General features: G+C 70.5%; 50 protein-coding genes, 1 pseudogene and 1 riboswitch (1 of these 52 cut by a window edge). Of the genes and pseudogenes, 20 read left to right on the forward strand and 31 right to left on the reverse strand.

Annotation, left to right across the window (positions count from 1 at the left end):
• Both ACGF2V_RS05560 and ACGF2V_RS05565 read left to right on the forward strand, forming a co-directional pair.
• Positions 1-100, forward strand: a pseudogene (locus tag ACGF2V_RS05560) (IS481 family transposase); the annotation flags it as partial.
• 472 nt (positions 101-572) lie between these two features.
• Positions 573-1,304 (forward strand): transglycosylase SLT domain-containing protein, encoded by a 732-nt coding sequence (locus ACGF2V_RS05565; protein WP_362621263.1) that lies wholly within the window; start codon positions 573-575, stop codon positions 1,302-1,304.
• 150 nt (positions 1,305-1,454) lie between these two features.
• On the opposite strand, the gene ACGF2V_RS05570 is transcribed toward ACGF2V_RS05565, so the two are convergent.
• The gene (locus ACGF2V_RS05570) at positions 1,455-4,103 is read right to left on the reverse strand and encodes an FHA domain-containing protein (protein ID WP_362621265.1); all 2,649 of its coding nucleotides are present in this window, start codon (positions 4,101-4,103) and stop codon (positions 1,455-1,457) included.
• Between the two features lie 427 nt (positions 4,104-4,530).
• On the opposite strand from ACGF2V_RS05570, the gene serB reads away from it, so the two are divergent.
• Positions 4,531-5,787 (forward strand): phosphoserine phosphatase SerB, encoded by a 1,257-nt coding sequence (gene serB / locus ACGF2V_RS05575; RefSeq protein ID WP_362703595.1) that lies wholly within the window; start codon positions 4,531-4,533, stop codon positions 5,785-5,787.
• 214 nt (positions 5,788-6,001) lie between these two features.
• On the opposite strand, the gene ACGF2V_RS05580 is transcribed toward serB, so the two are convergent.
• The 4 genes from ACGF2V_RS05580 to ACGF2V_RS05595 all read right to left on the reverse strand — a co-directional run bounded on the left by ACGF2V_RS05580 (position 6,002) and on the right by ACGF2V_RS05595 (position 8,427).
• The gene (locus ACGF2V_RS05580; RefSeq protein ID WP_362621270.1) at positions 6,002-6,520 is read right to left on the reverse strand and encodes a histidine phosphatase family protein; all 519 of its coding nucleotides are present in this window, start codon (positions 6,518-6,520) and stop codon (positions 6,002-6,004) included.
• A 73-nt stretch (positions 6,521-6,593) separates the two neighbouring features.
• Positions 6,594-6,800 carry a hypothetical protein gene (locus tag ACGF2V_RS05585; protein ID WP_362703598.1) on the reverse strand — a complete coding sequence of 69 codons (207 nt, stop codon included), beginning with the start codon at positions 6,798-6,800 and terminating at the stop codon, positions 6,594-6,596.
• Positions 6,801-6,997: 197 nt separating this feature from the next.
• Positions 6,998-7,108, reverse strand: a complete 111-nt coding sequence (locus tag ACGF2V_RS05590; RefSeq protein WP_351525507.1) for an SGM_5486 family transporter-associated protein — start codon at positions 7,106-7,108, stop codon at positions 6,998-7,000.
• A gap of 26 nt (positions 7,109-7,134) precedes the next feature.
• The gene (locus ACGF2V_RS05595; protein WP_362703601.1) at positions 7,135-8,427 is read right to left on the reverse strand and encodes an MFS transporter; all 1,293 of its coding nucleotides are present in this window, start codon (positions 8,425-8,427) and stop codon (positions 7,135-7,137) included.
• Between the two features lie 167 nt (positions 8,428-8,594).
• Between ACGF2V_RS05595 and ACGF2V_RS05600 the strand changes: the two genes are divergently transcribed.
• Positions 8,595-9,326, forward strand: coding sequence for a FadR/GntR family transcriptional regulator (locus ACGF2V_RS05600; protein WP_362703603.1), 732 nt, complete (start codon positions 8,595-8,597; stop codon positions 9,324-9,326).
• A gap of 99 nt (positions 9,327-9,425) precedes the next feature.
• Here ACGF2V_RS05600 and fabI read toward each other — a convergent pair whose 3' ends face one another.
• From fabI to ACGF2V_RS05625, 5 genes are all read right to left on the reverse strand, one after another.
• Complete coding sequence (fabI, locus tag ACGF2V_RS05605) at positions 9,426-10,193, reverse strand: enoyl-ACP reductase FabI (RefSeq protein ID WP_362621279.1); 768 nt, start codon at positions 10,191-10,193, stop codon at positions 9,426-9,428.
• A 5-nt stretch (positions 10,194-10,198) separates the two neighbouring features.
• Positions 10,199-10,918, reverse strand: coding sequence for a 3-oxoacyl-[acyl-carrier-protein] reductase (gene fabG / locus ACGF2V_RS05610; RefSeq protein ID WP_362621281.1), 720 nt, complete (start codon positions 10,916-10,918; stop codon positions 10,199-10,201).
• A gap of 271 nt (positions 10,919-11,189) precedes the next feature.
• A complete protein-coding gene (locus ACGF2V_RS05615; protein ID WP_362703606.1) occupies positions 11,190-13,346 on the reverse strand; it encodes an AIPR family protein in 2,157 nt (718 codons plus the stop codon).
• A 54-nt stretch (positions 13,347-13,400) separates the two neighbouring features.
• Positions 13,401-14,906, reverse strand: coding sequence for an N-6 DNA methylase (locus ACGF2V_RS05620; RefSeq protein ID WP_362703608.1), 1,506 nt, complete (start codon positions 14,904-14,906; stop codon positions 13,401-13,403).
• A 489-nt stretch (positions 14,907-15,395) separates the two neighbouring features.
• Positions 15,396-15,866, reverse strand: a complete 471-nt coding sequence (locus tag ACGF2V_RS05625; protein ID WP_362703611.1) for an ATP-binding protein — start codon at positions 15,864-15,866, stop codon at positions 15,396-15,398.
• Positions 15,867-16,019: 153 nt separating this feature from the next.
• Between ACGF2V_RS05625 and ACGF2V_RS05630 the strand changes: the two genes are divergently transcribed.
• Positions 16,020-16,889: a helix-turn-helix transcriptional regulator gene (locus ACGF2V_RS05630; RefSeq protein ID WP_362703614.1), complete on the forward strand. Its 870-nt coding sequence runs from the start codon at positions 16,020-16,022 to the stop codon at positions 16,887-16,889.
• Positions 16,886-17,107: a DUF397 domain-containing protein gene (locus tag ACGF2V_RS05635; RefSeq protein WP_362703616.1), complete on the forward strand. Its 222-nt coding sequence runs from the start codon at positions 16,886-16,888 to the stop codon at positions 17,105-17,107. The genes ACGF2V_RS05630 and ACGF2V_RS05635 overlap by 4 nt, the downstream gene beginning before the upstream one ends.
• Positions 17,108-17,173: 66 nt before the next feature.
• On the opposite strand, the gene ACGF2V_RS05640 is transcribed toward ACGF2V_RS05635, so the two are convergent.
• The 3 genes from ACGF2V_RS05640 to ACGF2V_RS05650 all read right to left on the reverse strand — a co-directional run bounded on the left by ACGF2V_RS05640 (position 17,174) and on the right by ACGF2V_RS05650 (position 23,999).
• Positions 17,174-18,790, reverse strand: a complete 1,617-nt coding sequence (locus ACGF2V_RS05640; protein WP_362703619.1) for a class I SAM-dependent DNA methyltransferase — start codon at positions 18,788-18,790, stop codon at positions 17,174-17,176.
• A gap of 8 nt (positions 18,791-18,798) precedes the next feature.
• On the reverse strand, positions 18,799-20,151 hold the full coding sequence (locus tag ACGF2V_RS05645; protein WP_362703622.1) for a hypothetical protein: 1,353 nt from the start codon (positions 20,149-20,151) through the stop codon (positions 18,799-18,801).
• A 164-nt stretch (positions 20,152-20,315) separates the two neighbouring features.
• Positions 20,316-23,999: a DEAD/DEAH box helicase family protein gene (locus ACGF2V_RS05650; protein WP_362703625.1), complete on the reverse strand. Its 3,684-nt coding sequence runs from the start codon at positions 23,997-23,999 to the stop codon at positions 20,316-20,318.
• 221 nt (positions 24,000-24,220) lie between these two features.
• On the opposite strand from ACGF2V_RS05650, the gene ACGF2V_RS05655 reads away from it, so the two are divergent.
• The 3 genes from ACGF2V_RS05655 (at position 24,221) to tyrS (ending at position 28,733) form a co-directional block, all read left to right on the forward strand.
• Positions 24,221-25,744: a TldD/PmbA family protein gene (locus ACGF2V_RS05655; protein ID WP_362703627.1), complete on the forward strand. Its 1,524-nt coding sequence runs from the start codon at positions 24,221-24,223 to the stop codon at positions 25,742-25,744.
• 82 nt (positions 25,745-25,826) lie between these two features.
• Positions 25,827-27,221, forward strand: a complete 1,395-nt coding sequence (locus ACGF2V_RS05660) for a metallopeptidase TldD-related protein (RefSeq protein WP_362703630.1) — start codon at positions 25,827-25,829, stop codon at positions 27,219-27,221.
• Between the two features lie 246 nt (positions 27,222-27,467).
• A complete protein-coding gene (tyrS, locus tag ACGF2V_RS05665; protein ID WP_362621287.1) occupies positions 27,468-28,733 on the forward strand; it encodes a tyrosine--tRNA ligase in 1,266 nt (421 codons plus the stop codon).
• Positions 28,734-28,905: 172 nt separating this feature from the next.
• Here the strand turns inward: tyrS and ACGF2V_RS05670 are convergent, their stop codons facing one another.
• Positions 28,906-29,202: a GlsB/YeaQ/YmgE family stress response membrane protein gene (locus ACGF2V_RS05670; RefSeq protein WP_362621289.1), complete on the reverse strand. Its 297-nt coding sequence runs from the start codon at positions 29,200-29,202 to the stop codon at positions 28,906-28,908.
• A gap of 344 nt (positions 29,203-29,546) precedes the next feature.
• On the opposite strand from ACGF2V_RS05670, the gene ACGF2V_RS05675 reads away from it, so the two are divergent.
• Positions 29,547-29,909 (forward strand): DUF3099 domain-containing protein, encoded by a 363-nt coding sequence (locus ACGF2V_RS05675; RefSeq protein WP_362621291.1) that lies wholly within the window; start codon positions 29,547-29,549, stop codon positions 29,907-29,909.
• Between the two features lie 315 nt (positions 29,910-30,224).
• On the forward strand, positions 30,225-30,473 hold the full coding sequence (locus tag ACGF2V_RS05680; protein ID WP_362621293.1) for a hypothetical protein: 249 nt from the start codon (positions 30,225-30,227) through the stop codon (positions 30,471-30,473).
• A gap of 9 nt (positions 30,474-30,482) precedes the next feature.
• Here the strand turns inward: ACGF2V_RS05680 and moaA are convergent, their stop codons facing one another.
• The 3 genes from moaA to ACGF2V_RS05695 form a co-directional block, all read right to left on the reverse strand.
• A complete protein-coding gene (moaA, locus tag ACGF2V_RS05685) occupies positions 30,483-31,472 on the reverse strand; it encodes a GTP 3',8-cyclase MoaA (RefSeq protein ID WP_362621295.1) in 990 nt (329 codons plus the stop codon).
• Between the two features lie 323 nt (positions 31,473-31,795).
• Complete coding sequence (locus ACGF2V_RS05690; RefSeq protein ID WP_362703633.1) at positions 31,796-33,439, reverse strand: cation acetate symporter; 1,644 nt, start codon at positions 33,437-33,439, stop codon at positions 31,796-31,798.
• Entirely contained in the window at positions 33,436-33,804 is a 369-nt protein-coding gene (locus tag ACGF2V_RS05695; RefSeq protein WP_362621299.1) for a DUF485 domain-containing protein, read from the reverse strand. The genes ACGF2V_RS05690 and ACGF2V_RS05695 overlap by 4 nt, the downstream gene beginning before the upstream one ends.
• 470 nt (positions 33,805-34,274) lie before the next feature.
• Between ACGF2V_RS05695 and ACGF2V_RS05700 the strand changes: the two genes are divergently transcribed.
• Positions 34,275-35,810: a S8 family serine peptidase gene (locus tag ACGF2V_RS05700; protein WP_362703636.1), complete on the forward strand. Its 1,536-nt coding sequence runs from the start codon at positions 34,275-34,277 to the stop codon at positions 35,808-35,810.
• Positions 35,811-36,098: 288 nt separating this feature from the next.
• Here the strand turns inward: ACGF2V_RS05700 and ACGF2V_RS05705 are convergent, their stop codons facing one another.
• The 3 genes from ACGF2V_RS05705 to ACGF2V_RS05715 form a co-directional block, all read right to left on the reverse strand.
• Positions 36,099-36,791 (reverse strand): lysoplasmalogenase, encoded by a 693-nt coding sequence (locus ACGF2V_RS05705; protein WP_362703639.1) that lies wholly within the window; start codon positions 36,789-36,791, stop codon positions 36,099-36,101.
• A complete protein-coding gene (locus ACGF2V_RS05710; protein ID WP_362703641.1) occupies positions 36,788-37,747 on the reverse strand; it encodes a sterol desaturase family protein in 960 nt (319 codons plus the stop codon). Before ACGF2V_RS05710 ends, ACGF2V_RS05705 begins: the two co-directional genes overlap by 4 nt.
• A 328-nt stretch (positions 37,748-38,075) precedes the next feature.
• Positions 38,076-38,795 carry a VIT family protein gene (locus ACGF2V_RS05715; protein ID WP_362703643.1) on the reverse strand — a complete coding sequence of 240 codons (720 nt, stop codon included), beginning with the start codon at positions 38,793-38,795 and terminating at the stop codon, positions 38,076-38,078.
• 256 nt (positions 38,796-39,051) lie between these two features.
• On the opposite strand from ACGF2V_RS05715, the gene ACGF2V_RS05720 reads away from it, so the two are divergent.
• The 5 genes from ACGF2V_RS05720 to ACGF2V_RS05740 all read left to right on the forward strand — a co-directional run bounded on the left by ACGF2V_RS05720 (position 39,052) and on the right by ACGF2V_RS05740 (position 44,059).
• Entirely contained in the window at positions 39,052-40,050 is a 999-nt protein-coding gene (locus ACGF2V_RS05720; RefSeq protein WP_362621309.1) for a DEDDh family exonuclease, read from the forward strand.
• A gap of 63 nt (positions 40,051-40,113) precedes the next feature.
• Complete coding sequence (locus ACGF2V_RS05725; protein ID WP_362621311.1) at positions 40,114-40,347, forward strand: hypothetical protein; 234 nt, start codon at positions 40,114-40,116, stop codon at positions 40,345-40,347.
• A 90-nt stretch (positions 40,348-40,437) separates the two neighbouring features.
• Positions 40,438-41,253, forward strand: a complete 816-nt coding sequence (locus ACGF2V_RS05730) for an SURF1 family protein (RefSeq protein WP_362621313.1) — start codon at positions 40,438-40,440, stop codon at positions 41,251-41,253.
• A 230-nt stretch (positions 41,254-41,483) separates the two neighbouring features.
• Positions 41,484-43,298 (forward strand): glycoside hydrolase family 15 protein, encoded by a 1,815-nt coding sequence (locus ACGF2V_RS05735; protein WP_362703646.1) that lies wholly within the window; start codon positions 41,484-41,486, stop codon positions 43,296-43,298.
• 5 nt (positions 43,299-43,303) lie between these two features.
• Entirely contained in the window at positions 43,304-44,059 is a 756-nt protein-coding gene (locus ACGF2V_RS05740; protein WP_362621317.1) for an SDR family oxidoreductase, read from the forward strand.
• A 127-nt stretch (positions 44,060-44,186) separates the two neighbouring features.
• Here ACGF2V_RS05740 and amaP read toward each other — a convergent pair whose 3' ends face one another.
• From amaP to ACGF2V_RS05765, 5 genes are all read right to left on the reverse strand, one after another.
• A complete protein-coding gene (gene amaP / locus ACGF2V_RS05745; protein ID WP_362621319.1) occupies positions 44,187-44,774 on the reverse strand; it encodes an alkaline shock response membrane anchor protein AmaP in 588 nt (195 codons plus the stop codon).
• Positions 44,771-45,457 (reverse strand): DUF6286 domain-containing protein, encoded by a 687-nt coding sequence (locus ACGF2V_RS05750; RefSeq protein WP_362703649.1) that lies wholly within the window; start codon positions 45,455-45,457, stop codon positions 44,771-44,773. Before ACGF2V_RS05750 ends, amaP begins: the two co-directional genes overlap by 4 nt.
• The gene (locus tag ACGF2V_RS05755; protein WP_362703652.1) at positions 45,454-45,804 is read right to left on the reverse strand and encodes a hypothetical protein; all 351 of its coding nucleotides are present in this window, start codon (positions 45,802-45,804) and stop codon (positions 45,454-45,456) included. The genes ACGF2V_RS05750 and ACGF2V_RS05755 overlap by 4 nt, the downstream gene beginning before the upstream one ends.
• Positions 45,801-45,992 carry a hypothetical protein gene (locus ACGF2V_RS05760; protein ID WP_362621325.1) on the reverse strand — a complete coding sequence of 64 codons (192 nt, stop codon included), beginning with the start codon at positions 45,990-45,992 and terminating at the stop codon, positions 45,801-45,803. The genes ACGF2V_RS05755 and ACGF2V_RS05760 overlap by 4 nt, the downstream gene beginning before the upstream one ends.
• A gap of 61 nt (positions 45,993-46,053) precedes the next feature.
• Positions 46,054-46,521 (reverse strand): Asp23/Gls24 family envelope stress response protein, encoded by a 468-nt coding sequence (locus ACGF2V_RS05765; protein ID WP_362703655.1) that lies wholly within the window; start codon positions 46,519-46,521, stop codon positions 46,054-46,056.
• Between the two features lie 93 nt (positions 46,522-46,614).
• Here ACGF2V_RS05765 and ACGF2V_RS05770 point away from each other — a divergent pair, with 93 nt between their 5' ends.
• Positions 46,615-47,343, forward strand: coding sequence for a hypothetical protein (locus tag ACGF2V_RS05770; protein ID WP_362703658.1), 729 nt, complete (start codon positions 46,615-46,617; stop codon positions 47,341-47,343).
• 103 nt (positions 47,344-47,446) lie between these two features.
• On the opposite strand, the gene ACGF2V_RS05775 is transcribed toward ACGF2V_RS05770, so the two are convergent.
• The 6 genes from ACGF2V_RS05775 to ACGF2V_RS05800 all read right to left on the reverse strand — a co-directional run bounded on the left by ACGF2V_RS05775 (position 47,447) and on the right by ACGF2V_RS05800 (position 54,240).
• Positions 47,447-48,238, reverse strand: coding sequence for an enoyl-CoA hydratase/isomerase family protein (locus ACGF2V_RS05775; RefSeq protein ID WP_362621331.1), 792 nt, complete (start codon positions 48,236-48,238; stop codon positions 47,447-47,449).
• Between the two features lie 158 nt (positions 48,239-48,396).
• Entirely contained in the window at positions 48,397-48,618 is a 222-nt protein-coding gene (locus ACGF2V_RS05780; RefSeq protein WP_010987827.1) for a helix-turn-helix domain-containing protein, read from the reverse strand.
• A gap of 355 nt (positions 48,619-48,973) precedes the next feature.
• Positions 48,974-50,572 (reverse strand): ABC-F family ATP-binding cassette domain-containing protein, encoded by a 1,599-nt coding sequence (locus tag ACGF2V_RS05785; RefSeq protein WP_362621334.1) that lies wholly within the window; start codon positions 50,570-50,572, stop codon positions 48,974-48,976.
• 248 nt (positions 50,573-50,820) lie between these two features.
• Complete coding sequence (locus ACGF2V_RS05790; RefSeq protein WP_362621434.1) at positions 50,821-52,116, reverse strand: hypothetical protein; 1,296 nt, start codon at positions 52,114-52,116, stop codon at positions 50,821-50,823.
• Positions 52,117-52,301: 185 nt separating this feature from the next.
• On the reverse strand, positions 52,302-53,432 hold the full coding sequence (locus ACGF2V_RS05795; RefSeq protein ID WP_362703661.1) for a hypothetical protein: 1,131 nt from the start codon (positions 53,430-53,432) through the stop codon (positions 52,302-52,304).
• A 148-nt stretch (positions 53,433-53,580) separates the two neighbouring features.
• Complete coding sequence (locus ACGF2V_RS05800) at positions 53,581-54,240, reverse strand: class II aldolase/adducin family protein (RefSeq protein WP_362621338.1); 660 nt, start codon at positions 54,238-54,240, stop codon at positions 53,581-53,583.
• A 215-nt stretch (positions 54,241-54,455) separates the two neighbouring features.
• Between ACGF2V_RS05800 and ACGF2V_RS05805 the strand changes: the two genes are divergently transcribed.
• Positions 54,456-55,727, forward strand: a complete 1,272-nt coding sequence (locus ACGF2V_RS05805; protein WP_362621340.1) for an inorganic phosphate transporter — start codon at positions 54,456-54,458, stop codon at positions 55,725-55,727.
• Positions 55,728-55,825: 98 nt separating this feature from the next.
• Positions 55,826-56,056, forward strand: coding sequence for a hypothetical protein (locus ACGF2V_RS05810; RefSeq protein ID WP_362621342.1), 231 nt, complete (start codon positions 55,826-55,828; stop codon positions 56,054-56,056).
• A 216-nt stretch (positions 56,057-56,272) separates the two neighbouring features.
• Positions 56,273-56,284: riboswitch (cobalamin riboswitch) on the forward strand; it runs 121 nt beyond the window's last position.

Consider the following 56,284-nt stretch of genomic DNA (forward strand, 5'->3'; position numbering starts at 1 on the left):
CGACTGGCTGCACACCTACAATCACCACCGCGGACACACCGCGCTGAAAGGCAAACCACCCGCCAGCCGCGTCCCCAACCTCACAGGGCAGTACATCTAGGGCTCGGGGACTAGGCACTCCCGCACACCGCCGCCTGCCGTGCGACGGCGCTTCGACGACAGGGCCTGGGCCGATCCGAGGACACGGCCCGGGACTCCTTCACTCCGCCGGCTGCGGGGCTGATGCGCCGCCGCGGGCGCGCCCGGGCGCTTCGCACCCCTCCCCTCACACTCCGAATTGCTTGAGCAACGGTTCGTGAGTTTGCCGGGCCGTCGATGTGAGGCCGGGCATAGGACGCACGTCACTTACGAAGACTGCTAGTGGGCACATGAGAGCTGCATCAGGGCCAAGGAGCACGGGCCGCCTCGATCGCACGCGTCCGCCCTCCACTACCCGGGGTCGTACGTCACACCTTTGCCACCGAATTTTGCGGGAGCTAAGAATTGCTCTCGTCCCCGACGGAGGTGCACGCACGGCGCTTCCCGTCTCCGTCCTCCGTGAGGACTCCCGCGATTCGAAGAGGTATCTCTGTATGACCGTGTCCAGCGTCCCCGCCCGTCGTAGTCGTCTGAACAAGGCCCAGAAACTCTCCCTCGCGGGGATCGCAGCCGCTGCCGTCGCGTCCCTTTCGTTCTCGCTCGTCCCCGCCAACGCCGAATCCAAGCCCGAGGCCGAGGCCGCCGGGTCCGCCGCGCCCGTGGTGTTCGGTTCGGTCGTCGGAAACCCGCACGCCAAGGCTCTGCAGGCCAGCCTCATCGAGCAGAACGCGACCGCCGAGAACCTGGTGAAGGCCGCCGACCAGGCCCGGGCCAAGGAAGCCGCGGTCAAGCAGAAGGCCGAGGCCGCCGCCAAGGCGAAGGCGGCCGCCGTCGCCGAGGCCAAGGCCCGCAGTCAGGTCAAGGACGTCGCCCCGAGCCGCTCCACGGCCCGCACCCCGGTCTACGCGAACAACCTGGACGGCTGGATCCGGGAGGCCCTGGACGTCATGAGGGCGCACGGCATCCCCGGCACCTACCACGGTCTGCACAAGAACATCATCCGGGAGTCCTCCGGCAACCCGTACGCGGTCAACAACTGGGACATCAACGCCCGCAACGGCGTCCCGTCCCGCGGCCTGCTCCAGGTCATCCAGCCCACGTTCGACGCGTACCACGTGCCCGGCACCTCGTCGAACATCTACGACCCGGTCGCCAACCTCACGGCCGCGGCCAATTACGCCGCCGACCGCTACGGCTCGATCGACAACGTCAACAGCGCGTACTGACCGGATCCGGACGTACGGCGTACGTTCCTCGACCGACGCGGACGACGCCGGAGGGCGGCACCCCTGTGCGGGGGTGCCGCCCTCCGGCGTCGCGCGTGCCCTTGTCCGGGGCACCGGTGCCGCGGCCGTCCGCGCACCGGCCTCCGGCACCTACTTGCGCATGACCTCCGGCTCGTGGCGGCGAAGCAGCCGTGCGACCGCGAAGCCGCAGACGATCCCGAGGAACAGCAGCACCGAGACGTCGATCGCCCACTGACCGGCCGAGTGCTCCCACAGCGGGTCCAGGTCGGTCGGGTTCTTCGGGTCCCACGGGGCCATGAGGTGCGAGAGATCGAGGGTGGCGCCCGCGCCGGCGATGGCCCAGCGGGACGGCATCAGCCAGGCGAACTGCTCCAGGCCCGGCGAGCCGTACACCTGGAAGAGGATGCCCGTGAAGACGACCTGGACGATCGCGAACATGACCAGCAGCGGCATGGTCTTCTCGGAGGTCTTCACCAGCGAGGAGATGACCAGGCCGAACATCATCGAGGTGAAGCCGAGCACGATGATCGTCACGCAGAGCTCGACGGCGGGCGGCATGATCAGGCCCTCGGCGGGCAGCTCGCGGGTGGCGAAGCCGATGCCGCAGATGATGACGCCCTGGATGGCCGTGATGGCTCCGAGAACGATCACCTTGGACATCAGGTAGGCGGAACGGGAGAGGCCGGTGGCCCGTTCCCGTTCATAGATGACGCGTTCCTTGATCAGTTCTCGTACGGAGTTGGCCGCGCCGCTGAAGCACATGCCGACCGCGAGGATGAGCATGATCGTTCCGGCGGCTCCGTTGAACTGGGACGGCGGCTCCGGCGCCGCCAGGCCGAACTTGGCCGGGATGACCACGCTGACGAGGCCGAGCACGGCGGGCAGGATCACCATCAGGCCCATGAAGCCCTTGTCGGACGCGATCACCGAGAGGTACCGGCGGATCAGCGTCCACAGCTGGGCCGACCAGCTCTGCGGCTTCGGCGGGCGTATCTGCTGCGGGGACGGGATGTGGACGGGCTGGGCGGCGACGGCGTCGATGTCCGCCGCGTACATCTGGTAGTGCTGGGAACCGCGCCAGCGGCCCGCCCAGTCGTAGTCGCGGTAGTTCTCGAACGCCGAGAAGACGTCGGCCCAGGTGGTGTAGCCGAAGAAGTTGAGCGCTTCCTCCGGCGGGCCGAAGTAGGCGACGGAACCGCCCGGCGCCATGACGAGCAGCTTGTCGCAGAGCGCCAGCTCGGCCACGGAGTGGGTGACGACGAGGACCGTGCGCCCGTCGTCGGCCAGTCCGCGCAGCAGTTGCATGACGTCGCGGTCCATGCCCGGGTCGAGGCCGGAGGTCGGCTCGTCCAGGAAGATCAGCGACGGCTTGGTGAGCAGCTCCAGCGCCACGGAGACGCGCTTGCGCTGACCACCGGAGAGCGAGGTGACCTTCTTGTCCTTGTGGATGTCGAGCTTGAGCTCGGCGAGCACCTCGTGGATGCGGGCCTCGCGCTCGGCCTCGGTGGTGTCCGCGGGGAAACGGAGCTTGGCCGCGTACTTGAGGGCCTTGGTGACGGTGAGTTCCTTGTGCAGGATGTCGTCCTGCGGGACCAGACCGATGCGCTGACGCAGCTCGGCGAACTGCTTGTACAGGTTCCGGTTGTCGTAGAGGACATCGCCCTCGTTGGCGGGCCGGTAGCCGGTGAGTGCCTTGAGCAGGGTGGACTTGCCGGAGCCGGACGGGCCGATGACCGCGACGAGCGACTTCTCCGGGACGCCGAACGAGACGTCCTTGAGGATCTGCTTCCCGCCGTCGACCGTCACCGTGAGGTGGCGGGCGGAGAACGTGACCTCACCGGTGTCGACGAACTCCTCCAGCCGGTCGCCGACCAGGCGGAACGTCGAGTGACCGACACCGACGATGTCGTTCGGGCCGATGAGCGCGGTACCGGACTTGGGGAGCGGCTGACCGTTGACGTAGGTGCCGTTGTGGGAGCCGAGGTCACGGATCTCGAAGCGGCCGTCGGGCGTCGCGTGGAATTCGGCGTGGTGCCGCGAGACCTGGAGGTCGGAGACGACCAGCTCGTTCTCCAGCGCGCGGCCGATGCGCATGACGCGGCCGAGGGCCAGTTGGTGGAACGTGGTCGGGCTCCGGTCACCACGCACCGACGGGGCCCCCGCGACACCACCGGGCACGGCCGCGCCGGGCGTCTGTCCCATGCCCTGCTGACCGGGCGCGTTCACCATGCCCTGCTGGTGCGGGAGCTGGGGCTGCTGAGGTGGTACGGGCTGCTGCGGCTGGTGGCCCTGGGGGGCCTGCTGCCAGCCCTGATGCGGCTGCTGCTGACCGGCCGCCTGGCCACCCGGCCCGCCCTGCCGGCCCGCGCCGGCCTGCTGCGGCTGGTGAGCGGGTGCCTGCTGGGGCTGCTGGGCGGAGGGCTGGTGCGCGCCTTGGCCGCCGTACGCGCCGGCGCCCGCGGCGGCCCCCGTGTTCGCGGCGGTGAAGCTCAGCCGCGGTCCGTCATTGGCGTTGCCCAGGTGTACCGCGACGCCGGGGCCGATCTCGAGCTGCTGGATGCGGCGCCCCTGGGCGTAGGTGCCGTTGGTGCTGCCGTGGTCCTCGATGATCCAGCCACGGCCTCCCCAGCTGATCGTGGCGTGCCGCCACGAAACCCTGGCGTCCTCGATCGTCAGGTCCCCCTGCGGATCGCGCCCCACGGTGTACGAACTGGACGGATCGAGCGTCCAGGTCCTGCCATTCAATTCAAGTACGAGTTCCGGCACTCCGCGCCCCACTTGTTGTCCCCCGAGTGACCCCCGTCGCAGGAGGTCTAGGGATGCTGAACATCGTGGGGAACTATTCCAGGAGCGGTCCCGGATACGAAAGCCGGGCGGGGTGAAGCCCCTTCGGGGCCCGCGCCGCACCTCCGGGCCGGGACGAACACTCCGGAGGGCGGCAAGCCGCCATGAGTCCGCACGAACGTGAGCGAAGTCTGCGTGAACACAAGCGAAGTCCCGCGTGAATGTGAAGGAACCGGGCCGGTCCACGGCTGGGCGGACACCTCCGGGTGCCGGTCCCTGCCCGGGGAAGCGGGGCTGCGTATGCGCTCCGTCGCCGTGCGCGTACCGCGGGTGCGAGCGCCCCGGGCGCGGCGGAGGACGCCGTCCGGTCCTCGGGACGGACCTCCGGGGTGGGGAGACGGACAGATACGGTGGAAGCACCATGAGCGCATCGCAGTCACCCCAGCCCTCGCCGTCTCCCGCGCCCGATGATTCCCGTCAGGGCGCCGGCACCCCCACCCTTCTCGTGAAGATCTTCGGGAAGGACCGCCCCGGGATCACCGCCGGGCTCTTCGACACTCTCGCGGCCTACTCGGTCGACGTCGTCGACATCGAGCAGGTCGTCACGCGTGGCCGCATCGTCCTGTGCGCGCTGATCACGACACCGAACGCGGGTGGCACCACCGAGGGTGACCTGCGGGCGACCGTGCACAGCTGGGCGGAGTCGCTGAGGCTCCAGGCCGAGATCATCTCCGGTACGGGCGACAACCGCCCGCGCGGCTTCGGACGCTCCCACGTGACGGTGCTCGGGCACCCGCTGACCGCGCAGTCGACCGCCGCCATAGCGGCCAGGATCACCTCGACGGGCGGCAACATCGACCGGATCTTCCGGCTCGCGAAGTACCCGGTCACGGCCGTCGAGTTCGCGGTCTCCGGGACGGGCACCGAGGAACTGCGGACGGCCCTGGCGACACAGTCCGCCGAGATCGGTGTCGATGTCGCGGTGGTGTCGGCCGGGCTGAGCCGCAGGGCGCAGCGGCTGGTCGTCATGGACGTCGACTCGACGCTGATCCAGGACGAGGTCATCGAGCTGTTCGCCGCGCACGCGGGCTGTGAGGACCGGGTCGCCGAGGTGACCGGGCGGGCGATGCGCGGCGAGCTCGACTTCGAGCAGTCGCTGCACGCGCGGGTGGCCCTGCTGGCGGGCCTCGACGCGTCGGTGGTGGACAAGGTGCGGGCCGAGGTACGGCTGACGCCGGGTGCCCGGACCCTGATCCGTACGCTGAAGCGGCTCGGTTACCAGGTGGGCGTGGTGTCGGGCGGGTTCACGCAGGTCACCGACGACCTGAAGGAACGGCTCGGGCTCGACTTCGCCTCCGCCAACACGCTGGAGGTGGTCGACGGCAAGCTCACCGGGCGGGTCGTCGGGGACATAGTCGACCGGGCCGGCAAGGCCCGTCTGCTGCGCAGTTTCGCCGCGCAGGCCGGAGTGCCGCTGGCACAGACCGTCGCGATCGGTGACGGCGCCAACGACCTGGACATGCTGAACACGGCGGGGCTCGGGGTGGCGTTCAACGCCAAGCCGGTGGTCCGCGAGGCCGCCCACACCGCGGTGAACGTGCCGTTCCTGGACACCGTGCTGTATTTGCTCGGCATCACTCGCGAGGAGGTCGAGGCCGCCGACGGCCTGGTGGACTGACGCGTTCGTCGCGTCCACCGCCTGGGATGCCCCGACGACGGGCAGGACCCCGGCAGGGAAGCGGCGAGCTTCCGCGTCGGGGCCCTGCCCGTGCGTGGCGGTCCGGTCGAACGGCGGCGGCCCGGACACATGACAGCGGACCGGGCACACGACAGCGGACCGGTCGACGGGCCGGTCGTTGGCCGATCAGTCGTCGCGGAGCGGTCGCCGGGGATCAGTCGTTGGGGGTCCAGTACTCGACCAGCCTGCCCACGCCGTGCTCCACGCCCTTCCAGGAGCCGGAGAACGCGACGACGGCGAAGGCGGCGGTCGGGAAACCGCCGCGGTGCATCCTCGCCAGGGCGTCCCCCTCGGCCGACGCCGAGAGAGCGTCGGCGACCGCGTGCATGCCGGGGTTGTGGCCGATGAGCAGAAGGTCGCGCACATCGTCGGGCGTCTCGTTGATCAGGGCGATCAGCTCGCCGGGAGACGCCTCGTACAGCCGCTCCTCGTACACGGTCCGCGGGCGTCGCGGCATCTCGTGCACCGCGAGCTTCCACGTCTCGCGCGTCCTGGCGGCGGTCGAGCAGAGGGCCAGATCGAGGGCGATTCCGGAGTCGGCGAGTTTGCGGCCCGCGACGGGGGCATCCCGGCGGCCGCGTTCCGCGAGCGGCCGCTCGTGGTCGGAGTCCTGCGACCATTCCGCCTTCGCGTGCCTGAGAAGGACGATCCTGCGAGGTGTATCGACGCTCATACACCTCAGCTTCGCATGAAACGTGCTGCCCGGCGCAGGGGTTGGCGGGCTCCCGCGCCGGTCGCGGACACCGTCAGGGGGTGAACAGGGCGAGGAGCCGCGCGAGCAGTCGGCCGACCGCGGGGTCGGTCGACGCCGCGTGCGCCTCACGGGATCCCACGATCATCAGCAGGAGCGCGGCGAACGCGACCGCGGGCAGCGCGACGGCCCACCACGGCAGCCGCATGTCGACTCCGCCCGTGGGCGGGGCCGTGGGCCGTGTGGGTACGGGAGCCGACATGTCCGCCTCCGTGGATCGCTGGTCTCGACACCCACGAACCTACGGACGCCGGCGCGCCGGTCCCATCCGGTGATCCACCCACTTCACCCTGAGCCCAGCCCCCTAGGGGATGGGGGTGCAGACCCCACCGTTCCTGCGAGAAGTCGGGGCGGGACGGGCCCGGGGCGGCCGGTGACGGGCTGCCCGGGGCGGGCCGGTCAGGGCGAGGCGATCGAGGCGACCACCCCGATGATCACCGTGACGAGGAGCATCGCCCCGAGCACGAGGAGAAGCTTCTTCTGGCCGTTCTGGGGATTCGGGTCGAGCACAGGAGACATGGGGTCAGTGTCGCATCTCAGCACTCGTCCTCTATCGTCCGGTCCCGCCCGGCCAGGAACCCGGCCGCCATCTGCGGCACCATGAGGCCCGCCATCAGCGCGAGCGGCACCCCCCAGCCACCACTGTGCTGGTAGAGGACGCCGATGAGCAACGGGCCGGGGATCGAGATGAGATAGCCGACGGACTGCGCGAACGCGGAGAGGCGGACCACTCCGGCCCCGCTGCGCGACCGCATCCCGATCATGGTCAGGGCGAGCGGGAAGGCACAGTTCGAGATGCCGAGGAGCAGCGCCCAGGCCCAGGCCCCGCCGGCCGGTGCGAGGTGGAGGCCCGCGTACCCGATGAGACCGCAGCCACCGAGGAAGAGGACGATCGGGCCCTGGTTCCTCATCCGGGAGGCGACCTTGGGTATGACGAACGCGAGCGGCACGCCCAGCGCCATGGTGAGGGCGAGCAGCACACCGGCGGTACCGGCCGGGACTCCCGCGTCGCGGAAGATCTGCGGCATCCATCCCATGGTGATGTACGCGGCCGTGGCCTGGAGACCGAAGAAGCAGGCGAGCGCCCAGGCGGTACGGCTGTGGGTGATCCTGAGTTCCGGGGTGTCCCGGTGCCGGGCGGCGGACTGCCCCGCGGCGCCGTTCCGGTCCCTCACCAGCGGGAGCCAGGGCAGGATAGCGACGGCGGCCAGTACGGCCCAGACGCCGAGGCCCGTCCGCCAGCTTCCGCCGAGCGCGCTGGTCATGGGCACGGTCGTCGCGGCGGCCAGCGAGGTGCCGAGGGCCAGGGCCATCGAGTAGAGCCCGGTCATGGAGCCGACGCGGTCCGGGAACCAGCGCTTGACGATCACGGGCATCAGGACGTTGCTGACGGCGATGCCCATGAGGGCGAGCGCGCTGGCGGCGAGGAAGCCGACCGTGCCGCCGGCCAGGGGCCGGATCGCCAGACCGGCGGTGATGGCGACCATGCCGACGCAGACGACGGCGGCGGGCCCGAAGCGACGGGCGAGGCGGGGGGCCATGATGCCGAAGACCGCGAAGCAGAGCGGCGGCACGGAGGTGAGGACACCGGCGACGCTGCCGCTCATGTGCAGCCCGTCCAGGACCTCTTCGAGGAGGGCGCCCAGGCTGGTGATGGCCGGGCGGAGGTTGAGCGCGGTGAGGACGAGCCCGACGGCGACCAGCGGGAGCAGCCGGTTGGCGGCCGGTGCGGTCCGCGAGGTGCGGTGGGCCGGGGTTCCGGTCGGGACGTCCGGGGCGGTGGGGCTCAGGGTCCGGGTTCGGTTCTGCGGTGGGGGCTCGTCAGGCATGAGCGCATCATAGAATCATGGGATGATTACTTGTCCAATGCTCTGAGAACAGCGGGGAACGGCCGGGAACATCCGGCGTACCCCGCGCGACACGCGTCCCGTACGCCCCACGGACCCGACCCCCGGGCACGCCCCCGATCGACCGAGCAACCCGAGCAAGGAGCACCATGGCGCTGACGTCCCCCCGGCGTTCGGCACTCGCCGACCAGGTGATTGCCCAGTTGAGGAATCAGATCACCTCCGGCGAGTGGCCCGTGGGTTCACGCATTCCCACCGAGCCCGAGCTCGTGGAGCAGCTGGGGGTGGCGCGCAACACGGTCCGCGAGGCGGTGCGCGCGCTCGCGCACAACGGCCTGCTCGACATCCGGCAGGGCTCGGGCACCTACGTGGTCGCCACCAGCGAACTGGCCGGGGTGATGCACCGCCGTTTCGCCGACGCCGATCCCCGGCACATCGCCGAGCTTCGCTCCACCCTGGAGTCGTCCGCGGCCCGGCTGGCCGCCGCCCGGCGTACCGAGCGGGACCTGAAGCAACTGGACGCGCTCATGGCGCGTCGCGAGGAGACCTGGGCCGATGGAGACGCCGAGGCGTTCGTGGAGGCGGACGCGACGCTGCACCTGGCCGTGGTCGCGGCCTCGCACAACGACGTGCTGACCGGCCTGTACGCCGATCTGGGCAGCCTGCTGCGGGACCGTCTCAGGAGCAATGTCGGCCGGGAGCTGCGGCCGGAGAACCACATGGACCACGGCCGACTGGTGGAGGCGATCCGGGCGGGGGACGCCGAGACGGCGGCATCCGAGGCCGCGAGTCACGCGCTGAGCTGCCTGGTGGACCGGGTCCGAGAGGTCCGGGCCGGCGCCTTCCCCGGCGGATCATCTGCGGACCGGTGCTCGACGTGAGCGCCCCGCGCCCCGCGTGGCGGCCCGGAACGCGGGGCGGCCGCGTACCGCCTGTTCGCAGGTGGTACGCGGCCGTCGCGCGTCAGGGCCCGTACGGGGTCAGGCGCCCATCATGTGCACGCCGCCGTCGACGTGGATGATCTCGCCCGTCGTCTTCGGGAAGAAGTCCGAAAGCAGGGCGACGACGCCGCGGCCGGCCGGCTCCGGGTCCGCCATGTCCCAGTTCAGCGGGGAGCGGGTGTCCCACACCTTGGCGAGGTCGGAGAAGCCCGGGATGGACTTCGCGGCCATGGAACTGAGCGGTCCGGCCGAGACCAGGTTGCAGCGGATGTCGTCCTTGCCCAGGTCGCGGGCGAGGTAGCGGGAGGTGGCCTCCAGTGCGGCCTTGGCCGGGCCCATCCAGTCGTACTGCGGCCAGGCGAACTGCGCGTCGAAGGTGAGGCCGACGATCGAGCCGCCCCCGCTCATCAGCGGCTTGCAGGCCATGGCGAGCGACTTCAGCGAGAACGCCGAGACGTGCATCGCGGTGGAGACGGACTCGAACGGAGTGTTCAGGAAGTTGCCGCCGAGCGCGTCCTGCGGCGCGAAGCCGATGGAGTGGACGACGCCGTCGAGCGAACCGAGCTCGTCACGGACCAGGCCCGCGAGCCGGTCCAGGTGCTCGGTGTTGGTCACGTCCAGCTCGATGACCTTGGCCGGCTTCGGCAGCTTCTTGGCGATGCGCTCGGTCAGCGTGGGCCGGGGGAAGGCGGTCAGGATGACTTCGGCGCCCTGTTCCTGGGCCACCTTGGCGGTGTGGAACGCGATGGACGACTCCATCAGCACGCCGGTGACGAGGATGCGCTTGCCGTCGAGGATTCCGCTCATGGTGATCAGTGACCCATGCCCAATCCGCCGTCAACGGGGATGACGGCTCCAGTGATGTACGAAGCGTCGTCGGAGGCGAGGAAGCGCACCGCGGCGGCGATCTCCTCGGGCTGCGCGTAGCGGCCGAGCGGCACCTGGGACACGATGCCCTTGCGCTGCTCCTCGCTGAGCACCTGGGTCATGTCGGTGTCGACGAAACCGGGTGCGACGACGTTGAAGGTGATGTTCCGCGAACCGAGTTCACGGGCCAGCGACCGGGCGAAGCCGACCAGACCCGCCTTGGAGGCGGCGTAGTTCGCCTGCCCCGCCGAGCCCAGGAGCCCGACGACGGAGGAGATGAGGACGACGCGGCCCTTCTTGGCCCGCAGCATGCCGCGGTTGGCGCGCTTGACGACCCGGAACGTGCCGGTGAGGTTGGTGTCGAGCACGGACGTGAAGTCGTCCTCGGACATCCGCATCAGCAACTGGTCCTTGGTGATACCGGCGTTGGCGACCAGTACCTCGACGGGGCCGTGCTTGTCCTCGATCTCCTTGTAGGCCTGCTCCACCTGTTCGGTGTCCGTGATGTCGCAACGGACCGCGAGGCAACCCGCCTCGGTGAGTTCCTTGGGGGGCTCGCCGGAGCGGTAGGTGATCGCGACCTTGTCGCCGTTGGCGGCGAAAGCGCGGGCGATGGCGAGGCCGATGCCCCGGTTTCCTCCGGTGACGAGAACCGAGCGGCTCAACGGATCACCCTTTCGGTAGCGGTCTGGTACCTCTGCAAACTATCGGTCCGGGCGACCGTACGGAGAATCGGGGCCTGACAGCGCCGTACGGCCCCCTCTGTCGGGTCCCTACAGAAGGAAGCCTCCATGGCCCCGCTCTGGAGGAAGGCGTCCAACGCGCCCCCGTGATTACGCTGGGTCATCCGGGTGATCAGTATGGAAACGTCCATGAGATCAGTGGTCGCCCTCTTCGGGCTCGGCCAGCAGGCGCCTACGGGGGCGGCCCTTGCTGTCACTCGGCGTCCTTTCCCTCCTCCATACCGTCGAGGAGCCGCCGCGCGAGGACGGCGAGCGTCTCTCCGTCCTGGGTGGCCCAGCGGGCGGTGCCCTGGTTGGAGACAGGGCGCCCTTCCCATTCGGCCAGTTCCCACATGCGTGCGATGAGACCGGTGGGCGAGTACGTGAGGCCGTCGGCGGCCCAGACGATCGGACGCGCCCGGTTGGTGTTGGTCCACTTCGCCAGTGCCCGGCGCGAGTTCGCGGCGAGCCACTCGGCCAGCGCGTCCTTCTCCGGCTGGAGGTACAGCGCCAGGTGAAGGGGGGCGCCTTCATCCAGAGCGCCGCTGTCGACGATCACATGCACGGCGTTGGGCCTGCGTCGCTTGCGCGGCTTGCTCTCCTGTCGCCGATACTTCGCGGCGGCGTCTCCAGCCCCGCCTCCTTCGAGGGACTTCAGGACCGCGGTCACGAGCTCGGCGGCCTGCCCAGGGTCGGCGCACACACGCTGGACACTCGTCCGGGTGCCCACCTCGTCGTCCAGAACCTGCACGAGCACCGGAATGACCTGCCTGACGAGGTCGGGCACCTGCGCCACGGCCGCACCGGCCCATGCCAGCGACTGGTCCGGCTCCCCCATGCCGGCGTCCTGGGCAAGCAACTGCCGGAACACCAGGTGGGTGATGAGGAACGTGCCGTCGTCGATGACGGCGGCCGCGCGCCCCGCGTACTGTTCGCGTTCCGTGCGCAGAGCCGTACGCACCGCCCGCAGGACTTTCACCGCGTTCCAGGTCTCGTACACGCTGGGCACGGAACGGAAGAGGGGGTCGTAGATGCCGCTGCCGCCCCGCTCCCACAGCACGTCCGTGGAGCCGGACGCGACGAGCCGGGCCGCGAACCGGCTGCCGGTGTGGGCGCAGGCGAGCGCACACGCGGCTTCCACGACGGAGCAGCCCTCGTCGTCCTGCGGTTCGAGTTCGCTGCGGCGCACGCTGTAGACGAGGCCGAGTTCGGCGCGGAACTCGGCGATCAGTTCCGCCTGGACAGGGTCGAGGGCGATGCGGTCCCGTTCGGTGATGTGGTTCTGCCGGTTGGTGGCCTGGGTGGTGCGGTTGGCGAATTCGGCGTCTCCACCGGTGACGATGAAGCGGACGGTGACCTGGGCGAGTTCGGCCTCCTCGGCCTGCTGGGCGGCGTCGATGACGGAGCGCACGGTCTGTGCGCCGTTCACCACGCTGGCGCCGCGGGCGGTGAGGCGGACGGGGTGACGCTCCGGGAACTTCTGCGAAACGGGCACCGCGTCCACGGAGTCGCACAGGACAGTGACGCCGTTGTTGAAGTACCAGAAATGTGACGGCTCGTCAGTGAGGGTGTCCACCAGCTCCTTGTTGATGGGGGTCAGCCCCAGCGGGTTGCGGATGTTGCGGGCGAACAGCTCATTGCCGTGCTCGGCCCAGCTCGCGATCTCCTCCGCCTGCACGATCCCCTCGTAGGAGAGGTAGGGCGAGGGCACGCTGAACCAGGGGCGCAGCGTCACTTCCAGGGTGACGGGTTCGCTTCGCTGGTCCTCGCGGACCAGCGCGTGAATCTTGGGGGCATGCAGGAACATGTGGTCGACGTAGTCGCCGAGGGAGTTGAACTCCTTCTCACCGTTCTTGATGGCCTGTCGTACGCCCGGAGCGGGCGGCTCGGTCCCCATGAGAACGATCACCTGTGTGATCCGGGTCGCCTTCTCGCCGATGAGTTCGTGTGCCCGCTTGGCGAGTATCTGGCCGCGAGGGTTGAACTGGGCGGCCTCTCCGGAGTCGATGAGGGTCAGTCCCGCGAAGAGCTTCTGCACCGCGGTCTCGTCGGCCCTGGCCGTCCCGTTCGGGCTCCACTTGGCCTGCACCAGGTAGATGTGCGCCGTCGCCTCGTCGATGGCGATGGCGTCGATCCCCTGGTCCTGGCCACCGTCGATGACGCAGTCGGCCGCCTGCTCGGGGGTCCATCCCGTCATGATGCGCACAGCGTGCGCGGCCAGGGCGCGGGAGCGGAAAGCGGGCTTGGTCTGCTCCGGCGGCCGGTTGCCGAAATCGCTCATATCGATGAGGCCGGTGTACGTCTCGTCGAAGGCGCGCTCGGTCTGGCGGACCTGGGTGGGGACGTCGGGCTGCTGAGGGGTGGCGTTCACGGTCTTCCTGTCCGGCTGGCTGCGAGCGGTGAAGGGGGGCGGGTACGGCGGGTCTCAGCCGAGGGAGTCCAGGACCAGTTCGAAGCTCCGCTGCGCGTCGCCGAGGTGGTCCACGATCGAGCGGGCGATGTCACGCGGATCACCGAAGTCGTCCGGCGTGTCGACGAGATCGGCCCTCAAGTCGAGGCTGACTCCGGAACTGTCCAGTATCTTCCGCACGGCGTCACGGTCGTAGCGCTTGAAGCGGGGCGATTCGGTACGGCCGGAGAATCCTTCCTCCCCGGGCCGGTACGCCTCCAGGAACTCCGCGAAGTCGTCCTCGGTGAGCGGGTTCTCGGTGTCCGTGTGGTGGAGGTCTCGGGCGTCGTACACCCACAGCTCATCGGTGTTCGGCTCGCCGGTCGGGCGCCGCACCGACTTGGTGAAGAAAAGCACGTTCGACTTGGAACCGGTGTCGTGGAACATGCCCGTCGGCAGGCGCAGCAGCGTGTGTACGGTGCAGTTCTTCAGCAGCTCCCTGCGAATGGTGGCCGCCGCACCGCGGTGGAACAGCACTCCATCGGGGACGAAGACAGCCGCTCTGGCGCCCCGGGGCAGGGTGATGGCCAGGTGCTGGAGGAAGTTGGCCGGAAGTGTGGCGTTCTGCGCCCAGAAGTCGTCCCGCTGCTCGGTGTTCGTCTCGACGCTCTTGAACGGCGGGTTGCAGATGGCGACGGTGGCGGCCACGTCCCGCTCGTGCCGACGCACCAGCCGCTCCTTCACCTTGAGCGAGTCGGCCCGCAGGATCGGCGGGACGTCGTGGAACTGGCGCCCGGTGTTGAGGAGCACGTTCATCGTCGCCAGGCGGCACATCTGTACGTCGATGTCGGCTCCGGCGATGGCGGAGGCGTCGACGCGGCCCCCGTGCGCCGCCATCTCGCGGTGCGCGGCGATGAGGCTGGTGCCGGCCCCGGCGGCGGCATCGATCACCCGGTCGTGCGGGGTGAGAGCGAGCGCCTTGGCTATGACCTTCAACAGGTACGGCGGTGTGAGGAACTGGCCCGTCTCCCGCTTGGCCCGGATGTCGTCGCGGCAGTCGGCGATCATCAAGGAGAAGGCCGCGCCGAGTTCGTCCCGGTTCACGTCCGACCAGCGGTACGGGTCGAACCCCTCGATGATCAGCCGCCCGAGTTCCGCCATCTTGTCCACGGGCCAGGGGCGGGAATCCTGGAAGAGGACACTGGCGATGGCGCGACGGGGGTCCTGCGGGTTCGGCCTGCCGAGTTCCGCCATCAGCCGGGTGAGGGCACCGTGCAGATCCTCACCGCTGGCGAGTACGAGGTGCGGCCAACTGTCCGCCGGGGCGATCGACTGACTCGCGAACATCCCTGACCGCTGGGCGCGTTCGTGGTCGAGCTTGAGGAAGAGCAGATACGCGATGTGCTCGGTGAACTCCAGCCGGGTCAGAGCCTTGGCGCTGGTCTTCTGCTCGAAGAACCGCTGCCAGCGCTCGAAGATCTCCTTCGCCGTCCAGTGCCTCTCCGGCCCTCTCGTCCCGACACCGTCGCGCTCCGCTGCCATACCCCACCCGTTCTCGTACGTCCCGGTCCGAGCGGATACGCTGGCGGGCCGTCCCCCTGCCCGGAGAAGGCGCCGACCGCGGCGACGACAAAGGCTCCGAGAGCACACCAGACCGGCCGATCGGACCGCAGGCGATCAACTCCTCTCCATCGTAGGCACAAGTTCACGACGGTACGACGGGATAGGCCACGGGATCGCCCAGCCATACGCCGCCGAGCACGGGGATCGCCGCCCGGCGCGGGCCGGCGATGTGTCAGATCTTCTCGACCCGCACGGGGTGTCCCGCCAGGAGTTGAGTCATGTCGTCGGTGTCGGACGTGCACACGGTCGCCTCAGCTCCCCGCACAGCCTCCCGTCCTGCGGCAGCCGCCAGAACGGCATCGATGGCGTACGTGTGACCCTGCCGACCCGCCGCCTTCGGCATGTCGCGCGCCATGGTGACCGCAGGTGAGCGCATCGGCGGTCGCCAAGCCGGGACAGCGGCACCCGTCAGAGACCGGACTCCCTCTCGGCGGGAATCCGGCAGCGCACCTGCTTGCCCACCGGCGTACCCGAGACCCGCCACCCGGGCGCGAGCAGGTCGATCAGGGGCAGCCCCCGCCCCGACTCCGCCTCGGGATCGTCCAGCCGTACACCGCCGAGCACGGGCATCGCCGCCTGGTAGGGGTCGTGCAGCCTGACCCGGACACCTCGCTCCGCTCCGCCACCGCACCCTTGCGGCGGCTCCACGGCCACCTCGGCGACGAGCGGCACGAAGTCACCACAGGCGCGGACCGCGTTCCCGAACAGCTCGGACATCACCAACTGCACGGCGTGCGCCTGTCCTTCAGCCACCCCGGCGTCGGCGAGCGTCTTGCCGATCAGGGCGCGGGTGGCGCGGAGATGGTCGGGCGTGGCGGAGAGATGGAGGACGAACCCGGTGGGGGTGGAGGTGTGGTACCAGCCGAGGGAGTGGGGCATGGAGGCTCCTACGTCGAGGGTGAACTCTGCTCGCTCTGCGCTGGCTTGAGAGTGCCCGCCCTCCGTGATCACTTGCAAGTTTGTCACCCGAAATGATGGATCGAACTTCCATTCCCCTGGACGGTCGCTGTTTTTCGGTGGAAGGCTCGGCCTATGCCAAACGTGCGCCCTGTACCTACCGTTCGACGTCGACGACTTGGCGAGGCACTGCGCCGGTACCGCAACGCGACCGGCATGAGTCTTGATACGGCATCCGCCGAGCTTGGCTGGCTGGGGCCGAAGTTGTCGCGGATCGAGACCGCCAACGGCCACATCCGCCCAACCGAGGTCGCCCCGCTACTCAAGGTCTACGGCGTGACCGATCCCGACGTCGTGAGCGCGCTGGAAGGACTCGCCAAGGACGCCCGAAAGCAAGGCTGGTGGCAGACGTACAGCGGGGTGGTGGCTCCCGCGTACGCGGACTACATCTCCCTGGAATCGGACGCGGAGAGCTTGCGCATCTGGAGCCCCCTACTGGTTCCTGGGCTGCTCCAGACCGCCGGATACGCACGCGAGACGGTGAGCGCCAATGCCACCACGCGCACACCGGAAGAGGTCACCGCACTGTCAGAGGTACGCATGGCTCGACAGGCTGTGCTCACCCGCCCCGACGGCCCATTGAAGTTCTGGGCGGTTCTCCACGAAGCGGTCCTGCATCAACGCTTCGCGGTACGGCCCGACACCATGCGTGATCAGCTACGACGCCTTTTGGACGTCGCTGAACTGCCCAATGTCACCCTGCAGATCATGCCCCTGGCCGCGACTCCGCACCCCGGCGGTGCCGGCGGCTTCAACCTGGTCGGCTTTCCCGGGCCGATGCCGGACGTCGTTCTCTTGGAAAACCTCATCGGCGCGACTTACGTTGAGGGCGTCGACGAAGTGCAGGTCTTCGCCGACGCCTTCGAGCGCATCGTCGCGGCAGCACTCCCGGTGGATGACTCGATGGCCCTCATCACACGGATGGAAGAGGAAAGCCGCAGGTGAAGGAGTCAAAGGCCGAGCTGTACGCAGAGGATCTCTCTGCCGCGAAGTGGCGCAAGGCATCCGCGAGCGCAGGCGAGAACGACTGCGTCGAGGTCGCCGAACTGCCGTACGGCGCACGGGCCGTACGGGACTCGAAGAACCCGGATCGGGAACCGCTGCGCTTCACCGCGTCGGAGTGGGCCGCGTTCCGGGCCGGTGTCATGGCGGGCGAGCTGTGAGCTCGTAGAGGAGGATACGGCGACGGGCCGGTGGTTCTCGGAGAACCACCGGCCCGTCGTCCTTGTCTACTTGTCGTCGGCCGACGGCGGTGCGTCCTTCTTCAGGGTCCGGACCACGGCCGTGAACTCAGCCAGTGCCACTTCGAGTTCGTCGACGATCTTCTGCGCAATCACGTCCGGTGACTCGTACTTCGTGCTCGCGGCGGTGTCGGACCTGAGCACCGCAAGATCCAGGTTGACCTTGTCCCGGCCGATCAGCTCGTCGTAGTCGTACGGGCGGAACCGGTCGCTCGGGGTGCGCTGGGTGAAGTTCCTGCCGCCGGAGTGGTAGGCGGCGACGAAGTCGTCGAGGTGCTGACGGCCCAGCTGGCGCTGCTTGAGCGTGAAGCGCTGATCCGTACGGAAGTCGTAAACCCAGAGCTTGCGGGTGCCGGGACGGCCTCCGGAGCGCTGGCCCGTCTTGTCGAAGAACAGGACGTTGGCCTTGACGCCGTTGGCGTAGAAGATGCCGGTGGGCAGGCGCAGGAGGGTGTGGACGTCGCAGAGGTTGAGCAGGTTCCTGCGGATGCTCTCGCCGGCGCCCCCCTCGAAGAGGACGTTGTCGGGGAGGACGAGGGCGGCTCGGCCGTTGGTCTTCAGCAGGTTGTAGATGTGCTGGACGAAGTTGAGCTGCTTGTTGGTCGTCTGCGCCCAGAAGTCGGTGCGGGCGGTGTACGACTCGCCGGTCACCGAGCCGACGCCGAAGGGCGGGTTGGCGAGCACGATGTCGTAGTGCCGCTTCGGGGGACGGGCCAGGGAGTCCTGAATGGTGATGAGCGGCTTGGCCTCGGAGTTTCCGATGCCGTGCAGCAGCATGTTCATCAGGGCGAGCCGACCGGTCTCGCGGACGAGTTCGTAACCGGTGATCGCGCCGGTCTGGAGGGCCCGGCCCTGGTCGCCGTAGAGCTCGTTCTCGTAGTTCTGTACGAGGTGGGCGTGCGCCGCGATGAGGAAGCCGCCGGTGCCACAGGCCGGGTCGGTGATGGTCTCGCCGGGCTTCGGCCGCACGCAGTCGACCATGGCGTCGATGAGTGGGCGGGGCGTGAAGTACTGGCCCGCGCCGGTCTTGCGGTCCTCGGCACCGCGCTGGAGAAGGCCTTCGTAGGCGTCGCCCTTGAGGTCCTGGTTCTCGGTGGTCCAGGTGTAGGGATTGATCAGATCCTTGATCAGACGTTCGAGGACCGCCGGTTCCTGGATCTTGTTCTGCGCCTTGGTGAAGACCTCGCCGAGCATGGTGCCACCACGCTGACCGAGGTCCTTGAGGATGAACTCGTAGTGGTCGAGCAGCGCTTCGGCGGACCGGGTCATCAGGCTCTTCCAGTCCCGGCCCTCGGGTACGAGAGGCTTTTCGGGGACGTTGCGCCGGAAGATGGCCGGACGGTTGGCGCGCTCGTCGGCCATCTTCAGGAAGAGGAGGTAGGTGAGCTGCTCGACGTAGTCGAGCGTGGAGACGCCGGAGTGACGGAGCAGTTCGCAGTACGACCAGAGGCGGTTGACGAGGGTCGAGGTCGAGGCCGAGGCGGCGGGAGTGGCCTTGACCCTGGCTTCGGCCGCCTGGGGGGCGGTGCCCTCACCAGCCGCCGACGGTGAGGCCACCGCATCGGCGGGGCACGCGAGGGTCGGCTTCTCGATGCTGCTGCTCATAATCGTGCTCACAGGGGAAGTGCTTCCTGGATGCCGGAGGGAACCGGTCGGCCGGAGGTCTGGGGAGCGGCCAGGGGTGTCGTACGGGGCATGCGCTTGCGCCTGGCCGGCTTGGCTCCGGCGGCCCGCTGAGCGCGGATCCGGTCGAGGAGGACGGAGGCGGGCTCGTCGTCGGGGTCCTGAGGCACCAGGGCGCCGGTGAAGGCGGTGTGGAGGAGCGCGTTGCGAAGTTCAAGTGCCTCGTCGTTCAAACTGCGAACGTTCTCATAGAGCCCAGCAAGTTGCTCTGCGGAACCTTCCAGTTCCTCGCACAACGCATCTTGAATATTCCTCGGAGGAACCGGAATGGGGAGTTCTCTGCACGTCGAAAGGGCGATATTGAATTGTCCAGCAGTCGCACGAGCCGTTCCCGTCAAAAGCCCGATGACATACGGAGACTGAAGTACGAACCGCAGCCACTCGGGCGAGATGTCCGGTCCCGCACGGAAGGCGACGATAGCCTGATTGATGTTCCACTCAGAGTGATCCGCAGGAACTACGGCCGTCTTACCCAAGGGCGGGCCGACGATATTAGTCAGAACATCACCCGGCAGAACTTTAGAACGCTTGAGGCTCTGTTCGTGAGTTTCACGGTCGACAAAAGTCGGACGTACGGTAAAGTCAATGAAGCCACGCTTCGAGATATTATAGACTTTCAGGAAAGGCACATCTCCTGCATTTGCATGCATGAGCGAAGCTTGGGGCGTCGCACCAGAAACGATCAATGAGCAAACATCCTGGGCTACACGCCATTCCCATCCCGCAGGTAGCGCACGTAGAGATCGATAATTGATTTTCCTGCTGGACCTGGCTTGAATATCCTCCAGGGATTTCTCGCTCGGCTCACACTTCAAGCCGAGAACACCCCTGTCGAGGATGCTATCCATGAGAGGTTGCTGCTTCGCGGAAGCAGCCTGAACAGCCGCCTCCCCCGCCTCAATATGCGCCAGCTGTTCAGCCAGCTTGGCGACAATACGACGCTGCTCCCCCAAAGGCGGAAGCAAGATAGAGAAATCCTTGAACTGCTCCCAGTGAGCCCGAGGGCGATCACCTGTCGGGTTCTTCTGCATAACATATTGAACGAAATCGGGGCTCAGGAGCCGGTACAGCAAGAAACGGGAATCGATGGCCCCACTCGAAGGGAAAACAATAAATTCTCCTGAGCAGATTCCATCAAAATCAGCAAGAACCACCTTGTTCAGATACGGCCTCAAACGCCCATACAGAAGATATCCGGGCCTCACAATGGGAGATGAGCTCTTAATGGAAGCGGCCGAGGCAAATTTCACCACCCTTCCCGTATGAGACTCGACGTTGTCCATCCCGAGATACGGAAGGTTGTCATCTGCACTCGGCTTATACCTATCCGAAATCGGAGAGATAATCTCACCAAGAGTCGTTCGAATCCACCCTGCAGGCAACTCCCCCGTGACATCCCTCTCAGAACCCGAGCCCCCCGGCTCCGGCCCCGTACCCGAGTCGGTTGTCACGCGCTCAGCTCCCTGTCCATTTCAGTGATGATGTGTTCCGCCCGCGTCCCCCCGAATTCGGCGATGAAACCGTCCGTGCCGTTGCATGAGGTGAAAGGGGCGTAATCGAGGTCAGCGGTGTCGAAGCGTACACGTTTGGCAGTTGCCTCGGCGATGCGGTCGAGCCACCAGCGTTGCCGTTCCGTGAACCGGGTGCCCATCTGCTCCTGGCGGGCGATCCACGCCTGATAGCGCTCGCGCACGACCTCCTCATGCGGGCGCGGAGCCGGTGCGCCCCGCTCGGCGCCGCCCGCGAGTTCGTAGCGGAGCAGGGCCAGCAGGTCAGGGGCCGTGTGTGTGCGGCGGGCCCCGTCGGTCGCCGCCTCGCCCAGCTTCTCGTACGCCTGCCAGAGCTTGTCCGGGGTCCAGGCGCGCGGTGGGCGGGCGATGCTGCGGGCCACGTCGTTGAGCCTGTTCATGGCGACGCTCGGCGGCACGTCGGAGCCGGCGCTGAACGCGATGGACATGGCCGCGATCTCGTCGCGGTTGTCGGCGATGTACTGGCGCCAGTCACGGACCGTCCGCGCCGCCGTGTCCTCGTCATCGGCGACCGCGCCCGCACGGAGCAGTTCGTCCACGCCGTTCTCGTCGTAGAGGATGTCCTTCGCGCGCCGCATCTCCAGCAGTCGGGCGCGCAGCGGTGGCTGGGCGGCGAGCGGCTGCACGGCACGCTCGATGAGGTCGCGTACCGCGCGCTCGGGATCGCGGCCCGCGCGCTCGGCGGCCTCCCGGACTTCGAGCTGCCGGTCCGCCGAAACGGCGTCGACCATCTCGTGAACGATCTTCGTCAGTTCCAGTCCGCCGCTCAGGCGCTGGATCTCGGCTCGCTCCTCGTCCGTCATTTGAATATCGAGTTTGGCGAGTCGGGCCGCGAGTGTGGAGACCTCTTCCTCCTCGATCGTGTTCGCGGCAGTTTTACGAAGCAGCTTTTCCAGACTGATCTGTTTGTCGGTGTGTCGTTCCAGCGGTGCCGCGTCGACTTTCGGCTTCTTTGTCACGCCGACCGCGTCGACGATCACGAAGCGGGTTTTCGGCCCGACACCGGGGGTGACCTTCTCGAAATCCGTGAGGGAGAGAGTGCGGGCACCGCGGCCCTTCATCTGTTCGAAATACGCCCAGCTCTTGACATCCCTGAGGAACAGCAGACATTCGAGCGGCTTCACGTCCGTGCCGGTGGCGATCATGTCGACCGTGACCGCGATGCGCAGGTCGGGAAGGTTACGGAAGGCCGCGAGGCGTTCGGCGGCATTGTGGGCCGCGCTGGTGATCTTCGCGCAGAAGTCGTTGCCCTTGCCGAAGACGTCCCGGATGACCTCGACGATCTCCTCGGCGTGGTTGTCGTTCTTGGCGAAGACCAGCGTCTTCGGCACGTACATCTCGTCCCACAGCAGAGCACCCGTGTCCGGGTGACGTCTGGCCCGCTCGGGGAAGATCTCGGTGAACAGCCGGTCGCGGAAGGTCTGGACGACCGTACGCAACTGGTCCTTGCTGATGACTCCGACACCTACCTGGCGCGCGCCGTACTCGATGTCCTCGTCAATGTCCTCGTAGCGCTGGCGGCGCGTGCGGCGGTCACGGACCGGGATGGTGCCCTGCGCGATGACTCCGCCCTCGGCGGTTATCCGTGTCTCGATCTCGTACACGGAGAAGTCGACGTTGACACGGTCGGCCACGGCCTCCGGGTACGAGTACTCGCTGACCAGGTTGGCGTTGAAGTAACCGAAGGTCTGGGCAACAGGGGTGGCGGTGAGGCCGACGATGGGGGCGTCGAAGTACTCGAGGACGGAGCGCCACTTGCCGTAGATGGAGCGGTGGCACTCGTCGACAACGATCAGATCGAAGGCTTCCGGGGGGATGTTCGCGTTATAGCCGACCTCGATGCCGCCCGGCACCTCAACGTCGTAGCCAGTCTCCCCCTCCCCTCGTTCGGTCCCCGGCAGGGTCGCACCGGTGAGTTCCATGTAGAGGCGCTGGACGGTGGAGATGACGACCTTGGAGGAGGCGAACATGCCCTCCGCGCCGAGGCGCTGGACGTTGTAGAGGTCGGCGAACTTGCGGTCGGTGTCCGGGGTCCTGAAGTTCTCGAACTCCGCGAAGGCCTGTACACCGAGGTTGTTGCGGTCGACGAGGAACAGAACGCGCTCGGCGCGGGCGTGCTTGAGGATCCGATACGAGAACGTGACGGCCGTGAACGTCTTGCCGGCGCCGGTGGCCATCTGCACGAGGGCGCGGGACTGCCCCATCCCCTGCTGGCCCTTGCCGAAGGCCAGCGAGTTCTCCACGCCGCGTACCGCCGCGATCTGCGCCGGCCTCAGGGGGCGTTCGTCGAGTTCGGGCATGCGTCGACGCAGTCTGGCCCGGTAGCTGGGGGCCTGCTCGTCCTCCTCGGCCTGGCGGACCCAGCGGGCCAGTGTGCGCGGCTGGTGGAAGGAGAAGATGCGGCGAGTGCGGGAGTCCGGGTCGAGGACGGACCGGAAGCGGGTCTCGCCGCCGTCGCTGACGTAGCGGAACGGGAGTGGGGTGCGCCAGGCGGTAAAGCGCTGCTGGGCATCGGTGGGATGGTCTGCGTAGCGGTCGGCCTGGGTCTCCGCGGCGGACAGGTCGGCGCCCTCGCGCTTGGCCTCGATGACGCCGACGAGCTTGCGGTCGACGTAGAGGACGTAGTCGGCGCGGCCCCGGGCGGTGGTGACCTCGCGGACAGCCACACCGTTGCCCCGCCAGTCGCCCTGGACGTGGAGGTTGAGGTCGGCGCCACCGTCCTGGACGTCCCAGCCCGCCGCCGTGAGCATGGCGTCGAGCCGCTTGCGGACCTGCACTTCCGTGAGGGGTTCGCGGGATGCCTGCTCGGCGTTGTCGAGGAGGCGCGCGCGCTCGGCGACGGCGGCCGATGCAGCAGCGGTGTCGGTGGCACCTGCGTGTCGGCGGTCGAGCTGTGCGGCCTCGGCAGCGGTCTGGAACTCCTTGAGCTGGTGCTGCATGGCCGCGACCGCGCGGGCCAGTTCCTCACGCTCGGCCTGGGCCTGGGCCAGCTCGCGCTCGACGGCGCTGCGGGCGGCCTGCTCAGCCTGGGCCTGGGATGCCTGGTCGTGGTAGCTGAGACGGGCCTCCTCCAGCTCCCTGCGGGCCCGGGCGACGTCCAGGAGCAGGCGCTCGTTCTCGGTGGCCGGGGTGCGGTCAGGGCTGGGCGGCACGAACGGCAGCTGCTCGCGCGAGCCGGTAAGCAGCCGGTGGTACCAGGCTCCGAGGCGGAAGCAAGTACGCAGGGCGCGGAAGGCGTCGTCGGCGCTGTCGAGCCCCGAGTGGTTCGCCTCGTTACCGAGGGCACGCACCTCGTGGAAGGCGGAGCCCACGTCGCCGTGGAGGTAGCCCTCCCGGTCCAGGGCCCGCAGCCGGTCGAACTGGGTGGTTCCCTCCACCCGGACCCGGGCCCGGCTGATCAGGTCGGCCGCCATGGCCTCCGCGAACTGGCGGCACTTGATCAGGGAGGTGTTCGGGTCGGTGAAGACATGGCTCTCGGCGGCGGTTCCATAGGCGACGAGCAGCGGAAGGTGCGGCAGCAGGAACCCGAAGTTGCGAGACTTCCCGGCCAGGCGTACGAGTCGGGGGTCTGGCGCCTGAGACACCCCGTCTGCGCTGCTCATGGGTTGGTACCGCCTTTCCGGGAGTACGAAGGTCACCGCTGCTCGTACAGCGTGATCACCCATCGAGCCTAACCGGCGACCGGTCCTTGCCGCTGGTTCTTCTGCCCCACCGTTCCGACCGCCGTGATCTGGTTCCCGCCACCGGCGAAAAGCCACGCCAACACGCTGGCAACATGATTCACTCACCCGGACCGCGCCATGACTACAAGGGGAGGCCGCACATGGCCAATGAGATCGATCCGTCGTTCACGGCCCTGCCCCTGCGCTCGCTGGCCGATGCGGCGCTCGCCCGGGCGCGGGCGCTCGGGGCCGCGCACGCGGACTTCCGTTTCGAACGGGTGCGCAGCGCGTCCTGGCGGCTGCGGGACGCCCGGCCCGCCGGGAGCTCGGACACCACCGACCTCGGGTACGCGGTGCGGGTGGTGCACGACGGTGCGTGGGGCTTCGCGTCGGGAGTGGACCTGACGATGGACGCCGCGGCGAAGGTGGCCTCCCGGGCCGTCGCCCTGGCGAAGCTGTCGGCGCAGGTCATCGCGGCGGCCGGGTCGGACGAGAGAGTCGAGTTGGCCGACGAGCCGGTGCACGGCGAGCGGACCTGGGTCTCGTCGTACGCGATCGACCCGTTCTCCGTGCCGGACGAGGAGAAGGCTGCACTGCTCGCGGAGTGGAGCGGGCGGCTGCTGCGGGCGGAGGGGGTCGCGCATGTGGACGCCACGCTGACGACCGTCCACGAGAACAAGTTCTACGCGGACACGGCCGGCACGGTCACCACGCAGCAACGGGTGCGGCTGCACCCGGAGTTCACCGCGGTCGCCGTGGACGGGGTCACCGGCGAGTTCGACTCGATGCGGACGGTCGCCCCGCCGGTGGGCCGCGGCTGGGAGTACCTGACCGGGACCGGCTGGGACTGGGACGACGAGCTGGAGCGGATCCCCGGGCTGCTGGCGGAGAAGATGCGGGCGCCGAGCGTCGAGGCGGGGACGTACGACCTGGTCGTCGACCCGTCGAACCTGTGGCTGACCATCCACGAGTCGATCGGCCACGCCACCGAGCTGGACCGGGCGCTGGGGTACGAGGCGGCGTACGCGGGCACCTCGTTCGCCACCTTCGACCGGCTGGGGAAGCTGGCGTACGGCTCCCCCGTCATGAACGTGACTGGTGACCGGACCGCCGAGCACGGGCTGGCGACCATCGGGTACGACGACGAGGGCGTCGAGGCGCAGTCCTGGGACCTGATCAAGGACGGGACGCTGGTCGGGTACCAGCTGGACCGGCGCATGGCGAAACTGACGGGGCTGGGCCGGTCCAACGGCTGCGCGTACGCGGACTCGCCCGGCCATGTCCCCGTGCAGCGCATGGCGAACGTGTCGTTGCGGCCGGATCCGGGCGGGCCGTCCACGCAGGAGCTGATCGGCGGGGTGGAGCGCGGGATCTACGTGGTCGGCGACCGGTCGTGGTCGATCGACATGCAGCGCTACAACTTCCAGTTCACCGGACAGCGGTTCTTCCGCATCGAGAACGGCCGGCTGACCGGTCAGCTGCGCGATGTCGCGTACCAGGCGACGACGACGGACTTCTGGGGCTCGATGGAGAAGGTCGGCGGCCCGCAGACGTACCTCCTGGGCGGCGCGTTCAACTGCGGCAAGGCCCAGCCGGGCCAGGTGGCGGCCGTCTCGCACGGCTGCCCCTCCGCCCTCTTCCGGGGCGTGAACATCCTCAACACGACGCAGGAGGCGGGGCGATGAACGGTCACCACGGAACCGGCCGGGGGTCCGGGGGGCGCCACCCGGGGGAGCACAGTCTCGACACGACGCAGGAGGCCGGGCGATGAGCCGCGTGACCAAGCCGCACGAGATCGTCGAGCGGGCGCTCGACCTGTCCACGGCCGACGGTTGTGTCGTCATCGCGGACGAGGAGTCGTCCGCGAATCTGCGCTGGGCCGGCAACGCGCTGACGACGAACGGGGTGACGCGAGGGCGGACCCTCACCGTCATCGCGACCGTCGACGGCGCGCAGGGCACCGCGTCCGGTGTGGTGTCGCGGTCCGCCGTCACCACCGACGACCTGGAACCGCTGGTGCGGGCGGCCGAGGCCGCCGCGCGCGGGTCGGACCCGGCGGAGGACGCGCAGCCGCTGGTCGACGGGGTGCCGCCGTCCCCCGGCTTCACGGACGCGCCGGCCGAGACGGGGTCGGACGTCTTCGCGGGGTTCGCCCCGGCGCTGGGCGACGCGTTCGCCCGTGCCCGGTCGGGCGGCCGTGAGCTGTACGGCTTCGCGTACCACCAGATGACCTCCATGTACATCGGCACGTCGACGGGGCTGCGGCTGCGCCACGACCAGCCGAACGGGACGCTGGAGCTCAACGCCAAGTCCCCCGACCGGACCCGGTCGACGTGGGCGGGCCGCTCGACCCGCGACTTCCGGGACGTCGACCCCATCGAGCTCGACACGGAGCTGGCGGGGCGGCTGCGCTGGGCCGAGCGCCGCGTCGACCTGCCCGCCGGGCGGTACGAGACGCTGCTGCCGCCGTCCGCCGTGGCCGACCTGCTGGTCTACCAGCTGTGGTCGTCGGCGGCACGGGACGCCGCGGAGGGGCGCACGGTGTTCTCCCGGCCGGGCGGCAGGACACGGCTCGGCGAGACCCTGACCGAGCTGCCGCTGACCCTGCGCAGCGACCCGCACGCGCCGGGGCTGGAGTCGGCGCCGTTCGTGATCGCCCACGCGTCCGGGGACAGCGCCTCCGTCTTCGACAACGGTCTGCCGCTGGCGTCGACCGACTGGATCCGGGAGGGCCGGCTGGAACATCTGACGACCACCCGGCACACGGCGCACCTGACCGGGCTGCCGGTCACGCCGGCCATCGACAACCTGCTGCTCGACGGCGGCGGGGAGCGGTCCCTGGAGGAGATGGTGGCCGCGACGACCGGCCGCGCACTGCTGCTGACCTGTCTGTGGTACATCCGGGAGGTCGATCCGGCGACACTGCTGCTGACCGGGCTGACCCGCGACGGGGTGTACCTCGTCGAGAACGGCGAGGTCGTCGGCGAGGTGAACAACTTCCGGTTCAACGAGTCGCCGGTGGACCTGCTGTCGCGGGCCGCGGAGGCGGGCCGTACGGAGAAGACGCTGCCACGCGAGTGGAGCGACTGGTTCACCCGGGCCGCCATGCCCGCCCTGCGGATCCCGGACTTCAACATGAGCTCCGTGAGCCCGGGCGTGTGACCCGCTCAAGGGCTGTCCCGTGACCCGTGGTGGATCGGCGTGCGGCGTCAGGTGCGGTGCATCGCAAGGCGCGGGGGCGTTCGCATACCGGATGCATGCGGACGTTCCGGCAATGCGGCGAGATGCCGCAGCCGTCGTCGCGCGCCCGCCAGGAGTTACGGGCCAGCCCTTAGACTGGCTGGTGCTGTCCGACGCGCCCGAGCGTCCGGACGCACATCCGATGCACACGCGAGGAGAGAAAGTACCGTGACGGACATCGTCGACGAGCTGAAGTGGCGTGGGCTGTTCGCCCAGTCCACCGATGAGGACGCACTGCGCAAGGCTCTCGCGGACGGCCCCGTCACGTTCTATTGCGGCTACGACCCCACCGCGGCGAGTCTGCACGTCGGCCACCTGGTGCAAGTGCTCACCATGCGCCGGCTCCAGCAGGCGGGGCTGCGACCGCTCGCCCTGGTGGGCGGGGCCACCGGTCAGATCGGTGACCCGAGGCCGACCGCCGAGCGCACGCTGAACGACCCGGAGACGGTCGCCGAGTGGGTGGCGGGGCTGCGCAGGCAGATCGAGCCGTTCCTGTCCTTCGAGGGCGAGAACGCGGCGGTCATGGTGAACAACCTGGACTGGACGGCGGGCATGTCCGCGATCGAGTTCCTGCGCGACATCGGCAAGCACTTCCGCGTCAACAAGATGCTGACCAAGGACGCCATCGCCCGGCGTCTGGAGTCCGACGAGGGCATCAGCTACACCGAGTTCAGCTACCAGCTGCTCCAGAGCATGGACTTCCTGGAGCTGTACCGGCGCTACGGCTGCACGCTCCAGCAGGGCGGCAGCGACCAGTGGGGCAACCTCACCGCGGGTCTCGACCTGATCCACCGCCTGGAGCCGGGCGCCGAGGTGCACGCGCTGGCGACCCCGCTGATGACGAAGGCGGACGGGACCAAGTTCGGCAAGTCCGAGGGCGGGGCCGTCTGGCTCGATCCGGCACTGACGACGCCGTACGCGTTCTACCAGTTCTGGCTGAACGTGGACGACCGGGACATCTCCCGGTACATGCGCGTCCTCAGCTTCCGCACCCCCGCGGAGCTGGAGGAGCTGGAGAAGGTCACCGAGGAGCGTCCGCAGGCCCGGACGGCGCAGCGCGCGCTGGCCGAGGAGCTGACGACGCTGGTGCACGGTGCCGACCAGTGCGCGGCGGTCGTCGCCGCGTCGAAGGCCCTTTTCGGCCAGGGCGAACTGGGCGAGCTGGACGAGGCGACGCTGAGCGCCGCATTGTCCGAGGTCCCGCACGCGCGGGTCGCCGAGCTCGGCCCGCTGGTGGACCTCCTGGTGGAGGTGGGCCTGGCACCGAGCAAGTCGGGTGCCCGCCGCACGGTGAAGGAGGGCGGCGCGTACGTGAACAACGTCAAGGTCACGGACGGCGAGAGCGCACCGGACCGCGAGCAGTTGCTGCACGGGCGGTGGCTGGTGCTGCGCCGGGGCAAGAAGAACCTCGCCGCTGTCGAGGTCACCGGCTGATCCCACGCCGGTCAGGGGCCCCGGACCGGCAGAGTCGCCCGGAGGGGTCACGGCTCCCCGGGTGCCCACGGATTGTGGTGGCCACGACCCTCGGGCGGCCGGGGACCGTCGATGCCGGCCCGCGGCCGGGTACGCGTGACGCGTGCCCGGCCGCGGTGCGTCGTGTTCCCGTTCAAACCCCGTGGTCGCGGCTCGCGGTTCTGCGCCCGGAGCCGCGGAGCGCGGCCCACAGGCTGCTGCCGACACCGACGACGACCACCGCGCCGATCAGCTGCAGCAGATGGCGGATCCAGTCGATGCCCTTGGTGTCGTGAACTCCGATCCAGGTCGCGGCGGCATTGCCCAGGATGCTGCCGATGAGGCCCAGGAGCGCCGTCAGCCAGAGAGGGATGTTCTGTTTGCCGGGCAGGATCGCCTTCGCGATCAGGCCGAGCACCAGTCCCACGATGATTGCCCACAGCCAGCCCATGTCGCCTCCTCGCGCGACGTGATGTCGCATCTGCGGCCCAGTCTCGGGGCGGCGGCCACGCGTCGCACGCCGGACTCGTCCGGATGCACGACGCGGCCGTTCCGTGTCCGCGGCGGCGCAGGGACCCCGTACGCGCGGCCCGGCGCAGGACCCGTGTGCGTGGATCGACCGGACCGGGCGCGTGGACCGGCCGGGCGATCGTAGGGACGGGACGCGCCCCGGCCGCGAAGCCTCCGGACGCCGGGCGTACCGTTGGAATACGGTCCGGACAGGGACATGTACCGGCACGGGAACGAGGTGTTCCCCGGGCCGCCGGGCGCTGGGGGAAGGGTGGTGGAGACGTGATGCGGAAGCAGAACGCAGTCGAGGTCTTCCGGATCACGGGAGCCAGGCAGGGGCTCGCGGACGATGTGCGCGGCAGGCAGCGGCGCTATGTGATCTCGATGTCCGTGCGGACGGTCTCGGTGATCCTCGCCGCAGCGCTGTGGAACGTCGAGCGGTACGTGGCGATCGTGGCCCTGGTCCTCGGAGCTCTGCTCCCGTACGTGGCGGTCGTCATCGCCAACGCGGGCCGGGAATCCACTCCCGGGCTCCCCTCGACGTTCGTCCGTGCTCCGGTGCGGCCGGCACTCGACGCCCCGCCCGTGTCCGATACGACACCGTCCGGCCCCGTCGACGACGAAAAGCGTGGCGGGGACCCCATGTGAACCACGGGGAACCGTAGTGCCACCGCGGCGGCCGTCAGCGGTCCCCGCGACGTGCGCGCCGACCCCGGGATTCGCGAAAACGTCAGATGAATCCTGAAGTTACGGTGCACCGGACACCGGTCTGCGTGACATACTTCGTACGCGCTCCGCATCCCCCGTCGGAGCGACGGACCGACGCCGGGCAGCTCCCCCCGTGGCTGCTCGGCGTCGTTTTTGTTCGTCGTGGCGGGACACGTGACGGGACGGGCGCCGGGCGACCGGTCGGTCTGCGGACCGCTCGGGGCCCCGCACCCCGGCTGACCTAGGGTTGAGTCCGTGAAATCCCCCGATACCGCGGCCGAGAACGCCGCCGCCGCACCCACATGTTCCGCCAAGGGCTGCCGGGCGGACGCCGTGTGGGTGCTGGCCTGGAACAACCCGAAGCTGCATACGCCGCAACGCCGCAAGACGTGGCTGGCCTGCGAGGAGCATCGCGAGCACCTCTCCTCCTTCCTGGGCGTCCGCGGCTTCCTCAAGGACGTCGTGACGCTGGCCGACTGGGAGTCCGGGGCCGCCGGTCGCTGAGGGCCGCCGTCAGCCGCCGATCGCCGACATCGGCCGGTCCGGTTGCAGGAAGGACGGGTCGTCCAGGCCGGATCCGGCCTTCTTCCCCCACATCGCCCGCGCCCAGATCCGGGCGATCTCCTCGTCCGGCGCGCCCGATCGCAGGGCGCCGCGCAGATCGGTCTCCTCGCGGGCGAAGAGGCAGGTGCGCACCTGCCCGTCGGCGGTGAGCCTGGTCCGGTCGCAGGCCCGGCAGAAGGGGCGGGTGACGGAGGCGATGACACCGACCCGGTGGGGCCCGCCGTCGACGAGCCAGCGTTCGGCGGGCGCGGACCCGCGCTCGCCCTCGCTCTCCTCGGTGAGGGTGAAGCGGGTGCGCAGCGACCGGAGGATGTCCCCCGCCGTGATCATGCCGTCGCGCTTCCAGCCGTGCTGGGCGTCGAGCGGCATCTGCTCGATGAAGCGGAGCTCGTATCCGTGCTCGACGGCCCAGGCGAGCAGGTCGGGGGCCTCGTCGTCGTTGAGCCCCGGCATCAGGACGGTGTTGACCTTGACCGGCGTGAGACCGGCGTCGCGGGCGGCGCCGAGGCCGGCCAGTACGTCGCGGTGACGGTCGCGGCGGGTGAGCGCCTTGAAGACGTCAGGACGCAGGGTGTCCAGCGAGACGTTGACCCGGTCCAGACCGGCCTCCTTGAGCGCGCCCGCCGTGCGTCCCAGCCCGATGCCGTTGGTGGTGAGCGACAGCTCGGGACGCGGGGCGAGGGCCGCGCACCGCTCGACGACGGAGACGAGGCCGGGGCGCAGCAGCGGCTCGCCCCCGGTGAAGCGGACTTCCGTGACGCCGAGGCGGGTGACGGCGATACGGACGAGCCGGACGATCTCGTCGTCGCTGAGCAGGTCGGGCTTGGCCAGCCATTGCAGACCCTCTTCGGGCATGCAGTAGGTGCAGCGCAGATTGCACCGGTCGGTCAGCGACACGCGCAGGTCGGTGGCGACCCGGCCGTACGTGTCGATGAGCATGTGGGCCCCTCCCGGTCGTTCTCCCGGCTTCCGTTCCCGGGCTGTCGCGGCTCGCGGCGCCGCCCCGGTCGTCCCGTGCACCGCTTTGGCCGGGCGCCGGGCGAAGCCTGTGGCGGGATGTCCGGCCCGGCCTCTGGGGCCGACTCTTCCGAGACTACGCGAGACCTGTGCCATCGGAGGGGCTCGTATGACACGCGTACGCACCGGGAGTCACTCGTACGGCACGGGGAGCGTCGCGGCCGTGCCGCAGGTTGCGACACGGCCGCGACGGTGTGACGGTGGCGGGAGACCGCGGGCGACGGGGCCCGTGTCCCCGCCCGGGCTCAGTGGGCTCCGACGCCGGTGAGGGACTTCACCTCCAGTTCGGCGTACTTGCCCTTGTCCGGTTCCTCCTTGGAGAGGAGGGAGCCGATCCAGCCGAGCAGGAAGCCCAGCGGGATGGAGATCAGCCCCGGGTTCTCCAGCGGGAACCAGGCGAAGTCGACCCCCTTGAACATGGACGTCTTCTCGTTGCCGGAGACGACCGGTGAGAACAGGACCAGGATCACGGAGGTGGCCAGGCCGCCGTAGATCGACCAGAGCGCGCCCCGGGTGGTGAACCGCTTCCAGAAGAGGCTGTAGAGGAGGGTCGGCAGGTTCGCCGAGGCGGCGACGGCGAAGGCGAGCGCGACCAGCCCGGCGACGTTCAGGTCGCGGGCGAAGACGCCCAGGGCGATCGCGACTGCGCCGATGAGTACGGTGGCCCAGCGGGCGGCCCGCATCTCCTCCTTCTCGGTGGCCTTCCCCTTGCGGATGACGTTGGCGTAGATGTCGTGCGCGAAGGAGGACGAGGAGGCGAGGGTGAGGCCCGCGACGACGGCGAGGATGGTGGCGAAGGCGACGGCCGAGATCACCGCCAGCAGCACGGCGCCGCCGGTGGAGCCCACCCCTCCGAGGTACTCGGCGAGTTGCGGGGCGGCGGCGTTGCCGGCCGGGTTCTTCGCCTTGATCTCGGCGGGCCCGATCAGCGCGGCCGCGCCGAAGCCGAGCGCGATCGTCATCAGGTAGAAGGCGCCGATGATGCCGATGGCCCAGTTGACCGACTTGCGGGCGGCCTTGGCGGTCGGCACCGTGTAGAAGCGGATCAGGATGTGCGGCAGACCGGCGGTGCCGAGGACCAGCGCGATACCGAGGGAGAGGAAGTCCAGCTTCGAGGTGCCGGTGGCGCCGTACTTGAGGCCGGGCTCCAGGAACGCCGCTCCGTGGCCGCTCTTCGCCGCGGCCGTGCCCAGCAGGTCGGAGACGTTGAAGTCGAACTTCAGCAGCACGAGGAACGTCATCAGCAGGGCACCGGCGATGAGCAGCACGGCCTTGACCATCTGGACCCAGGTGGTGCCCTTCATGCCGCCGATGCTGACGTACACGATCATGAGCACGCCGACGAGTGCGACGATGAGGATCTTGCCCGCGTCGCTGGTGATGCCGAGCAGCAGGGCGACCAGGACGCCCGCGCCCGCCATCTGCGCCAGCAGGTAGAAGATCGAGACGACGATGGTGGAGGCGCCGGCCGCGGTGCGGACCGGGCGCTGCCGCATCCGGTAGGCGAGGACGTCGCCCATCGTGTAGCGGCCGGAGTTGCGCAGCGGTTCGGCGACCAGCAGCAGCGCCACCAGCCAGGCGACGAGGAAGCCGATGGAGTACAGGAAGCCGTCGTAGCCGAAGAGGGCGATGGCCCCGGCGATGCCGAGGAACGAGGCCGCCGACATGTAGTCGCCGGACACGGCGAGCCCGTTCTGGAAGGCGGTGAACTGCCTTCCTCCGGCATAGAAGTCGGAGGCGCTCCTGGTCTGCCGTCCGGCCCAGACGGTGATGCCGAGGGTCGCCGCGACGAACACCGCGAACAGCGTGATGATCAGTGGCCGGTGCTCGGCGGTCGAGGAGGCGGCGGCCAGGTCGAGGACGGCGGGCGAGGGGTGTGCGGCGCTCATGCGTCGGCCTCCAGACGGGACTTGATGGCCTCGGCCTTCGGGTCGAGCTTCGCGGCGGCGTGGCGCGAGTAGAGCCAGGCGATGAGGAAGGTGCTGACGAACTGGGCGAGGCCGAACACGAAGGCCACGTTGAGGGCGCCGTACACCTTGGTGCCCATGAAGCCGCCCGCGTAGTTGGACAGCAGGACGTACAGGAGGTACCAGAGGACGAAGGCGACGGTCAGCGGGAAGGCGAACGAGCGGTGGGTGCGGCGCAGTTCGCCGAACTCCACGCTCTCCTGGGTCGCGACGAACACCTCGGTCGTCGGCTCGGCGGGGCGGGTGTCCGTAACGCTCTCGGGCGGTGGTGCTGCATCGGTAGTCACGGAATCTCCTCGCGACGCGGGTGCGGTGAACGGGAACGGCGGGTCTTCGCCGGGGAACCCCGGCCGGCCGGGGAGGCGCAATGCGCTCTCCCGGGGTGACGGCGGGTTCCCCTGCCTACGACACGGACCGCATGTCGCGGTGGTTCACCGTCGGTTCGTGCTCCGCTCACCGCCGGTTCGTACGCGCCGTCACCACCGGTCCGCACGCGCCGTCATCAGCCGTTCGCACTCCTCGTCACCACCGGTTCGCACTCCTCGTCACCACCGGTCCGCACTCCTCGTCACCACCGGTTCGCGCCCGGCGAAGCTCCTCGAAAGCCCTCGAACACGTCCACGCGTGACCGTCCGGCCGATTTCGGGACCGCCAACTCATTGATCCGCGGGGATGATCAGCGATAACTTCACTGGTCATGTACGCGACCGGGCGCACGAGACGGCCGGTCGCCCGGCACGGATGATGTGGAGACCTCATGGCTCAGCTGGGTTCCAGACGGACGCGCACCCTGACGATCTCCGTCGGACTGGCACTCACGGCTTCGCTCGGCTTCCTGCCGACGGGTGCCGCCTCCGCCGCTTCGGTGGACGCGCAGCCCTCGGCGGCGGTGTCGACGGACGGCCCGAAGCTCTCGTACGTGGTCAACACGCGGGCCCATCACGGCACCGTCAAGCAGGTGAAGAAGGCGATAGCCGAGGCCGGTGGCACGGTGGTGGCCGCCTACGAGAAGATCGGCGTGATCGTCGTCCACTCGCAGAACCCGGACTTCGCCGAGACGATCCGCCGTGTCAAGGGCGTCGACTCGGCGGGAGCCACCCGTACGAACCCCATCGTCCCGCAGGCCACCACGGACACCGGGGCCGAGCAGCCGCTCACCGCCGCGCAGGCCGAGGCCGCGGCGGCGGAGGCGACCGCCGGGCAGGACCCGATGGAGCCGTTGCAGTGGGACCTGCCCGCCATCAAGGCGGACCAGGCGCACCGCGTATCGCTGGGCAGCAGCAAGGTCACGGTCGGGGTCATCGACACGGGCGTCGACGACACCCACCCCGACCTGGCGCCCAACTTCGACCGCCGGGCCTCGGCCAGCTGTGTGTCCGGAGCACCTGACACGTCGGACGGCGCCTGGCGCCCGAAGACCGGGGAGAGCGACCACGGCACGCACGTCGCGGGCACCGTCGCCGCCGCGAAGAACGGCGTCGGGGTCACGGGCGTCGCGCCGGGCGTGAAGGTCGCGGGCATCAAGGTGGCGAACCCCGACGGCTTCTTCTACACCGAGTCGATCGTCTGCGGCTTCGTCTGGGCCGCCGAGAACGGGATCGAGGTCACCAACAACAGCTATTACACCGACCCGTGGATGTTCAACTGCAAGGACGACCTCGACCAGGGCGCGCTGGTCGAGGCCGTCGCCCGCGCCAGCCGTTACGCGGAGCGCAGGGGCACGGTCAACGTGGCCTCGGCCGGCAACAGCGCCTTCGACCTGGCCGCCCCCACGATCGAGGACACGACCAGCCCGAACGACACCACGGCGGTCGACCGGACGATCGACCCGCGTCAGTGCCTCGACATCCCGGCGATGCTGCCCGGTGTGGTGACGGTCTCGGCGACCGGTGCCAAGGGGCTGAAGTCCTCGTACTCGAACTACGGCAAGGGCATGATCGACGTCGCGGCCCCGGGCGGTGACTCGACGATCTACCAGAAGCCCGAGGCGCCCGCCACGAGCGGTCTGATCCTGTCCACCCTCCCGGGCGGCAAGTACGGCTACAAGGCCGGTACGTCGATGGCGTCCCCGCACGTCGCGGGCGTCGCGGCCCTGATCAAGTCCAAGCACCCGTACGCCTCGGCGGCCGCGGTGAAGGCGCTCCTGGCTGTCGAGGCCGACGCCACCGCGTGCGGCGCGCCGTACGACATCAACGGGGACGGGAAGATCGACGCCGTCTGCGAGGGCGGCAAGAAGAACAACGGCTTCTACGGGGCCGGGGTCGTGAACGCGCTGAACGCGGTCCGCTGGTAGCGGACGCGACAGCGAGGACCCCTGGGCGGCGACCGGTGCCGGCCGCCGCCCTCCCTCCCAGCCCGTGGCATCCAGTGCCATGGTGCGGGGACGAGTCACGCAACGGACGGTCCGCCCGGTCGGCTGCGTCACGCCCTGTCGCCGGTCGGCTTCGACGGTTCGCCCGCCGACTGGTTGCACCCCCGGACCGCTGGGCTCGGACGAGCCGGTCCGGCTCGGCACGGGCTGAACGGTCCGCACGCGTCCGCCGGGCGGTTCACCCGCCGCCCGGCGGATCCGGTGGTGGGGTCACGGCCGCGGGGGCCCCGGCACCACGGGGGCGGCCGACGCGCGCACCCGCGGACGTGCCCCGGGCGACAGCGCCCCGGTCGCGAGCAGGAACTGCGCGGCGATGTACGTGAGCATGATCCAGAAGTCGTGCGCGGGCAGGAGCGGCCCGTCGGCGACCCCGACGGCGATGAGTGCGTCGGAGAGCAGGAAGAGCGCTCCGCCGACGGCCGCGTACCGGCCGAGGACACCTGCGCGGTACGCCATGGCCGTGAGCAGCAGGCTGTAGCCGACCATCGGGATCCGCAGGTCGGCGGGGAGCCCGGGCCAGAGCAGCACGAGGGCGACGGCCAGCACGACGGCGTACCCGACCGCGGTGGACAGCGGGCTCCGGGCGCGTCCGAACAACCACAGGTAGCAGACGTGTCCGACGGCGAAGGAGCCCATCCCGAGGAGGAAGGCGGTGTCGGCGTCCATCAGCAGGAACACGTCGCCGCCCCAGCCGAACAGGAGCGCCGCGACGAGCAGCCGGGGGCCGCGCCGGACGGCGACATATCCCGCCAGCAGCGGCATCAGCAAGGGCTTGGCGACGAGGACGCCGATCCGGACCTCGGCGAGCACGGCGAAGAGGTCGACGGCGCAGGCCACCAGGAAGGCGGCGAGCAGCGGGCGCGCGAGGCGCTCGCGCCGGTCTGTTCCGGTGTCGGCGCTCATCCGGCACGCTCCTCGGTGCGAAGGGTCATGGGGCTCGTCGGCACCTGCGCGGTGCGGGACTCGGGGGCGGAGGGCGCCGCCTCGGCGGTACGGGCCAGGGGGCCCCGGGAGGCCGTCGCGGTCGCCGCCGGCTGCCAGCCCGGCCCGCGGAAGATCCGCCCGGCGCGCTCGCCCCAACTGCCCGCCGCTTTCACGTCGCGGGCGATGGCGGCGTACTCGTGGGTGGCGACCCGCAGCGGGTTGTAGGTGTCGATGTTCTTGGTGAGGCCGAACACGGGGCGTTCCGTCTCGGGCGTGAAGGTCCCGAAGAGCCGGTCCCAGAGGATGAGGATGCCGCCGAAGTTGCGGTCCAGGTAGTCGCCCTGCGAGGCGTGGTGCACCCGGTGGTGCGAGGGCGTGTTCAGGACGTATTCGAACGGCCCGGGAAGCCTGCCGACGCGTTCCGTGTGCACCCAGAACTGGTAGACGAGGTTCACCGACGAGCAGAAGGCGAGCGCGGCCGGGTGGACGCCGCAGGCCACCAGCGGCACGTAGAACGGCCAGACGCTCCACGACGTCCAGGGCTGGCGAAGCGCGGTGGTGAGGTTGAACTTCCGGCTGGAGTGGTGGACGACGTGGCAGGCCCAGAGGATCCGGACGACGTGGTGGCCCCGGTGGGACCAGTAGTAGCAGAAGTCCTGGGCGAGCAGCATCAGCAGGACGGTCCACCACAGCACGGGGACCCGCAGCGGCGTCAGCTCGTAGACCGCGGTGTAGATCGCGACGATGGGCACTTTCCACAGCAGGTCGAAGGCCAGGCTGCCCACCCCCATGGTGACGCTGGTGGCCGCGTCCTTCGCCTCGTACCCCGCGGCGTCCTCGTCGGGATGGAAGCGGTGGAGGGCCAGCTCCAGCACGGTGAGCAGGATGAAGGCCGGTATGGACCAGAGCACGACATCAGGCAGGTTCGACGGCATGCGAGCACCGTAAAGCCGCACGTCGCCGAGGACCAGACGTTGTTACCAACAAGTATGCGAGACGCGATGTCAACAGTCTTTGGTGGCTTCCACCAAATCCTCCGGTCGCCTCCGCCGACGCGGGCGTCGTACGACCCCTGTGGACAAAATCGCCTCGGCGGAGGAACTGCCATGCAGGGCCTGGACGTTGCGGCGTCCGGCTGGGTCCTGGAGGCGCTCCCGGACCGGTGGTGTCCCTGGAATTCCGAGTGAGTCCCCGTCATGGCGCGAGTGTGACAGGGACCACTGCCGACGAACGGGCCGACCAGCACGGTGCACCCGTCGACCCCTACGCCTGCACCCCCACCGCACCCAGCAACTGCCCCGCCGCATAGGTGACCGCCATCGCCAGCGCTCCCCCGCCCATGTTCCTCAGCACGGCAGGCCACGGCGCCGCGTCGCTCAGGCGGGCGCTCCACCAGCCCGTCAGCGCCAGCGTCGCCAGCACCGACAGCACGGTCACCATCAGCCGCAGCGGCGCCGGCGGCAGCACGATCGCCAGCAGCGGCAGCAGCGCGCCCGCCGTGAACGCCAGGAAGCTCGCGCCCGCCGCGTGCCACGGGTTCGTCAGCTCGTCCGGGTTGATGCCGAGTTCCACCTCCGCGTGGGCACGCAGCGCGTCGCGGGCGGTGAGCTGGAGGGCGGCCTCGCGGGCGACCTCGTGGCTCAGCCCCTTGCCCTCCAACAGGCCGGTGAGTTCGACCAGTTCCGCCTCGGGTGCCTGCGCGAGCTCGCTTTTCTCGGTGGCCAGCGCGGCCCGTTCCGAGTCGCGCTGGGTGGAGACCGAGACGTACTCGCCCGCCGCCATCGACATGGAACCGGCCAGCAGGCCGGCCAGGCCCGCCGTGAGCAGGGTGCCTCGGTCGCTGGTGGCGCCCGCCACACCGACGACGAGTCCCGCGGTGGAGACGACACCGTCGTTGGCGCCGAGGACCGCGGCACGCAGCCAGTTCAGCCGCGCGCCGAACCCCTCGCCGTGCGGTTCGTCATGCGTCCGGATATCCGTCATCGGGGGATGGTCTCACCCCGCCCGGCCGCCGGTCGCGCACCACCCCGGCCCGCCGCCGCGGAACCTGGTCCCTCTCCCGGCCTCCCCGGGAGAGGGCGGGGCCGTGCCGGACCCGTCGGAACCGATGGGCGGACACCGGTAAGGGGTGTGCGTCCGGGCGCGGGAGGGGCACGGCCGCCGGCGCCGGAGACGGCCGGAACAAGGGCCGCGGGGCACGGCCGGAATAGAAGGCTGTCAGTCGCGGCCCGTATTCTCTGTGACCATGCTCGACGACCGTCAGACCGCAGCACCGTGGCCGACCGCGTACCCCCGGGGGTACGCGGTCGTCGACGTGGAGACCACCGGCCTCGCACGGGACGACCGGATAGTCTCCGCCGCCGTCTACCGTCTGGACGCGCGGGGCGACGTCGAGGACCACTGGTACACCCTCGTCAATCCGCAGCGCGATCCCGGGCCCGTCTGGATCCACGGACTGACCAACGAGGTGCTCGAAGGTGCCCCGCTCTTCCCGGAGATCGCCGCCCAGCTCTCCGAACGGCTCGCGGGCCGCGTGCTCGTCGCGCACAACGCGGCCTTCGACTGGTCGATGCTGGCCCGGGAGTACGCACGCGCCTCGGTCACCGCCCCCGTCGAGCAGCGGCTGTGCACCATCGCGCTCGCCAAGGAACTGCGGCTGCCGCTGCCCAACCACAAACTGGCGTCGCTGGCCGCGCACTTCGGAGTCGTGCAGCGGCGCGCCCACCACGCGCTGGACGACGCCCGGGTGCTGGCCGAGGCGTTCCGGCCGAGTCTGCACGCGGCGGCGCACGGCGGGGTGCGGCTGCCGTTGCTGGAGTGCCGCCCGCTGACCGAATGGTCGGACTCCCCGGTCACGCCCCGGATCGGCTACCAGCCCTCGTACGGGCAGGGCAGTTGGCGCCCCTCGCGCAAGCGGCCGGCGTGCCCCTATCCGAACCCCGGGCGCTACGAGAAGGACGAGCCGCTCATGCAGGGCATGCGGGTGGCGTTCTCCGGGGACACCTCCATAGACCGCGAACTGCTGGAGGACCGCGCCGTAGAAGCCGGGCTGCACGTGGCGACCAGCGTGTCCCGCCTGACCAGTCTGCTGGTGACCAACGACCCGGACGCGGCGACGTCGAAGACGGTGAAGGCCAAGTCGTTCGGCACCCCGATCCTGGACGAGAGCGCGTTCACCCATCTGCTGCGCGACGTGGCCCCGGCGGCGACGCGGCCGGACACGCCGTCATCGGAGTGAACCGGGGCGACTCGCCCGCCCGCCGCTCGCCCACCGCCGCTCCCGCGTCCGAACCTGTGGCGCATGGCACGTTGTGAGGTTTGCGGAAACGACTACGGCATGTCCTTCGAGGTGCACGCGCAGGGGGCGGTGCACGTCTTCGACTGCTTCGCCTGCGCCATTCACCGCATGGCACCCATCTGTGAACACTGCCGGGTCCAGATCATCGGCCAGGGCGTCGAGGTCGACGGGCACTGGTACTGCGGCGGCCACTGCTCCCGCGCCGAGGGGAGGGTCGGCATCATCGACAAAGTGTGACCAGCGGCCGTCGGCCATCGCTCCCGTCCCGGCCGCTCCTTTCCCCACCCCTGCGCGTTGCGCCCCACGACACGGTTGTACGGTCGTGGGGTGTACCGCTTCCTGTTGACCCGGCAGTGGCTGCTCCTCGCCCTCCTCGTCCTCGTCCTGATTCCCACGATGGTCGAGCTGGGCTTCTGGCAGCTGCACCGGCACGAGCACAGGGTCGCGCAGAACTCCCTGATCTCGCGCAACCTCAAGGCGGCCCCCGTTCCGGTCGCCTCGCTCACCTCGCCGGGACACGCGGTCCCGCGTTCCGACTACTGGCGCACGGTGACGGCCACGGGCACGTTCGACACCGAGCACGAGGTGGTCGTGCGCCGCAGGACCTCGACCGAGGACCGGGTCGGCGTCCATGTGCTGACGCCGTTCGACCTCAAGGGCGGCGGAACGATCCTGGTCAACCGCGGCTGGGTGCCCGCCGCCGCCAACCAGCGCGCCTTCCCCGAGGTCCCGCCCCCGCCCAGGGGCGAGGTGACCGTCACCGGGCGGCTCAAGGCCGACGAGACGACCGGCACCAGCGGCATCAAGGACCTCACGGACCTGCCCGACCGCCAGGTGATGCTGATCAACAGCTCCCAGGCGGCCGAGAGGCTGTCCCGGCCCGTGCTCGGCGGCTACATCGAGCAGATCTCGCCCGAGCCGTCCGGCGACTCCCCGGAACTGATCGCGGCCCCCGACGACAGCTCCATCGGTCCGCACATGGCGTACGCCGTGCAGTGGTGGCTGTTCGCCGCCGCCGTCCCGGTCGGCTTCGTGATCCTCGCCCGCCGGGAGAAGCTCGACCGGGCCAGGGCCGCGGCGGCCCGGACCGCCGAGCAGCGGTCGGCGTCCGAGCCGGAGCAGCCGGAACCCGCCACGGCCTGACACGGCGCCCGCGTACGGCCCGGACCTGGATCGTGCCCGTACGCCCGGGCGTCCGGGGCGGGTGGCCGGTGCCGACCACGGCCCGCGTGACCGGGGTGCCCTCACCGGACGGGAGCCCGTCGTCGCGGACGACCGGCCCGTCTCCCGTACCTCGGGGCGGCGGGGCGGCGGGGCGTCGCTCATGGGGCGTGACTGCTTAACGGGGCCCGTGTTCGGGAACACGCCAGAACGTGACCCCACGCATCGAGGACTACGCCCTGATCGGCGATCTGCAGACGGCCGCCCTGGTCGGCAGGAACGGTTCCGTCGACTGGCTCTGTCTGCCCCGCTTCGACTCGGGCGCCTGTTTCGCGGCCCTGCTCGGCACCGAGGAGAACGGCCACTGGCGGATCTCACCAAGGGGTGCCGACACCTGTACCCGGCGCGGCTACGCGGGCGAGTCCCTCGTCCTGGAGACGTTCTGGGAGACCCGCACCGGCACGGTCAAGGTCATCGACTTCATGCCGCAGCGCGACCAGGAGCCCGAGGTCATGCGGATCGTCGAGGGCGTCAGCGGCACGGTCGAGATGAGTTCCGTGATCCGGCTGCGCTTCGACTTCGGTTCGGTCGTGCCGTGGATGCGCCGCGCGCAGGGGCATCGGGTGGCGGTCGCCGGGCCCGACTCGGCCTGGCTGCGCAGCGAGCCGCCGGTCAAGACCTGGGGCCAGCAGTTCTCCACGTGTTCGTCGTTCACCGTCGCCGCGGGTGAACGGGTCGCGTTCGTGCTGACCTGGCACCCGTCGCACTCCCCCCGCCCCGAGCTCGTCGACCCGTTCGAGGCTCTGGACAGCACCCTGGCCGACTGGACCGAGTGGTCGGCCGCCTGCCGGTACCGGGGCCCGTACCGGGAGGCGGTGATCCGCTCGCTGATCACGCTGAAGGCGCTCACCTACGGCCCGACGGGCGGCATCGTGGCGGCGCCCACCACGTCGTTGCCCGAGGAGATCGGCGGCGTACGGAACTGGGACTACCGCTTCTGCTGGCTGCGGGACTCCACACTGACCCTCGGCGCCCTCATCTCGGCCGGGTATCTGGAAGAGGCCGCTGCGTGGCGGGACTGGCTGCTGCGGGCGGTCGCCGGTGACCCCGCCGACCTCCAGATCATGTACGGCCTGTCGGGCGAGCGCCGGCTGCCCGAGGCGGAGCTGCCGTGGCTGCGCGGGTATGAGAACTCCGCTCCGGTACGGACCGGCAACGCCGCCGTCCGCCAGCGCCAGCTCGACGTGTACGGCGAGGTCATCGACTCGCTGCGGCTCGCCCGCGAGGCCGGTCTGGACGACAAGCCGCACGCCTGGAGCCTCCAGCTGAGCCTGCTCGGCTTCCTGGAGTCGACCTGGCGCGAGCCGGACGAGGGGCTGTGGGAGATCCGCGGCCAGCGCCGCCACTTCGTGCACTCCAAGGTGATGGCCTGGGTCGCCGCCGACCGTGCCGTGCGCACCCTGGAGAAGAACCCGACGCTGGCCGGTGACGCGAACCGCTGGCGGGCGATGCGGGAGTCCGTGCACCGGGAGGTGTGCGAGAAGGGATTCGACCCGGTGCGCAACACCTTCACCCAGTCCTACGGCTCCCGGAACCTGGACGCCGCGACCCTGCTGATCCCCCGGACCGGCTTCCTGCCCCCGGACGATCCCCGGGTGATCGGCACGGTCGACGCGGTCCGGCGGGAGCTGGGCAGCGACTGCCTGGTCCGCCGCTACAGCACGGACGGGGCCTCGATCGACGGGCTGCCCGGCCGCGAGGGGGCGTTCCTGGCGTGCTCGTTCTGGCTGGCCGACGCCCTGACGGCGACCGGGCGGACCGAGGAGGCCACGGACCTCTTCGAACGCCTGCTGAATCTGCGCAACGACGTGGGACTGCTCGCCGAGGAGTACGACACCGTCACGCACCGGCAGGTCGGCAACTACCCCCAGGCGTTCAGCCACATCGGGCTGGTGGGCACCGCCATGGCACTGGCCGGTGAGGACACGACGGAGCCCGACACCACGAGGTCCGACCGGGCAGGATAGGACGCATGGACCTTGGACTGAAGGACCGTGTGTACATCGTCACCGGGGCGAGCCGGGGGCTGGGCAATGCCACGGCGCGTGCCCTGACCGAGGATGGCGCACGGGTGATCATCACCGGCCGGGACGAGAAACGTGTCGAGGCGGCGGCCGCGGAACTGGGGCCGGGCGCCGTCGGAGTCGTCGCCGACAACGCCGATCCCTCCTCGGCGCAACGCCTGATCGACGGCGCACACGAACGGTTCGGGCGGCTGGACGGCATCCTCGTCAGCGTCGGCGGCCCGGCGCCCGGCTTCGTCGCCGACAACACCGACGAGCAGTGGCGGTCGGCCTTCGATTCGGTGTTCCTGGGAGCGGTCCGTCTCGCCAGGGCGGCGGCGGCCTCCCTCGGCGAGGGCGGTGTCATCGGCTTCGTGCTCTCCGGCTCGGTGCACGAGCCGATCGCCGGACTGACGATCTCCAACGGGCTGCGCCCCGGTCTGGCCGGTTTCGCCAAGTCCCTGGCCGACGAGCTCGGCCCACGGGGGATCCGGGTCGTGGGCCTGCTGCCGGGCCGGATCGACACCGACCGGGTCCGTGAACTCGACGCCCGGTCGGGTGACGCGGAGGCCGCCCGCACCGCCAACGGGGCGCTCATCCCGCTGCGCCGGTACGGGAGGCCGGACGAGTTCGGCCGGACCGCGGCGTTCCTGCTCTCCCCCGCGGCGTCCTACCTGACGGGCGTCATGCTGCCGGTCGACGGCGGCTTCCGGCACGGTTTCTGACCGGTCCCGCCCAGTCGGCGGCTTCCGGCGCGGTCGCTCCCCGGGCGGGTCGCCGTTCGGGGAACGGTTTTCCGGAACGGGTCCGCCGATCGGGGAACGACCGCGGCAGCGGCTGCGTCCGCTGCCGTCAGCTCACCCGTTCCTCGGGGTGTCGGACCGCCCCGAGCCGTACCTCTGCGGGCAGCGCGGCCAGCCCGGCCGAGTCCCGCGCATGGGCCAGCGCCTCGTCGGTGAGGCGGCCGAGCGCCTCGTCCGGTGTCGCGTGCGGCTCCATCAGGAGCCGCACCGCAGCACGCGGCGCGTGGCGGCGGCCGGTCAGCGCGACCCGGGCGCGGGCCACCCCGTCCAGGGCCGCCGCCTCGTCGGCGAGCACCGACTCCAGGGCCCGGCCGCGCAGCAGCGCCCCCTCGCCGTCGCCGCTGTCCACCAGCACCTCGGCGAGACGGGCGCGGCGCGCCTGGGCCATCAGCCACCACAAGGCGAGGACGACCACGACGGCGAGGCCCGCCATCACCGCCGGCCACCACCAGCCCCCGGCGCGCCGGCGGACCTGGTCGGCCGCGCCGAGCAGCACGTCGTCCCCGCCGTGCCAGGGCCACCAGGACGGCACGGACAGACCGAGCCCGGCGGCGAGCACCGCTCCACCACCACAGATCAGCACGAGTCCGGCCAGACCGAGCAGTACCCGGTTGACGGTCCTGAGCAACGGGCTCACCCCCTCTTCGCGGGACGGCGGACGGACAGACTCACGCGCGGCTTCCGGGCCAGCCCCAGTTCCCCGATGCCGGTGCCGAGGACGGTGTCCAGGTCGGCCCGTACGTCGTCCAGGTCACGGAAGTGCGACACCGCGCGCACACGGACCCGCCTGCGGCCCATCCGGACCCGCACCGAGCGCACCCCGGACACCTCGGCGGCCCGGTCGCGCAGGACCAGTGCCGCCGCCTGACGGTCGAGACCGGCCCGTACCCCGGGGCGGTCCCGGCGCATCGGCAACAGGCCGCGAAGCCCCGGGGTGAGAGCGAGCACGAGCAGCCACAGGCCGATCGCCACGGCGACGGCCGCGCCGGTCAGCACCCACACGTCGTGCAGCGGCCGGTCCGCGAGTTCGCGGGCCAGCACCCGGCGCCACCGCATCGCCGGCCGGCCCGCCCGTACCGCCGCCATGTCGTAGAGCAGCAGTCCCGCACAGCCGAGGACCACCAGGGCGATCAGCGCCGCGGGGAGACGTCGCACGGACCAGAAGCGGCCCGCCCGGGCGCCGCGCCCGCGTCGCGCGGGCACCGGGTCGTGCGTGGCGGGCGCGCCGGACCGGTCGGGTGCGAGCACATCGCTCCCGTCGCCGGGGCGGTCGTCGGGCGGGCGCCCGGTGCCGTGCCGCCGATGACGGGCCCCGGTCATCGCAGCCTCCCGACCGCCGCCGCCGGACGCAGGCGCTCGACCCGCACGGCGACCTCCGGCGTCTCCATCCCCGCCAACGCCCTCACCCGCTCGGTGACGTGCCGGCGCACCCCGCCGCACTGGCGGCCGATGTCCGTGGGGTAGGCGAGTTCCAGGCTGATGCGCACCCGGGCGGTGCCCCGGCGCACCGTGACCGTGGCGCGCGGCGAGGTGCCCTCCTCCGGCGGCTCGTCGATCGCCTCCTTCGCCGCCTGCGCGGCGATCTTCGCGACCACCCGGTCGGCGATCGTGGTCTCTCCGCGCTCACCGGCGGCCACCCGGCCGCCCGCCCCCGACGACGCCGTCACCGCCGTCGGTCGCCGCGCTCGCGACCCCGGAAGAACTCACCGGGCTCCAGATCGCCCTCCAGGAACCGGCCGAGAACGAAGCCGACCGCTCCCAAGGCCGCCACCAGCAGGAATGCCCCGAATCCGCCGAAATACCCGGCGAATGCGAGCGCCATGCCGGCCACCATGCCGACCATCGCCATGCTCATCGTGCGCTCCTCAACTGCTTCGGGACCGCCCGGCCCCTCCGCGGACCTCCGCCTCGGACGTCTACTGGAGGCGTGGCTCGGGCTCCTCGTCGGGTTCGTCGGGCAGCTTCACGTCGCTCACCGCGATGTTGACCTCGACGACTTCCAGGCTGGTCATCCGCTCGACCGCCGCGATGACGTTCTCCCGCACGTCTCGGGCGACCTCGGCGATCGCCACCCCGTAGTCGACGACGATGTCCAGGTCGAGCGCGGTCTGCGACTCGCCGACCTCAGCCTTCACACCCCGGGTGACGGACCTGCCGCCGCCCGGTACCCGGTCGCGCACCGCCCCGAACGTGCGCGAGAGCCCGCTGCCCGTCGCATGGACACCGTCCACGTCCCGCGCCGCCATGCCCGCGATCTTCTCGACCACGCCGTCCGCGATGGTCGTACGACCACGGGTGGCGGGGTCTCCCCCGCCCCGCTTGATGGGCCTGCCCGGTTCCTTGTCGGGGTTCTCGGGACGGACCCGCTGTGTGGTGTCGGTCATCGCCACTCTTCCCTTCAGAGCCCGGTTTGACCTCTTTGTCCACATTAGGCGTGCTTGCATCATCTCGCGCCATGGATACGGCAGGCTGGGCGGATGACGACGGCTGACGGCCCGCACGGGGACGACACATGGGCGGCGACGATCCGGCGGCGGACCGGCCTGGGGCGGCTGCTTCCCCGGGGCGGACCGGAGGACGGGTCCTGGATCGCGGAGCGGGCGGCGGTCGCGGTGCTGCGGGAGGCGGTGAACGGGCCGGGGCCGGGTCCCATGCCGGTGCTCGGCGAACTGAGGATCCGTTCGGCCGATCCGGACGCGGCCCCAAAGGCGCGGCTGCGGATGGAGGCGACCATGGCGGCGCTCTCCGGCCGGCCGCTGCCCGCTGCGGCCGGAACACTGCGCACGGCGCTGCTCTCGGCGGCCGACCGGCACCTGGGCCTGGTGGTGTCCGAGGTGGACCTGCGGGTGACGGAGCTGCTGGACTCGCCGCCCGCACCGCGTGCGACCGCGCCGCTCGGGGCGGCCGGTGTACGTGCGGCGAAGCCGGAGGGGGTGGCCGGGACCGTCGCCGCGGGCGTGCCCGGTGTCGCGACGCTGACCCGGGTGCTGGGTGAGGCCGTGCACACGGCGCCCGGATACGTACGGGTCGAACTGGCTACGGAGCGGGGCCACCGGGTGCTGGACGTGGCACGTGCGGTGCGGGGCGCGGTGACGGACGCCGTGCCGGGCCGGCCCTCGGTGGCCGGCCGTGCTGGTCACGGCGGTGGTGGCGACCGCGCCCACCGACCCGTGACGCGCCCGTGCGCCCGGGGTTCGGACTCGTGACAGGCCGGCTCGTGACGGGCCGCGGCCCGCTCATGCACTGTGGCCGCCCCGCGCCCGGGCGGGCCGGACGATCCGGTCCGCCCGGAGACGACCGCTCCGGTGGTCAGTCGGTGATGCCCGCCAGGTCGCGCAGGCGGCGAGCCTGAGCGGCGCGTTCGGCGGCACGCTGCTCCTCGTAACCGCGGGAGACGGCCCCACCCAGCAGCGCTTTGGTCTCCACCACCGCGTCGCGCGGGGCGGCCAGCAGCGCGGCGGCCAGGTCGCGGGCCGCGGCGTCCAGCTCGCCGACGGGAACCACCAGATTGGCCAGGCCGGTGCGCTCGGCCTCCTCGGCGTGCACGAAGCGGCCCGTGGCGCAGATCTCCAGCGCGCGAGCGTACCCCACCAGGTGCACCAAGGGATGGGTGCCGGTGAGGTCGGGGACCAGTCCCAGGCTGGTCTCGCGCATGGCGAACTGCACGTCCTGCGCGACGATCCGCAGATCGCAGGCGAGGGCGAGCTGGAACCCGGCACCGATCGCATGCCCCTGAACCGCCGCCACGGACACGATGTCGTTGCGGCGCCACCAGGTGAACGCCTCCTGGTACTCGGCAATGATCGCGTCGAGCTCGGCGTCCGTACCGCGTGCCATGTCGAAGAAGGACGGCTCGCCCTCGAACCCCTCGGGGGTGAACGCCTGACGGTCGAGGCCCGCGGAGAAGGACTTGCCCTCGCCACGGAGCACGACGACCCGCACCGTGCCGGGCAGCGCCCGTCCGGCCTCCGTCAACGCCCGCCACAGAGCGGGAGACTGGACGTTGCGCTTGGCCGGATTGGTGAGGGTCACCGTGGCGACCGCGTCGTCGACGGTGAGTCGTACGCCGTCCTTGTCGAGCACGGAGTCGAGCGACGTCATGGGGGCCTCCGGATCGATCAGTCAGCTTGCCGAGCAGCATGCCGAGCTAAGTGACTGAACAGTAACCACCCGGTCGACACCACGACCGACCGGGTGGGCACCGCCGAAGCCGGTGAGCCCGGGGCGGGTCCGGACGACCCGCCCCGATCCGCGAAGCCTCAGGCCGTGGTGGCCTTCTTGCCCCGTGTCGCCCCGCCGCGTCCGCGCAGCGTGACGCCGGACTCGCTGAGCATCCGGTGGACGAATCCGTAGGAGCGGCCGGTCTCTTCGGCCAACGCCCGGATGCTCGCACCGGAGTCGTACTTCTTCTTCAGGTCTGCCGCGAGCTTGTCGCGCGCGGCGCCGGTCACCCGGCTGCCCTTCTTCAGAGTCTCGGCCACCCGTGCCTCCTCATGGGAAGTGCGCTCTGGACTCTCATGATCACCCCTCGGGGGCTTCCTGGCCACCCATTCGACAAGGTCCGCGCAACCGGATTCCGGGCGGGGAAACGGTCCGGACCCTTCGGAATCGCGTATTCCTCAGGGCTCTGGAGGCGGGCGCGGCCAGGTCAGGAAAGGAACGGCCAGGTCAGGGCCGCACGGGGGCCGTATCCCCCAAATGGGTGCACGGGGCAACTGTCCGCCGGGCACCGACGACCCGGTACGAGACGCACTCACGCAGATGACGGAGCACGCATGAGCCGAATGATCCAGAGGAAGTGGATCACGGGCGGGCCGCGCCGGCGGCCCGCCGGGGTCAGGCCAGGGCGACCAGGTCCTGGTACTCCGCTCCCCACAGGTCCTCGACCCCGTCCGGCAGCAGGATGATGCGCTCCGGCTGGAGGGCCTCGACCGCGCCCTCGTCGTGCGTGACGAGGACGACGGCGCCCTTGTACGTGCGCAGCGCGCCGAGGATCTCCTCGCGGCTGGCCGGGTCGAGGTTGTTCGTCGGCTCGTCCAGGAGCAGCACGTTGGCGGAGGACACCACCAGCGTGGCCAGCGCGAGACGGGTCTTCTCGCCGCCGGAGAGCACGCCCGCGGGCTTGTCGACGTCGTCGCCGGAGAAGAGGAACGAGCCCAGTGTCTTGCGGACGTCGACGAGATCGAGGTCGGGGGCCGCCGAGCGCATGTTCTCCAGGACCGTGCGCTCCGGGTCGAGGGTCTCGTGCTCCTGGGCGTAGTAGCCGAGCTTGAGTCCGTGCCCCTCGACGACCTGGCCGGTGTCGGGCTTCTCCGCGCCGCCGAGGAGCCGCAGCAGCGTGGTCTTGCCCGCGCCGTTGAGGCCGAGGATGACGACCCGGGAGCCCTTGTCGATGGCGAGGTCCACGTCGGTGAAGATCTCGAGGGAGCCGTACGACTTGGACAGACCCTCCGCCATCAACGGGGTCCTGCCGCACGGGGCGGGCTCGGGGAAGCGCAGCTTGGCGACCTTGTCGGCGACCCGCACGGCCTCCAGGCCGGACAGCAGCCGCTCGGCGCGCTTGGCCATGTTCTGCGCGGCGACGGTCTTGGTCGCCTTGGCGCGCATCTTGTCGGCCTGCGAGTTGAGAGCCGCGGCCTTCTTCTCGGCGTTCTGCCGCTCCCGCTTGCGACGCTTCTCGTCGGCCTCGCGCTGCTGCTGGTAAAGCTTCCAGCCCATGTTGTAGATGTCGATCTGCGACCGGTTGGCATCGAGGTAGAAAACCTTGTTGACCACGGTGTCGACGAGCTCGACGTCGTGGGAGATCACGACGAAGCCGCCGCGGTAGTTCTTCAGGTAGTCGCGCAGCCAGACGATCGAGTCGGCGTCGAGGTGGTTCGTCGGCTCGTCGAGCAGCAGGATGTCGGCGTCCGAGAACAGGATGCGGGCCAGCTCCACGCGGCGGCGCTGGCCACCGGAGAGCGTGTGCAGCGGCTGCCCGAGCACCCGGTCGGGCAGGCTGAGCGCGGCGGCGATGGTGGCGGCCTCGGCCTCGGCGGCGTACCCGCCCTTGGTGAGGAACTCCGTCTCCAGGCGCTCGTACTTCTTCATCGCCTTCTCGCGGGTGGCGCCCTTGCCGTTCGCCATCCGGTCCTCGTTCTCCCGCATCTTGCGCAGGATCTCGTCGAGGCCGCGGGCGGAGAGGATGCGGTCACGGGCGCGCACGTCGAGGTCGCCGGTGCGCGGGTCCTGCGGGAGGTAGCCGACCTCTCCGGAGCGGGTGATGGTGCCGCCGGCGGGGGTGCCCTCGCCCGCGAGGCACTTGGTGAGGGTGGTCTTGCCCGCCCCGTTACGGCCGACGAGGCCGATGCGGTCGCCCTTGGCGATGCGGAAGGAGGCGGACTCGATGAGGATGCGGGCGCCGGCGCGCAACTCGATGCCGGAAGCGGTGATCACGGTAAAACTCCAGGGCGGGAACGGACGGCGGACGGGGCGAGGGCGGAGTCGTCTCGACGCCGTCACTCATGCGCAAGGAGCATCGCCATGCGGCTCATTCTACTGGCGGTGTGCAACCGGATTTCCTCGTCCGCCGGAGACGGGCACCCGCCACCCCTCCGGCACCGGCCCGGCCCGCTCCGCCGCACGGTTCCACGCGGGACGGCGGCCGGACGGCCTCCCCGGCGGGCCCGGGGAGGCCGTCGGCGTCAGACGCCGCCGGTGTGCACCTGGAACGCGGCCCGGCGCACCGCCTTGGCCAGGGCCGGGTCCGGGTGGGCGGCGGCCAGGGCGACCAGCACCTGCACGGTGCGCGGATGGCCGACGGCCCGTACCTCGGAAAGGAGCGCGGGCACGGTGCCCTGGACGGCCGAGTCGAGGTGGCGGACCAGCAGCCCGCTCTCGCCGTGGTCGGCGACGGCCGCCGCGGTGTCCACCCAGAGCCAGGTGGCCTCCTCCCGGCTGAGGACGTCCTGGGCGTCCTCGGGGTCGGCGCCCTCGTACTCGGCCAGCCACAGCAGCGCGTAGGGGCGCAGCGAGGAGTCGTCGAGGACGGAGCGGACCTCGGGCTCGGCGGGTGCGCCGACGACGCGGAGCGCCTCGAAGGCGAGCCCGCGCAGCAGGGCGTCCTCGCCACGGGCGACGGCGAGGAGTTCGGCGACGGCGCTGCCCACCGGGCGGGCGGCGAGCCAGGCGCGGTATTCGTCGCGGGCCGGGCCCGGGGTGAGCCGGGCGCAGCCGTGCAGCATGTCGGCGGCGGACTGCTCGATGTTGCCCGCCGGGCTCTGGGCGGCGACGCAGATCTGTTCCAGCTTGACCCATACCGCCCAGTTGCCGAGCGGGGTGAGGGTGGCGTGCCCGGCGCCGAGGGTGAGCGCGCCGACGGCGGCCAGTCCCTCCAGGGCCCAGTCGAGGAGCCGGGCGACCAGGGCGGTCGGGTGCGCGGCGGGAACCGGTTCGGGCGACGGCTCGTACGGCACCAGGCAGCGCTCCTCGTGGAGTTCCGCGACGCGCTGTTCGAGGAGGTCCAGGAGGGCGGGCACGGCGACCGGGCCGGCCGAGAGCTGGAGGAGGGAGAGCACCTGGGGCACCGCCTCGACGGTCTCGGCGACCGCGGTGGCCTCGACGTCGTCGGGCGCCGGGTGGACCAGGGACCAGGCGTCGAACAGCGCCACCCAGCCGCGCAGCACGGCGGAGTCGTCGCGGTCCCAGGCACGCAGCCGCCAGCCGGGGCGCGCGGCGGCGCCGTGCAGTTCCACGAGACCGGCGAGACGGGCCCGGTCCCAGCCGGAGCGCACCTGGGCCGGGGAGAGTTCCAGGGCCGTCGCGGCCCCTTGGAGAGCCTGGGCGGCCGGGGGCGGCGCGCCCGGGACCGCGTCGTCGGCCGCCCAGCGGGCGATCCGTACGGCGTCGGCGAGGACCGCCCTCGCCTGGCGGGCGAGTTCCGCCCGGGGCGGGGTGCCCTCCGGAGGGCGGGGCGTCGGCCTGGTGCGCCGGGTGGTCACGGCCTTGCGAGCGGTGGCGAGGGGTCGCGGGCGGACAAGTCTGAGCCTGGAGTCGCGCGGGGTACGGGACGTCACGAAGAGCAGTCTTGCCCCTGACGGCCCGAAAGCCCAAACGGAACCCGAATTCCCGGTGGACGCGGTGGTGGACGGGGTCTTGAACCAATCGTCCGATCCCGCGCATCGGGTCACATGAGGGGCGTGAGGAAGCGGCGCAGCGTCTCCTCGTAGTGGTCCGGGTCGGCGTTCCACATTGCCGCATGCGGAGCCTGCGGCACGGTGCTCAGAGCGATCAGTTCCGGGCGGCGGGCGGCGAGGTCGCGGGACGGCTGCCAGGGGGCCAGGGTGTCGTCCGGGCCGTGGAAGATCAGTGTCGGGGCGCGCAGGGCCGACGCGAGGGAGTCGTCCAGGAGGCGGGCGCCGTACAGGCCGGTCTGCCCCTGGGCGGCCCGGACGGCGAGCGGCAGCAGGGCGGCCGGAACGCCCCGGGCGACGGCCAGGGCGCGCAGCGTGGTGGCCCAGTCCAGTACCGGGGAGTCGAGGACGAGGCCGCTGATCCGGTCGCGGAGCGCGGAGCCGACGGCCGCGTGCAGTGCCATCGAGGCGCCGGTGGACCAGCCGTGCAGGACGACGTTCTGCGCCCCGTACCGGACGGCGAAGCGGATCGCCGCGTCCAGGTCGCGCCACTCGGACTCGCCGAGGTGGGCGAGGCCGTCCGGGGAGCGCGGGGCCCCGGGGTCCCCGCGGTAGGCCAGGTCGAGGACGGGCAGGCACAGGTCGTGCAGGAACGCCATGAGGTTCATGGGGTGTTCCCTGGTGGTGCCGAGGCCGTGCACGGTGATGACCCAGGTGTCGCGGGGGCCGGGCACGAACCAGGCGGGCAGAGCTCCCAGTTCGCCGGGGATCTCGACCTCCTCGTGGTCGAGGCCGAGCGCCGAGGAGGGGTCCCCGCTGTGCAGCTGGGGCGTGATCCGGACCTTGTCGCCGGGCTCCAGGCTTCCCCGGTCGACGCGTTCCAGTCTGCGGACGACGGTGTCGGGGGCGTGGTGGGCGTGCTCGACCACGGGGCCGACGACGGCGTGGAGGCCGTCGCCCACCAGTCCGTACGTCCCGGGCCGCAGGGAGGTGAAGGAGCGGGTCAGGGTGACCCGGCCGGCCGCCGTGGCGTGCACGGTGAGTCCCCTGTCGGCGGGGAGCGGCCGCCCGGCGGACGGTGTCCTCAGGGCGGCGGCGCCCGCGCGCCTTCCGGCCGCGACCGCTGCCGCACCGAGGCCGAGGATCGTGGTGACGGCTGCTGCCGTGACTGTTGCCGGGCGCACCGCTCCAGTCTGGTGGGGCGGTGCGCGCCCTGCCACCCGGACGGGGTCCGTCCGGGTGGCAGGGGTGGAGCGGGTCGGCGGTCGGCGGGGGCAAGGGCCGTCCGTCGGCGGGCGGCGGGCGGCGGGCGGCGGGCGGCGGGCGGCGAGGTCAGCGTCGTTGCCCGTATCCCTTCAGCGCCTCCCGCACGTCGTCCAGCTGGGCCGGGGTGAGCAGGTGCGGGGAGAGTCCGGGTACGGAGCTGGCGGTGAGCCAGAGCCGGCAGAGCCATTCCAGCTGCGCGGTTCGGTCGTACGCCTCGTCCAGGGTGGCACCGTGGGTGACGGTTCCGTGGTTCCGGAGCAGGCAGCCGGTGCGGTCGCGCAGGGCGTCGAGCATGTTCGCGGCCAGTTCCTCGGTCCCGTAGCGCGCGTAGGCCGCGACCCGTACCGGTCCCCCGAGCATGGCGGCGGCGTAGTGGATCGACGGGACCTCGGTGACCAGGGTGGAGACCGCCGTGGCGTGCACCGCGTGGGTGTGCACGACAGCCGCCGCGTCGCTGTTCCGGTAGACCGCGAGATGGAGCGGGAGTTCGCTGGTGGGGGCCAGTACGCCGAGGACGCGGTTTCCCTCCGGATCGACGCCGACCACGTCCTTCGGGCCGAGCCGGTCGTACGGCACGCCGCTCGGCGTGACCAGGATCGTGTCGCCGACCCGCGCCGACACGTTGCCCGACGTCCCGACGACGAGCCCGTCCACCGCCGTCCTGCGGGCGGTCGCGACGACCTCGGTCCGGGCCCGTTCGATCGCGTCCCGTTGCTGATCGCTCATAGCGGCGATCCTGTCAGCCCGCCGGGTGTACGTACACACCAACGACCGAATCAATCACAAAGAGTGACGACGACGCGCCGGCGGCGGCCGGAGCAGCCGGAATCGACCCCCCAAATGCCCCTGGAGACACCGTGAAGCCCTGTTCAGTTCATCTCCTGTTCACCAAAGTTGCCTACCGTCAACCTGCCAATGACGTCGAACGATTGCCTGGGTAAATGGAACACATCACGCTGCTTCTCGCGATTGTGATCGTGACAGCTCTAGTGTTCGATTTCACGAACGGTTTCCATGACACCGCCAACGCGATGGCCACCACCATCTCGACCGGCGCACTCAAACCGAAGACCGCGGTGGCCATGTCCGCCGTTCTCAACCTCGTCGGCGCGTTCCTGTCCGTGGAGGTCGCCAAGACGATCTCCGGGGGGATCATCAACGAGGACGGGCTGCGCACGGAGGTCATCTTCGCGGCACTCGTCGGCGCCATCCTGTGGAATCTGCTGACCTGGCTGGTCGGGCTGCCGTCCAGTTCCTCGCACGCCCTGTTCGGCGGCCTGATCGGCGCCGCGGTCATGTCGGCCGGCTGGTCCTCGGTCAACGGCGGCACGGTCGTCACGAAGGTGCTGATCCCCGCGGTCGCCGCCCCGATCGTCGCCGGTGTGGCCGCCCTGCTGGCCACGCGGCTCACGTACCGGATCGGGGGCAAGATCCGTGACGAGGCCCAGGAGAAGGCCACCGCCAAGGGCTACCGCGCCGGTCAGATCGCCTCGGCCGGACTGGTCTCCCTCGCCCACGGCACCAACGACGCGCAGAAGACCATGGGCATCATCACCCTGGCCCTGGTCACCGGCGGTGTGCTGAACCCCGGCGCCAACCCGCCGGTCTGGGTCATCGTCTCCGCCGGTATGGCCATCGCGCTCGGCACCTACCTGGGCGGCTGGCGCATCATCCGCACCATGGGCAGCGGCCTCACCGACCTCAGGCCGCCGCAGGGCTTCGCCGCCCAGACCAGCGCGGCCACGGTCATCCTCGCCTCCTCGCACCTCGGCTTCTCCCTGTCCACCACCCAGTCCTGCTCCGGCGCCGTGATGGGCGCGGGCCTCGGCCGCCAGGGCGGCGTGGTCCGCTGGTCCACCGCCACCCGGATGTTCGTCGCGTGGGGTCTGACCCTGCCCGCCGCGGGTCTGGTCGGCGCGGGCGCCGAGCTCCTGACCCAGCAGGGCACCTGGGGCGTCGTCGTCGTCGCGGCGCTGCTGGTCGTGGGCTCCGCCGCGATCTGGCTGGTGTCGCGCCGCAAGCCGGTCGGTCACGACGACGTCGCGCCCTCCGAGAGCGCCGTCGAGCCCGCGGGCGTGGTCACCACGGCCATCGCCGCCGTCAGCCCGCCGCCCACCGTCGCGGCCACCGCCGGGGCGCAGGACCTCGTGACCATCATCCCGACCACGCCGGCGCCCCCCGCCCAGGACCCGGCGCGTCCCGCCGCCGTCTAGTGCCCCTCCCGGCAACGTTTGCCCCTCCCGGCAACGTTTACTGGTCACGGCACCAGGCCGATCACGCGGACCGTCCGCAGACCGTCTAAGGAATCAGCATGAATATCGACTGGGCAGCCCTCGGCTCCGTCTTCGGTGTGTCGCTCGTCGTCACCGTCGCGCTGGTGGGCGTCTTCACCCTGGGCATCGTCGGCCTCGCCAAGCAGCCGGAACCGGCGGCTCAGGGCGGCTCCGGCGGATCACGGGTGCTGGCACGCGCGGGCGCGTACGCCTGCTTCGCGCTGTGCGCGGCGGCGGTCGCGTACGGGATCTATCTGATCGTCGCCTGAGCCCCGCCTCTCCGCCCACCCCTCTTCACCTCTTCACCTCTTCTTTCCTCGCTGTTCTTCGCTCTCCGACGGGCCGGACACGCCTCGCGCGTCCGGCCCGTCGTGGTGCCCCCGCCCGGATGTGGGCCTCAACACACTGCGCCGCCGCAGGTCAACGGCTAGTTGACGGGCGTTCGCGGAGCGTGGTGGACTGCCGGAGCCATTTACGGCGACAGCAGAGGAAGCCGG

It is taken from the genome of Streptomyces sp. NPDC047982, assembly GCF_043204165.1.
In the GTDB taxonomy this organism is placed as follows: domain Bacteria; phylum Actinomycetota; class Actinomycetes; order Streptomycetales; family Streptomycetaceae; genus Streptomyces.

Excerpts from the sequence above, each read along its gene's own strand:
- ACGF2V_RS05565 (WP_362621263.1), top strand. The coding sequence starts at position 573 with ATGACCGTGTCCAGCGTCCCCGCCCGTCGTAGTCGTCTGAACAAGGCC.
- serB (WP_362703595.1), top strand. The coding sequence starts at position 4,531 with ATGAGCGCATCGCAGTCACCCCAGCCCTCGCCGTCTCCCGCGCCCGAT.
- ACGF2V_RS05580 (WP_362621270.1), bottom strand. The coding sequence starts at position 6,520 with ATGAGCGTCGATACACCTCGCAGGATCGTCCTTCTCAGGCACGCGAAG.
- ACGF2V_RS05585 (WP_362703598.1), bottom strand. The coding sequence starts at position 6,800 with ATGTCGGCTCCCGTACCCACACGGCCCACGGCCCCGCCCACGGGCGGA.
- ACGF2V_RS05595 (WP_362703601.1), bottom strand. The coding sequence starts at position 8,427 with ATGCCTGACGAGCCCCCACCGCAGAACCGAACCCGGACCCTGAGCCCC.
- ACGF2V_RS05600 (WP_362703603.1), top strand. The coding sequence starts at position 8,595 with ATGGCGCTGACGTCCCCCCGGCGTTCGGCACTCGCCGACCAGGTGATT.
- fabI (WP_362621279.1), bottom strand. The coding sequence starts at position 10,193 with ATGAGCGGAATCCTCGACGGCAAGCGCATCCTCGTCACCGGCGTGCTG.
- ACGF2V_RS05620 (WP_362703608.1), bottom strand. The coding sequence starts at position 14,906 with ATGGCAGCGGAGCGCGACGGTGTCGGGACGAGAGGGCCGGAGAGGCAC.
- ACGF2V_RS05625 (WP_362703611.1), bottom strand. The coding sequence starts at position 15,866 with ATGCCCCACTCCCTCGGCTGGTACCACACCTCCACCCCCACCGGGTTC.
- ACGF2V_RS05630 (WP_362703614.1), top strand. The coding sequence starts at position 16,020 with ATGCCAAACGTGCGCCCTGTACCTACCGTTCGACGTCGACGACTTGGC.
- ACGF2V_RS05640 (WP_362703619.1), bottom strand. The coding sequence starts at position 18,790 with ATGAGCAGCAGCATCGAGAAGCCGACCCTCGCGTGCCCCGCCGATGCG.
- ACGF2V_RS05645 (WP_362703622.1), bottom strand. The coding sequence starts at position 20,151 with ATGGACAACGTCGAGTCTCATACGGGAAGGGTGGTGAAATTTGCCTCG.
- ACGF2V_RS05650 (WP_362703625.1), bottom strand. The coding sequence starts at position 23,999 with ATGAGCAGCGCAGACGGGGTGTCTCAGGCGCCAGACCCCCGACTCGTA.
- ACGF2V_RS05655 (WP_362703627.1), top strand. The coding sequence starts at position 24,221 with ATGGCCAATGAGATCGATCCGTCGTTCACGGCCCTGCCCCTGCGCTCG.
- ACGF2V_RS05660 (WP_362703630.1), top strand. The coding sequence starts at position 25,827 with ATGAGCCGCGTGACCAAGCCGCACGAGATCGTCGAGCGGGCGCTCGAC.
- ACGF2V_RS05670 (WP_362621289.1), bottom strand. The coding sequence starts at position 29,202 with ATGGGCTGGCTGTGGGCAATCATCGTGGGACTGGTGCTCGGCCTGATC.
- ACGF2V_RS05675 (WP_362621291.1), top strand. The coding sequence starts at position 29,547 with ATGCGGAAGCAGAACGCAGTCGAGGTCTTCCGGATCACGGGAGCCAGG.
- moaA (WP_362621295.1), bottom strand. The coding sequence starts at position 31,472 with ATGCTCATCGACACGTACGGCCGGGTCGCCACCGACCTGCGCGTGTCG.
- ACGF2V_RS05690 (WP_362703633.1), bottom strand. The coding sequence starts at position 33,439 with ATGAGCGCCGCACACCCCTCGCCCGCCGTCCTCGACCTGGCCGCCGCC.
- ACGF2V_RS05700 (WP_362703636.1), top strand. The coding sequence starts at position 34,275 with ATGGCTCAGCTGGGTTCCAGACGGACGCGCACCCTGACGATCTCCGTC.
- ACGF2V_RS05705 (WP_362703639.1), bottom strand. The coding sequence starts at position 36,791 with ATGAGCGCCGACACCGGAACAGACCGGCGCGAGCGCCTCGCGCGCCCG.
- ACGF2V_RS05710 (WP_362703641.1), bottom strand. The coding sequence starts at position 37,747 with ATGCCGTCGAACCTGCCTGATGTCGTGCTCTGGTCCATACCGGCCTTC.
- ACGF2V_RS05715 (WP_362703643.1), bottom strand. The coding sequence starts at position 38,795 with ATGACGGATATCCGGACGCATGACGAACCGCACGGCGAGGGGTTCGGC.
- ACGF2V_RS05725 (WP_362621311.1), top strand. The coding sequence starts at position 40,114 with ATGGCACGTTGTGAGGTTTGCGGAAACGACTACGGCATGTCCTTCGAG.
- ACGF2V_RS05740 (WP_362621317.1), top strand. The coding sequence starts at position 43,304 with ATGGACCTTGGACTGAAGGACCGTGTGTACATCGTCACCGGGGCGAGC.
- ACGF2V_RS05750 (WP_362703649.1), bottom strand. The coding sequence starts at position 45,457 with ATGACCGGGGCCCGTCATCGGCGGCACGGCACCGGGCGCCCGCCCGAC.
- ACGF2V_RS05760 (WP_362621325.1), bottom strand. The coding sequence starts at position 45,992 with ATGAGCATGGCGATGGTCGGCATGGTGGCCGGCATGGCGCTCGCATTC.
- ACGF2V_RS05765 (WP_362703655.1), bottom strand. The coding sequence starts at position 46,521 with ATGACCGACACCACACAGCGGGTCCGTCCCGAGAACCCCGACAAGGAA.
- ACGF2V_RS05770 (WP_362703658.1), top strand. The coding sequence starts at position 46,615 with ATGACGACGGCTGACGGCCCGCACGGGGACGACACATGGGCGGCGACG.
- ACGF2V_RS05775 (WP_362621331.1), bottom strand. The coding sequence starts at position 48,238 with ATGACGTCGCTCGACTCCGTGCTCGACAAGGACGGCGTACGACTCACC.
- ACGF2V_RS05800 (WP_362621338.1), bottom strand. The coding sequence starts at position 54,240 with ATGAGCGATCAGCAACGGGACGCGATCGAACGGGCCCGGACCGAGGTC.
- ACGF2V_RS05805 (WP_362621340.1), top strand. The coding sequence starts at position 54,456 with ATGGAACACATCACGCTGCTTCTCGCGATTGTGATCGTGACAGCTCTA.
- ACGF2V_RS05810 (WP_362621342.1), top strand. The coding sequence starts at position 55,826 with ATGAATATCGACTGGGCAGCCCTCGGCTCCGTCTTCGGTGTGTCGCTC.